Here is a 57,671-nt window from a genome sequence, read left to right on the forward strand (position 1 = left end):
AATCTCAAAGCATATTGCGCACTATATTGCACACCGCGCGCCACTTGAGCATGATGCCTGACCTCTACACACTTATCGCCCAGGCATACCCCGCAATGACACAGTCCTCTCGTAGCCTCGTATCGACGCTATTACCTGTTGGCCTACTCCTTATCGCCATGGCCTCAATCCAATCAGGTGCATCGCTCGCAAAAAGCATGTTCCCGATAGTGGGTGCCCAAGGCACAACAACCCTGCGCTTGATATTTGCCAGCATCATCATGCTGCTGATACTGCGCCCCTGGAGAGCCAAACTCACCGCCAAATCGCTCAAGACCGTCATCGTTTACGGAATAGCCCTGGGCGGCATGAACCTGCTCTTCTATATGTCGCTGCGTACTGTCCCGCTGGGGATTGCTGTTGCACTCGAATTCACTGGTCCGCTGGCGGTTGCTATCTTTTCTTCGCGCAAAGCCATCGACTTTGTGTGGATCGGCTTGGCAATTACCGGGCTTTTACTGCTTATCCCTCTAGGAGAAGGCGCACAAGACATTGATCTCGTCGGCACAGCCTATGCACTCGGAGCAGGCGTGTGCTGGGCGCTGTATATCCTCTTCGGGCAGAAAGCAGGGGCAGATAACGGCGTCCAGACAGCAGCCTTGGGCGTCATTATTGCGGCACTGTTTATTGCCCCTGTGGGCATTGTTCATGCAGGCAGCGCGCTATTGACCCCAGCCCTGATCCCAGTTGCCCTTGCTGTCGCGTTATTGTCCACTGCCCTGCCCTACACGTTAGAGATGATTGCTCTTACACGCATGCCTACGCGAACGTTTGGAACCCTGATGAGCATTGAGCCTGCCTTTGGAGCGCTGTCGGGGCTGCTGTTTCTGCATGAAGTCCTGTCTGTCACACAATGGATAGCTATTCTGTGCATTATCATGGCCTCTGTTGGCGCGACCCTCACAATGCGCGGTCACTCAACACCCGTTAGCACTGACAATTAGTCACCTGATTGACACAGTTCTGGTAATTGACTCTCATTTAGAGGATGTTTATACGCCGAACGTGTCACTTGGGGCGATTCCGGATAAGGAAATCCAAAGGAGCAACTGAATGATCAACCGCTCACCGCACCACGTAAATCTGACGTAAACGCTTTAAGGACAGGAATGAAACGATTTTTGGTAGTTTTGGCCGTGCTCATGATATCCGGCTGCGCTGCGACCTCCGAAACCGCCGTCAAACGTGGCAAGCGTGGCTTGCACATCAACTGCTCTGGATTATCGTCATCCTGGGATAAATGTTACGCGGAGGCCGTAAAGGCGTGCGGAGACAAGGGATACCGCGTTGTTGCCAAGTCAGGTGATGGCACTGAAGAACCTGGGGATTACCCTTTCGGATTGAACCCCGCCGGCTATACCAGTCGAAGCATGATCGTTCTTTGCAGATAACAACCCAAGCCTCTGTCACGCAACCCACTCAGTCGAGTACGTGACAGAGCGCCCTCGCGCTTTAAGAAAGTGCTGCTGTTCGAGCCTGCAACCACGCTAAAGCATCACCCTCAAGCAATGGGCTCAACCGCTCACGAACCTGCTCGTGATAATCATTAAGCCACTTAAGCTCCTCATGCGTCAGCAGAGAAGCCTCAAGGCAACGCGTATCAATCGGACAGAGCGTCAGGGTTTCAAACTTGAGAAACTCACCAAACTCCGAGGCGCCAGCCTCGCGATTCAACACCAGATTCTCAATTCGCACGCCCCAACGACCCGGACGGTATGTACCCGGCTCAATTGACGTAATCATGCCGGGCTGCATCGCAGTGTGCGGTGCTACACCTGCTTGATAGGCAATTACCTGCGGCCCCTCATGCACGTTCAAGAAGTAACCGACGCCATGCCCGGTACCGTGCCCGTAATCAACGTTATCAGCCCAAATCGGTGCCCGGGCGATGGCGTCAAGCAAAGGAGACAGAATCCCCTTTGGAAACTGGGCACGCGACAAAGCAATCACACCTTTAAGCACACGAGTGCAGTCATGCTTTTGCTCGCGGGCAGGAGTACCGACAGGCACCATGCGAGTGATATCGGTGGTCCCCCCCAGATACTGACCACCCGAGTCGATAAGCAATAAGCCATTACCCTCAATGACGGCGTGCTCTTGCTCGGTCGCGTGGTAATGCGGCATTGCGCCATTGGCGTTAAAAGCCGCAATGGTATTGAAGCTCAGCGATACAAAGCCCGGGCGACGTGCACGCGCAGCGCTCAACTGCTCATCAATGGTCAGCTCCGTGATGCGCTCATGACCCAAGGCCGCTTCGAGCCAGGCAAAGAACTCGCAAAGCGCAGCGCCATCCTGCTCCATGGCCTGGCGGATGTGAACCGCATCATCAAGGCTCTTTTGCGACTTGGCGAACGTAGTTGGATTAAGACTCTCAACGAACGTCACCTCACGGTTCACGTTGTTGAGCAAACCGCAAGTGACGCGTGCCGGATCTATCAGCAGTCGGGTCGTGGCAGACAGTGCAGCCAGAGCCGAATTGATCTCGGTGTAATCACGCAAATTGACGCCATCGCGCTGAAGGGTGTCACGCAGCTCAACACCCACCTTTTCCAGATCAACAAACACCGTGGCCCGGTCAGGCTCAATCAATGCAAACGAGACAAAGACCGGGTTAAAAGAAACATCAGAGCCACGCAAGTTAAACAGCCAGGCAATATCATCCAGCGTGGCGATAAAGTGTGCATCGGCGTTACGCTGCTTAAGCGTTTCGCGCAGCTTCGCTAACTTGTCTACTCGACTCACGGTGGCTTGAGGTGGTAAATGTTCATACACCGGCTGTTTAGGCAGCGCGGGACGATCAGCCCACACCAGGCTCAACACATCGATATCGGTACGCAGAACTGCACCACGCTCCTTGAGCTTGCTCTCCAGAGTGCGCGCAGATGCCAAAGCCAGAACAGCACCATCAACCGACACTGTCGACCCTTGCGGAGCTTGTTCTGCCAACCAGTCCAGAGGGCCTGGCTGACCAGGTTGCAACTTGACCAGTTCGATAGTACTACCGGCAAGCTCTTTGCCAGCTTGCTCCCAGTAACGGCTGTCTGCCCACAATCCGGCAAAGGTCGGCGTCACGATCAACGTACCGACTGAACCGTGAAAGCCCGACAGCCATTGACGCCCCTGCCAGTAGGCAGGCAAATACTCGGAGAGGTGTGGGTCGGCCGAGGGAACCAACAGCGCATAAATGCCATTCTGTTCCATCAAGGCGCGAGTCCGCACCAAACGCTGCACCACAGATTCCTGATTCAACGACTGAATGCTCATCCTCTCTCCTGCTGGCCACGGTTGTGTTTCTTCGTCGCGGATAATGGAGCAGTCATCAAGACTGGGCAACCGCCCAAAAAGGGGCAGGCGCTGCAATAGCGGCCTTAATGGCGTTTACCGCAACATCAATGTCCTGCTCGCGGGTAAAACGCCCAAGACTCAAGCGAATGGTTCTCGCCGCCTTGTCTGCATCATGGCCCACAGCAAGCAGTACGTGAGACGGCGCCTTGCTGGCCGAATTGCACGCCGAGGTTGCCGAGTAGGCCAGCACTGCACTCAGTGCCGAACTATTAAAGTGCCCCTCACCGAACGTCAGGCTCAAGGTATGAGGGATTCGTTGGATCGGACAACCATTACACTGCACACCTGGCACATCAGCCAATTGCTCAAGCAACCGCTGGCGAAGGCCCTGAATATGCGAAAGCTCTTGGGTAAACGATTCACGGGCAATGGCAAAAGCTGCGCCCATGCCGGCAATCTGATGGGTTGCCAAGGTGCCGGAACGCAGTCCGGACTCATGGCCACCGCCATGGATCTGGGCCTGTAAACGATCTTGCGCACGTGGCCCGACATACAGGGCACCAATCCCTTTGGGACCGTAGAGCTTATGCCCCGAGAACGACATCAAGTCCACCGCCCACTCTTGCAGGTCGATGGCCACCTTGCCGGCACCTTGTGCCGCATCAACATGAAACAACGCACCGTGCTCGCGAACCAGTCGCCCGATAGCAGGAACGTCATTCACCGTTCCCAGCTCATTGTTGACCAACATCAGCGACACCAGCAGCGTGTCCGAACGCAGCGCAGCACGGACTTTGTCGACACTGACCAGACCATTACTGTCTGGGGTCAGGTACGTCACATCGAAACCTGACGCCCCTAAAAAGTGCGCGGTATCCAACACCGCCTTGTGCTCGATCTGGCTAGTAATGATGTGCCCGCGCGATTCGCGGCTGGCCTGGGCAACGCCCTTCAAGGCCAGGTTATTGGACTCGGTAGCGCCCGACGTCCAGATGATGTGCTCTGGCTTTGCGTTGACCAACTGCGCGACCTGCTCACGGGCGAGCTCTACCGTCTGCCGGGCAGACTGGCCGAAAGCATGTGAGCCAGACGCAGGGTTTCCAAAATTGCCTTCAAAACCCAGGCACTCGACCATCACCTGAATGACACGATCGTCCACAGGCGTGGTGGCGGCGTAATCGAAATAAAGAGGTCGTTTGTTCATTGTGCAAACCCACTGAGCGCATTCCGGAATCAGGCAGTGCTTGATAGCAGAAAAGTGAAACCGCGTGAAAAGCGCGGCATTTAGAAATAACCGATTGAACAGCCCAAACAAAGAGGCAGCGCTGAGAAAACCTGTAGGAGCCTTCCCAAACTCGGTCAAACGCTAATACATGGCCTTATAAAGCGCTAAAAGTAGGGTGTTGCGCAAGTCTGATATGCCATAAGGATATATAAATATGGAATTACGTTAGTTTACGGAATATCAAAATCCCCTTATAAAGTCGCCTTCGGCTTTCCTTTTGTGGGCAGAGCCCCCCGATAAAAGGAGCTGTCCTTGCAGCTTTTAACATTACCGTCGACTCCGGCACTCGCGACCTCCATAAGGGCCACGGCCCAAGTGTTTGAAGACCCCGTGTCCAAAGCGTTACTGGCGCATCTGCAACAAATAGCTCCCAGCGACGCCAGCGTCTTGATCATTGGCGAAACAGGCACTGGCAAAGAGCTGGTAGCCCGACATATTCATCAACTCAGCCACCGCCATCAGCAGCCTTTTGTCGCCGTCAACTGCGGCGCATTTGCCGAGTCGCTGGTTGAAGCCGAATTGTTCGGTCACGAAAAAGGCGCCTTCACCGGCGCACTGGCCGCCAAAGCAGGCTGGTTTGAAGAAGCTGACGGCGGCACCTTGTTTCTGGATGAAATCGGCGACTTGCCGCTGCCCATTCAAGTGAAACTGCTGCGTGTACTGCAAGAGCAGGAAGTCGTCAGGCTCGGCTCGCGCAAAAGCACGCCGATTAATGTCCGCGTACTGGCCGCCACCAACGTCAACCTGGAGCAGGCCATCGAAGCGGGGCATTTTCGCGAAGACCTCTACTACCGCCTGAATGTCGTGAGCCTGGTGCTGCGTCCATTGCGCGAGCGACCAGGGGATATCCTGCCACTGGCCAGACACTTCCTGCATACCTATCGGCAACGTCTGCAACACGGCCCGTCGACGCTCAGCCCATGCGCCGAAGAAGCCCTCACCCAACACCCATGGCAGGGCAACATCCGCGAACTGGAAAACGTCATGCATCACAGCTTGTTGCTGTGCCGCAACCAGACCATCTCCGTGCAAGACCTGCGACTGTCACCTTCACGCGTAAGGCGCCAGGAAACACCCGGACCGTCATACGCGCATTCGCAAGACAGCACCCAAGACCTGCTGCAACGCGCGTTTCGCAGGCTGTTCGAAGAAGAGCCCGGCGCATTGCATGAAACGGTTGAAGACAGCCTGCTTCGCGCTGCCTACGAGTTTTGCCATCACAACCAGGTGCATACCGCCAAACTGCTGGGCTTAAGCCGCAATGTCACACGGACACGCCTGATCAAGCTTGGCGCGTTATCAGTGAACACCCGCCGCTCTGACTCACCGCCCTCCTCACCCTATTTGCAGCAGTCCATTTAGTTAAACAGCAGCAGCCTTGTGACGGCTGCTGCTGAGCCGAACGTATAGCGCAGACGTACTGATCAGCCGTTACCTGAGCAACCTTTGCCAGTGATAAAAGGCCTGTCGCCGCTTCCTGCGGTTATGGGTAAGATGACTGCTTCCTTCAGCGCATCGCGCATACGTCCCGCCGAATTAAGTCGACCTCATGCCTTTTGATCTCAGTCTCAGCGTAGATTTGACCACCCTCGCCATTTTGGCCGCCGTTGCGTTTGTCGCCGGTTTTATCGATGCGATTGCGGGCGGTGGTGGTTTGCTGACCACCCCTGCCCTGCTGACCGCCGGCCTACCGCCGCACCTGGTATTGGGCACCAACAAACTTAGCTCGACATTCGGTGCAGCCACAGCCAGCTTCACCTTTTATCGGCGCAAACTGTTCCATCCACGCGAGTGGAAGCTGGCTATTTTCGGCACCCTGACAGGCGCCCTGATCGGCGCTATCGCCGCCCATTACATGCCGGCTGAATGGCTCAACAAAATGTTGCCGGTGATCGTCTTCGGCTGCGGGCTGTACTTACTGTTTGGCGGCACGCCTAAAACCCCGATCGACAACGACGCGCCGATCAAAAAGAAATGGCAACTGCCACAAGGTATTGGCCTGGGTTTCTATGATGGCGTAGCGGGCCCGGGAACCGGTGCGTTCTGGACCGTCAGCAGTATGCTGCTCTACCCCATCGACCTGGTGAAGGCCAGCGGGGTCGCCCGCAGCATGAACTTCGTCAGCAACATCACGGCGCTGTCGATCTTCATCTTCTCCGGGCACGTGGACTGGATCATCGGTCTGACCATGGGCTTTGCGGTCATGATCGGCGCCTTCTTTGGCGCCCGCAGCGCAATCAGCGGCGGGGCCAAATTCATTCGCCCGGTGTTTATCACCGTGGTCCTGGGGCTGACAGTGCGCCTAGCCTGGCAACACTGGTTCGACATGGCCTAAACGCCGCGCCACGTACAGGTCGATGAGATAACGCGCAATCGAGCGCGACGCCGGCAATGGCGGCAAGTGGTGAATATTGAACCACTGCGCATCTTCAATCTCGTCGGCCTGGGGCACGATGTCACCGCCCGCATACTCCGCATGAAAACCCAGCATCATCGAGTGCGGGAACGGCCAGCACTGACTACCCACATACTGAATATTCTTGACCTGGACCTGCACCTCTTCGTGCACCTCACGAATCAGGCAGTCTTCGGCCGACTCACCCGGCTCGGCAAAACCGGCCAGAGTGCTGTAAACACCCGGCACAAAGCGTGGCGAACGCGCCAGCAAGACTTCATCGCCACGGGTAATCAGCACGATCATGCTCGGTGAAATACGCGGATAGCTGCGCAAGTCACACGTCGCGCAATACATCGCCCGCTCCCTCGGCACCTGCGTCATGGCCTGCCCGCAACTGCCACAAAAACGGTGCTCACGGGCCCAGGTGCCAATTTGCGCGGCGTAACCCAACACCTTGTACAGAGTGTGGTCGCCTTGCAGCATAAACGCGCGTAAACCCTGCCACTGGCAGCCCTGAACCTGAGCACTGCCCTTCAGTTCCAGCAGGTAGACCGGCTCGCCGTCCAGATGGCCAATGCCATGCTCAGCCAAAACCGGCAGGTCCTGGCGCTTGAGCCATTCACGTGGAAACAATGGGCCATTGTCGTCGAGCAAAAAACCCTCTGGGCCACTCGCCACGGCCAAGCCGCCAGCAAAATCGGTGTCCAGTACTGCCGTAGTCCAACGCGAAGTCATCACAACATCCCAGGTCAAGTTGAGGTGCGACGCGGCGACCGCGTCAATCCTGAAATTCAGGCTTTTGTTTGCTCATATGTGCGGCCATGGCCAAACGCAAGTCTGTGGATTGCAACATGGCCGCGTTCCAGGTGGCAACATATTCAAGGCCATCATCGACACGATGATCGCGCATGTAACTGATCATTTGCTTGGTCCCGCCCACCGCAATCGGCGATTTACCGGCTATGTCTTGCGCAATGGCCATGACCCCCTCCAGCAAACGCTCATGATCACTGTAGACCCGGTTGACCAGGCCAATACTGCGCGCTTCTTCAGCGTCGACCATACGCCCGGTATACGCCAGCTCCCGAAGCATGCCGTCACCGATAATGCGCGGCAAACGTTGCAAAGTGCCGACATCGGCGGCCATGCCCATGTCGATTTCTTTGATCGAAAACTGCGCATCTTCTGCGGCATAGCGCATGTCACAGGCCGCGATCAAATCAATGGCGCCCCCCAGGCAATAACCCTGGACAGCGGCCAGAACAGGCTTGCGACATTGATCAACAGCATTGAACGAGGCCTGCATTTGCAAGATTTTACGCCGTAGCAGGCGAGCGTTACGCCCGATATCCTTGCCCAGCTCATTGGCCACCGACGCCAGCAGCATCAAATCAATGCCGGCCGAAAAGTGCTTGCCGGCGCCACTGATCACCACCACGCGCACGGCATCGGTCTCATCGATCCACTGAAAAATCTCAATGATCTCAGTCCAGAACGCAGCATTCATCGCATTGACCTTTTCAGGTCGATTGATCGTCACGTGGGCGATGCTGTCGTTTAACTCAACCTTGAAAGCCTGGTACTCGGGCATAACCTGAATCCTTTTTGGGGCGTTGTCGCCGGTCAATGAGCGAGCGACTATAACAAGCTGCGCGTCCCGAAAAAGACCGTGATTACGCCAAAAACCGGACAAAGTGGCGTCTTCGATCAGCCATCAAGGCTTCAGGACAAAACGCTCAAGTGCCTGCGCCACGCCATCATCCTCGTTGCTTGCGGTGACATACATCGCCTGCTTGCGGATTGCCTCGTCTGCCTGGCCCATTGCAACCGACAGCCCGGCACGCTTGAACATCGCCGGGTCATTGCCGCCATCACCCAAGGCCATGGTGCGCTCCAGCGGCACCCCTAAGCGCTCAGCCAAGGTGGCAAGCGCTTCGCCCTTGTTGGCATGCAAGGCTGTCACATCCAGATAAAACGCCTGCGAGCGACTGGCCAGCGCCTCGTCACCCAATACACCTTGGAGCTGATGCTCAAGCTCAACCAACAACGGAGCATTACGACTGGCCGCGACAATTTTGTCGACCCGGTGCAAATAGTCACCAAACTCAGTGACCACCCGCGGAGCAAAGCCCAGCGCATTCTGCTCCTGCGCCACCATGGGGCCATCGGGGTCGCGCAGCAACCATTGATCATCGGCAAACACCCAGACTTCAACGTCGTGGTCAGCCAGTACATTCAACGTGGTTTTCACTGCCTCATAGGGCACGGGATGCGTTTGCAGGTAACTGCCATCAGGGTTAACCAGCACCCCGCCATTAAAGGCAGCCGTGGGCAACTCGATACCCAGCTGTTTGATCTGCTCACGCATGCCTCGCGGCGGTCGCCCAGTGGCCAGCGTGAAGTACACGCCCGCAGCCTGCAGCGCTTTTACCGCCGCCAACGTGCGCGGGCTGATGCTGTGATCGGGCCTGAGCAAGGTGCCGTCCATGTCGCACAGCACCAACTGAATCGGCTCTTGCGTCGGCGTACTCATTCGATGTCCAGCCATACGCGGCCATCGCGGGCCAACAAATCCCTGGCGGCCTGCGGCCCGTCTTCACCGGCTTTATAGAAGTGCACGTTCGCCTGCTCGTGCCAGGCATCGAGAAAAGGCTGCACGCCGCGCCAGCCGTTTTCGATGTTATCGGCCCGCTGAAACAAGGTTTGATCGCCAGTCAGGCAGTCATAAATCAAGGTCTCGTAGCCAGTAGACGGCTGCACCTCAAAGAAGTCCTTGTAGGCAAAACCCAGCTCAATATTGGCCATGTTCAGACCCGGGCCAGGACGCTTGGCCTGCAAGTCAAACCACATACCTTCATTGGGCTGGATGCGGATACGCAGATAGTTGGGCTTCAAGCGTTCCACTTCGGTGTCGCGAAACTGTGCGTACGGCGCGGGTTTAAAGCAGATCGCAATTTCGGTGTCACGCGCGCTCATGCGTTTGCCAGTGCGCAGGTAAAACGGCACGCCCACCCAACGCCAGTTGTCGATCATCACTTTGAGGGCGACAAAGGTCTCCGTGGAGCTGTCTGCGGCCACGTTGTTTTCTTCACGATAACCGGGCACAGGCTTGCCACCCGACTCGCCCGCCGTATATTGACCACGCACCGAGTTTTTGCGCGCGTCTTCAATTGACCACGGCCGAATCGCACCAATCACTTTGGCCTTTTCGCCGCGCACCGCATCTGCGCCAAACGCAGCCGGTGGCTCCATCGCCACCATGGCCAACAACTGGAACAGGTGGTTAGGCAACATATCGCGCAAGGCACCGGTGTTTTCGTAAAAGCTGCCACGGGTCTCGACTCCGACCGTTTCAGCGGCCGTGATCTGCACGTGGTCGATGTAATGGTTGTTCCAGAACGACTCAAAAAGCCCGTTGGAAAAACGGCTGACCAAAATGTTCTGAACTGTTTCTTTGCCCAGATAATGGTCAATCCGGTAGATCTGCTTCTCGCTCATGACACTCAACAGGCAAGCGTTCAAGGCTTGCGCTGTGTCGACATCCGAGCCAAAAGGTTTTTCAATCACTACCCGGCGAAAAGCCTCCGGGGTTTCTTTAAGCAGCCCGCTGGCACCCAGCCGCTGTACCACTTCGCTGAAAAAGCGCGGGGCAGTGGCCAGGTAAAACACCGCGTTGCCCGTGCCACTGGCGAAAATCTTCTGCTCCAGCGCCGCGTAGGTGCTGTCGTCAAGGAAATCGCCCTGCACATAACTGATGTTTTTCGCCAAGCGGGCCCACAAGTCAGCATTCAGGCCCTGACCATCAGGATGGTTGACCTTGCTGGCGGCCTCCGTGCGAATGAAGTCTTCCAGCTTCTTGGCAAAGCCCTCATCACTGATCGCATTGTGGTCAACGCCCACAATGCGTAAGCCATCGTCCAGCAAACCGTCCCGAGTCAAGTTGTACAGCGCCGGCATTAACAAGCGCTTTACCAGATCACCATGGGCCCCAAACAGAAACAGTGTGGTTGGAGGCGCAGGTTTAACGTTGGATTTGCTGGACGGTTCGGTCATTTTTTAGGCGTCTCCACATGGCCGCCGAAACCAAAGCGCATGGCCGACAACAATTTGTCGCCATACAGGCTTTGCTGGCGCGAGCTATAACGGGCAAACAGGGCGTTGGACAGAACAGGCACCGGCGTCGACTGCTCCATGGCAGCTTCGATGGTCCAGCGGCCTTCGCCGCTGTCAGCCACGGCGCCCGAGTAACCGTCCAGCGGTGCGTCAACGGCCAGAGCGTCGGCGGTCAAGTCCAGCAACCAGGACGACACCACACTGCCACGACGCCACACTTCAGCGATATCGCCCAGGTTCAGGTCAAAACGCTGGTCTTCAGGCAGGTTTTCACCGCCTTTCATCTTCATCAGGTTGAAGCCTTCGGCATACGCCTGCATCAAGCCGTACTCGATACCGTTGTGCACCATTTTGACGAAGTGCCCTGCACCCGCCGGGCCTGCGTGGATGTAACCGCGCTCGGCGCGATCGTCATCAGACACACGGTCCTTGGTCCGTGGAATATCGCCCAGGCCCGGAGCCAGCGCAGCAAACAGCGGGTCCAGGTGTTTAACCACTTGCGTGTCACCGCCGATCATCATGCAGTAACCGCGTTCCAGGCCCCAGACGCCGCCCGAAGTGCCGACGTCGACATAACGAATGCCTTTTTCAGCCAGCGCTTTGGAGCGACGAATATCGTCTTTATAGAAGGTGTTACCGCCATCGATGATGATGTCATCGGCGTCGAGCAGTTGGCTCAGGGTATCGATCGTGTCTTCGGTCGGTGCGCCAGACGGCAGCATGACCCACACAGCGCGAGGCTTGGCCAGGCCAGCCACCAGCGCAGGCAGGTCAGCAACGCCGGTAGCGCCGTCCTGTTCCAGAGCACTGACGAAATCGGTATTGCGGTCAAAAACCACGGTGGTATGCCCATTGAGCATCAGACGCCGTGCGATGTTCCCGCCCATACGGCCCAATCCAATAATTCCCAACTGCATGTACTGTTGCTCCCAACGGCAAATAAATAGGTGTACAGCACCTTAGTTCAGCAATGCTTAAGGTGCTCGGCTAAGGATTAGTCCTATCGCATGGCGCATAGTTTCGCACATGCAGCGGGGCAGATTCCCGATTGAATCCACTCAGCGGACGGATGAACGGCGATCTGCATAAAAAAACACTAAAAACCCCTCCCCAACCTGAAGGAGCGAGCTTGCCTCGCGATCTTTTTAAAGATCAAAAGATCGCGAGGCAGGCTCGCTCCCACGACCATCCCCCCTCGAAGTTTCATCTCCCGCACAAAGTTTTCACATGACTTTTGTGACAATTGATCACTTTTTGGCTGTTTTATTTTCAGACAGCCCACACGCGTTGTACCGGGTCGTCCGGCGTCAACCATTCAAGCTGTATTGCGCTGGAGTGTTGTATGGGGTTGTTTAAACGCAGTAATGCATCTGCGAACGGGTTCGATTGGGCTGGTTTGGGCTGGTTGTTTCTATTCTTCTGGTACTTTTCCGGCATCACTCAACTGCTGATACAGCTCACCGGCACTTCGGGCTTTTCAGGCTTTCGCCAAGCATTCGTGATGAGCGCCGTATGGCTGGCGCCGATGCTGATATTCCCCGCCCGCACCCGGATCATGGCAGCGGTGATCGGCGTGGTGCTGTGGGCCTGTTCCATGGCCAGCCTGGGCTATTTCTTTATCTACCAGCAAGAGTTCTCGCAAAGCGTCATCTTCATCATGTTCGAGTCGAACACCTCTGAAGCCGGCGAGTACATGACGCAATACTTTGCCTGGTGGATGGTGCTGGCCTTCCTGGCACATACCGCGTTCGCGGTTTTCCTCTGGACACGCCTGCGCCCGGTGTACCTGCCCCGCACCCAAGCCTGGGCCGCAGCCCTGGCGATCGTGCTCGCAGTGGTCGGCTACCCGCTGATCAAACAGACCCTTAAACACGACACCTTCGCCTCAGCCCTCGAAAGCTTTGAAAGCCGCGTAGAACCTGCCGTGCCGTGGCAAATGGTGGTCGCCTATCGTCGTTATCTGCAACAACTGGACAGCATGCAAGGCATGCTCGCCAGCGCCAGCAAAATCCCGCCGCTCACCAACCTCACAGACGAAGAAGCAGGCCAACCGACAACCCTGGTACTGGTCATCGGTGAGTCCACCAACCGCCAGCGCATGAGCCTGTACGGTTACCCTCGAGAAACCACGCCTAACCTGGACAAGTTACGCGACCAACTGGCGATCTTTGACAACGTCGTCACGCCGCGTCCTTACACCATCGAAGCCCTGCAACAAGTGCTGACCTTCGCCGACGAAGAAAACCCGGACTTGTACCTCAGCACCCCGTCGCTGGTCAGCGTGATGAAACAAGCGGGTTACAAAACCTTCTGGATCACCAACCAGCAGACCATGACCAAACGCAACACCATGCTCACCACCTTCTCCGAGCAGGCCGACCAGCAGGTGTACCTCAATAACAACCGCAACCAGAACGCCCGCCAATATGACGGCGATGTACTGGAACCCTTTAACAAGATCCTGGCCGACAGCGCACCGCGTAAACTCATCGTGATTCACTTGCTCGGCACTCACATGAGTTATCAGTACCGCTACCCGCCGACCTTCGACAAATTCACCGACCGTACCGGTGCACCTGCCGGGTTGAGCGATGACCAGATCCCCACCTACAACAGCTATGACAATGCGGTGCTGTATAACGACTTCGTGGTGTCGAGCCTGATCAAGGACTTCGCCAAAACCGACCCGAACGGCTTTCTGCTGTATTTGTCCGACCACGGTGAAGACGTATTCGACTCTGTGGGCCACGACACGTTGGGACGCAACGAGGCCAAGCCAACCGCGCCGATGTACACCATCCCCTTTTTGGCCTGGGCCTCGCCCAAATGGCGTGAAGACCACACCTGGGATTTCGCCGGTGATCTGGAGCGCCCTTACAGCAGCTCACAGTTCATCCACACTTGGGCAGACCTGGCCGGGTTAAGCGCTAAAGAGCTGGATGACAAGAAGAGCCTGGTCAGCGATGAGTTTGTCGTACGCCCGCAATTGATCGGCAACCCGTACTCTCGCCCGCAAAAAGCCCTGATTGATTTCAGCCTGATCAAGCCAAAAGCAGCACCCGTACAAAGCGCGGTCAATTAATAGATGCACAACGGGGCGCACTTGGCGCCCCGTTGTTATTGCATAAGCCCGCTGTTACAGCGGCTTGTTCCAAAACAGCATGCGCCCGTGGGCCGGGTCCAGCTGCCCTGCGCTAAACCCGAATTTGCGGTAAGAACCCTGAGCCACAGGGTTTCCCTCGAGAACTTCGAGGGTGATTTTGCAGCAGCCGCGCTCCCGCGCAATAGCCTCAACCTTGTCCAGCATTTTTTGGCTCAGGCCCAAGCCACGGTAGGTATCGACCACTGACACGTCGTGCACGTTGACCAGCGGCTTCCCGGCAAACGTCGAAAAACCTTCAAAACAGTTAACCAGCCCGGCGGCCTGACCATCCACAAAAGCTAGCACACTGAATGCATGTGCACGCTTGGCCAACTCGCCCGGCAGTTGTTCCAGCACCTGGGCTGATAACCCCTCGCCGCCACCCATCGGGTCCTGCGCGTAGTGGTTCAAAACGTCTCGCAGTGCTTGAGCGTGAACCGGGTCCGTATAGTTTGCTTGTACGACTACCACTTGCGACATCGCGCATCTTCCCCAAGGTCTGATTTTATTTTGATAGCCTGCGACCTTAGCGTGCCAGCAGTGACGCAAACAAGTATTCGTCTCAAGGGCGCTTTGGCGGGTCAATGCTCTGCATCAGTTCAACAATATTCTCGGCCAGCGCGTCGGCATCCTGATAAATGCGGATATGCCGAAACTGCGCGTTATCGCGGTGGTATTGCGCTGCATCGACAGCCGGGCCTCCGGCCATTTTCTGGCTGATCAAAAGCAAGTCGAACTCACCAGGTTTGGCGTCGCGAAGCCCTTTTAGCGCATCAACTGCGCGCAAAGGGGCTACCCGGTGGTATCCCGCCAAGTCGAGCGCCCTGTCAATTTTTAACGCCTGTTCGGTATCAGAGTCGGCGATCAATATTCGTAAAGACTTATTCGGCATAGTGCTTTAACCGTCGTCACACGTCGTTGCGTTGAATGTTTAAACAAAACAGCCCGGTTCAACGATTAATAGGTGGCGTGCCCTGTTTTTCAAGGCACCGCTTGTCTGCGGATCACTGCGTTCCCTGATGCTGCATATGCTCCTCCAGTGCCTGGGCAAAGCGCTCCATCTCTGCATGCAACGCATCCACACACGGAAGGATTAACGGTGGTTCACCCAATGCGCACGCGGCCTCAAGTTGCTCGCAACAACGCATCAAGCCTTTGGCCTGGACCAGGGCAACGCCGCCTTTAATCTTGTGCGCCAGCGCAGCCAGCCCTTCAAAATCATCGCTGACAAAAAGCTGCATCAATTGCGCAAGATCCTCATCGGTGCTGACGGCCATATCCGTCAGCAGCTGATGCACCAGCGCGTCATCGCACTGAGCCAATTGTTGGAGGTAGGCCAAGTCAATTTCATCGCTGCCCTCGGCAAGAGGTTCGGCGTAAGACACGCTTTCAGGGCCAGGAGTTCCGGAGGCCAGGCACAGACTCAAGTCCTGCAGGCTGATCGGCTTGAACAGACACTGATCCATCCCTGCTTGCCGACAACGTTCAATTTCTTCTGGCTGGGCATTGGCTGTCAGGCCCAAAACAAGGCATGGCTCAAGCGCCCGTCCGGCCTCATCGCTGCGTATGGCGCGGGCCAAATCGTAGCCATTCATGATCGGCATGTTGCAATCGGTAATAACCACGTCAAACCTGCCCGCGCGCCACGCCGCCAGGCCTTGGGCGCCGTTCTCGGCATCAATGACGCGGTGCCCCAGGTAACTCAATTGTTGAGCCAGCAGCACCCGGTTGCCCGGGTAGTCGTCCACCACCAGAATGCTCATCGAGCCCGGCGAGGCCAGCCCTTCTACATCGTCATCGGCCTGCCCGGCATCGGGTTCAAGGCGCGGCACGTTGAGGCTGATATCAACGTGGGTGCCTTTGCCCGGCTCACTGCTCATCTGAATCGTCCCGCCCATCATTTCGCAAAGCGTGCGGCAAATCACCAGCCCCAACCCTGAACCGCTGCGCGCCGATTGATGATTGTTGCTGGCCTGAACAAACGGGCTAAACAGTCGACGCAGATCCTCCTCGCCAATGCCTGCGCCGGTGTCATCAACCCGTATACCAATCGCTACCTGCGACCCGTCAGGGTGAGGCTGCAAGGTCAACGTCAGGCGGACTTCACCCTGCTCGGTAAACTTGATGGCATTGCTCAGCACATTGGAAACAATCTGTTTAAAGCGCATCGGGTCGATCAACACATCGATATCCGCCGCCGATGTAGCGGGCTCATACACCAGACTCAGATGTTTCTGCCGGGCCAAACCATCAAACATACGCACGACCGACATCACCAACGCCTGCACATTGGCGCGTTTGGGGCTCAATGACAGATGCCCGGACTCAATGCGGGCGATGTCCAGAATATCGCCGATCAACTCCAGTAATTCGCGAGCAGCCCCCGACGCCACTTCAATGGCCAGCCGGTCCATCACGCCCTGATCGGCTTTTTTCATCGCCAGCTCAAGCATGCCGATCACCGCATTCATGGGCGTGCGGATTTCATGGCTCATGGTGGCTAAAAACGTGGTTTTGGCGCGATTCGCCTCATCGGCCTGTTGTTTGGCAATTTGCACTTGCTCCAGCAATTGCTGGCGCCTGGCGACACTGCGACGCAAATAGGCAATCCAGCCAAACGCGAGCAACAGCAGCACTGCCGCAATGGCAAAGCCCTGGAGAATCGCAGCCCGATTGCGCAACCAATAGCTTTCGCCCTCCGGCGAGTCGTCGCGCCAGCGATTGGTCAGCACGCTCATGTCTTCAGGAGAAATACTCAACAACGCCTTGTCCAGAATCCCATGCAGTTCTGGAGCATCGCGCGCAGTGGCAAAACCGATCTGTGCGGGCTGAGTGCCCACCGTACTGGTGATGTGCAACTGCCCGTTAAAACGCCGCGAAATCATGTAGCGCGCACTGATCAACGCGTTGATGGCGCCATCCGCCTTGCCTGCGACCACCATCGCCATGGCATCGGCAGCGTTGTCTGCCTCCAGAAGCTGGATGCGGGGGTAGTGCCGCAATACAAACTCGCGCAACACATTGCCTCGTACCAGCACCAGGCGTTGCCCTGCCATCTCATCCAGCGTGTCAGGGCTCTCAAGTCGGGTAGAGGTCACCAGCACAAACGGCGTGGTCAGATAAGGCCGGGTAAACAGCAACTGCGATTCGCGATAGACGCTAGGGGTGAAGGCGCCGATGACATCGGCCTTGCCGCTGCTGACCAGACTGATCAAGTCTTGCACCGAGTCGCCTTTAACCACCTCGAACTCAAGGCCGGTGCGCGCGCTGATATTGAACAGCACATCAGCGCTGACACCTTTAAACACACCCTGCTCGTCAATAAACGACAGCGGCAAGTATTGATCATTGATCGCCACCCGCAGACGCGGATGTGCATCCAGCCAATGCTGTTCACTGGCGGTCAGGTTCAGCCGCGAATGGCTACTCACTTGCGGCCCTTCCGAACTCCAGCGGCGCAGAATCGTCATCCGCTCACTGGCCGGGATCGCCGCCAGCCCCGCATTGACTATGCGCAGCAACCGGGCGTTATCGCGCGCCAGCGCAAACGCAAAAGGGCTGACATCGATGCGTGAGAAGTCGGCCAATTGCACATTGTTGAGGTAGTTCTTATTGATCAGGTAGTTGGCGCTGATGAAGTCCCCCAGGTAAGCATCAGCCTGACCAAACGCCACAGCGCCAATAGCACTCAGTGTTGAGGGATATAGCTGCAACTCGGCCTTGGGGTAAAACGCCCGGACTTCTTGTGGAGGCAAATAGTGATCTAGCATGGCCAAGCGCTTGCCTGCCAGATCAGCCGGCATCACCGGTTGGTTAGTGCTGCGCGTTACCAGTGTGGGCGAGTCGTCGGCATAAGCCTGGCTCAGCACCAGTGCGCGATCTTGCGCTTCAAAGCCGTTGGCGCTGCTCAGCAAGTCCAGCTCGCCGCGCTTGAGCGCGTTTATAGCCTGCGCCCTTGAGGCATACCGTTTAACGTCAACATTAACGTGCAACAACTCGGAGAGTAGCTGCATGTAATCCGCCGTCAGCCCTTCAAAGTCCTGATCATTACCGGTCATGTCAAAGGGTGCGTAATCCGGTGCCGAAATGCCCAGCCGCAAGGTGTCGTGCTGTTTAAGCCATTGCCAGTCGGGCGCCTCAAGCACCACGCTGTAGGCTTCAACATTTGAGCGGCCCAACAACTGCAACGACTGCACAGTCGGCTGCGCCAGTGCGTAAGGCCATCCCAGAACCAGCGACACGATCAACAGCCCGTGCCGCACAAAAAGTTTCATTTAAATCAAGCCATTACGTTTGGCAAACTCTGCCAGATAAACAACTGACTTCATGTTTAACTTTTCAATTAACCGTGCCTTATAGGTACTGATTGTCTTGCTGCTCAGGGTCATATCCAGTGCAATTTGTTTATTACTTACACCTCGAGCAAGTTGCTGCAAAATAGTTAACTCGCGGGCCGATAAACTTTCAATCAATTCGATGTCCGTCAATGTTGCATCACTGTTTCGAACCGAACTGATCGCCAAGTTAGGGAAAAACGTATAACCGTCCATGATCGTTCTGACCGCCCGTTGCAACTCACTGAGCTCCTGGTTTTTTGTCACGAACCCTGCTGCACCGGCCTTCATGCATCGCTGCGAATAAAACAGCGCCGCTTGGGAGGTCAGCACCAAAATCCGGCAGCTCAGCCCTGAGGCCTTAATCCGGCTGATCACCTCCAGACCGTCCAGACCCGGCATGGTGATGTCCAGGACCACCAGATCGACCGCATGCTGGCGCGCCAGCTGCACCGTATCAATTCCGTTAGTCGCTTCGGCCACGACGGTGTAACCCTGATTCTCCAACAGCAGTCGCACAGCCGTGCGAATCAAGGAGTGATCATCGGCAATCAAGACTTTATACATTTGAACCCCTGCCAAAAACTGCCAATAACAGGACGTGGGCGGCTTTATCTATTTTTTTGAATAGATAACTCCGTAACTTCCTCATGATTAACATGCTTATGAATACAAGGGAAAGTATAGGATATTTCCTACAAACCTCCCGTGCGTCCTCACCGCTACTTGAACGCAACATCGCGATACCCGATTGAAATCAAGCCGCGAATAATCGCCATTCGGGTGCAACTTACGAGAAGGGAAAGTACCACACAGGATGTAGGAAATTTCTTAAAATATGGGCGCGCCCGATATTAAATGCCTCCAAGGGGCGTCGGCTGCGATCGGTACATGACCGCAACCCACGCTTTGAAAGCCCTTACTGCCAGCCGAACTTACGGATGTAAAAACCCTTAACCGCTTGAGTCAGCGCCATGTACGCCAGCAAAATCACCGGCAGGAAAATAAAGTACAGCGGTGGCAGCGCCTCCAGTTTGAAGTAGCTGGCCAGCGGCCCCATCGGCAGGAAAATACCGATGGCCATGATCACCCCGGTCATCACCATCAACGGCGTCGCTGCACGGCTTTGCAGGAACGGAATTTTCGGTGTGCGGATCATGTGCACAATCAGGGTTTGCGTCAGCAGCCCGACCACGAACCAGCCCGACTGGAACAGGGTTTGATGCTCAGGGGTATTGGCCTTGAACACGTACCACATCAGGGCGAAGGTCAGCACGTCAAACACCGAGCTGATGGGCCCGAAGAACAGCATGAAACGTCCGACATCCGCTGGCTGCCAGCGTTGTGGTTTTTTCAGCATTTCGTCATCGACGTTATCAAATGGAATCGCGATCTGAGACACGTCGTACAGCAAGTTTTGTACCAGCAGGTGCATCGGCAACATCGGCAGAAACGGAATGAACGCACTGGCGACCAACACCGAGAACACGTTACCGAAGTTCGAGCTGGCGGTCATTTTGATGTACTTGAGCATGTTGGCGAAGGTGCGACGGCCTTCCAGCACGCCCTCCTCCAGCACCATCAGGCTTTTTTCTAACAGGATGATGTCGGCCGCCTCCTTGGCGATGTCTACCGCGCTGTCCACTGAAATCCCGATATCTGCAGTGCGCAGAGCCGGGGCGTCGTTGATCCCGTCGCCCATAAAGCCCACCACATGGCCGTTAGCCTTGAGCAAACGCACAATGCGTTCCTTGTGAGTGGGTGTCAGCTTGGCAAAGACGTTAGTGGTCTCGACCGCAACCGCCAGCTCGGCGTCAGTCATGCGCTCAATGTCATTGCCCATCAGCAAGCCTTGTTGCTCAAGGCCCACTTCGCGGCAAATTTTGGCCGTCACCAGTTCGTTGTCACCGGTCAGCACTTTGACCGCTACACCATGCTCGGCCAGCGCTTTGAGCGCAGGCGCGGTGCTTTCTTTGGGCGGGTCCAAGAACGCAACATAACCGATCAGCGTCAGTTCCTGCTCATCTGCCAGGCTGTAGGTGTCACGGCCCGCAGCCATCGAACGCGCAGCCACCGCGACCACGCGCAAACCTTCCTCGTTGAAGGCTGCCGTTACCTGGCGAATACGCGCCAGCAACTCGTCGCTGAGAGCTTCTTCCTGATCGCCGTGGCGAACGGTCTTGCACACCGACAGCACTTCTTCGACAGCGCCTTTGCAGATCAACTGGTGCGGCTGATCCTGCTCGGCGACTACCACCGACATACGACGGCGGGTGAAGTCGAACGGAATCTCGTCAACCTTGTTGAACGCTGTGCCCACGTTCAATTCGCGGTGCACTTCCACATGCTCCAGCACCGCCACGTCCAGCAGGTTTTTCAGGCCGGTCTGGTAGTAGCTGTTCAGGTAGGCCATTTCCAGCACGTCGTCGGACTCTTCACCCCACACATCCACATGGCGCGCCAGGAAGATTTTGTCCTGGGTCAGGGTCCCGGTTTTATCGGTGCACAGCACGTCCATCGCGCCAAAGTTCTGGATAGCGTCCAGACGTTTGACGATGACTTTTTTGCGCGACAGAAACACCGCGCCCTTGGCCAGGGTCGAGGTCACAATCATAGGCAGCATTTCAGGGGTCAGGCCCACCGCCACCGACAGCGCGAACAGCAACGCTTCAGTCCAGTCACCTTTGGTAAAACCATTGATGAACAGCACCAGCGGCGCCATTACAAACATAAAGCGGATCAACAACCAACTGACCTTGTTAACCCCGGTCTGGAACGAAGTCGGCCCACGATCGGTGGCCCCGACACGCTGGGCCAGTGCACCAAAGTAAGTGTTATTACCAGTGGTCAGGACCACAGCGGAGGCGGCGCCGGACACCACGTTGGTGCCCATGAACAAAATATTTTCCAGCTCCAGAGGGTTGATGGTCTGGCTGTCAGAGTGATGCGCAAACTTCTCCACCGGCATCGACTCACCAGTCATGGCCGCTTGGCTGACAAACAAATCCTTGGCGCTCAATACCCGGCAATCGGCCGGGATCATGTCCCCTGCCGACAACACGATCAGGTCACCCGGAACCAATTGTTTGATCGGCAACTCAATGCGTTGCGCACCTTTAATTAGCTGGGCTGCACCATAGAACTTGCCAAACATCGGTGACGCTTCTGCGCTGAAGTCCCGGCGCATGACCGTGGCGGTGTTGCTCACCATCGCCTTGAGGGCGTCGGCTGCTTTGTTCGAACGGGCTTCTTGCCAAAAACGCAGTAGGGTCGACAGCACCACCATGGTGCTGATGACCACTGCCGCCTGAACGTCGTCGGTGGCCAGCGAGACCGCAGCGAGCAAGGTCAACAGCAAGTTGAACGGGTTTTTGTAGCAGTGCCACAGGTGCACCCAGCGGCTGAGGGGTTGCTCGTGTTCAATCTCGTTGAGGCCGTGGCGGTCACGCAGTGTCTGCGCTTCGGCTTCACTCAAGCCATCGGTATGGGTGCCGAGCTTGTCGATCAACGCCGCGCTTTCGGTGTTGGCCGAAGCCACCAGGGTTTGCGCCAGGGTAGGCGGTACTTCACGGCTGACCGTGGTGTTGGTCAGGCTGTCGAGCAATGCCAGACGGCGAAAGTGCCGTCCAATGTGGCGAGTGCGTAGAAAGCCTGCGAAGAACTCTTTCAGGGTGTGTTTCATGGTGCTACTCCTGCGCTGCCTGCGTAGTCACCCTGTTCAGCGTGATTACCCAGGCAGCCTTAAACTCGAACCGTCATTCATTTTTTAGTCTCGGTCAGCGGGCCTGATGCCCGCCGTCAATTATTGGCGTACACGCAACCAGGTAAGGCTGGACGGTGCTGGCGACGGCGAACGGGCGTAAAAAAGTGCTTCATGGTGCTTCCCCTAACGGTCAACGCAGCCTTGAAGAAGGCACAGCCGAACGTGCGCCCCGTGCCGAAGGCACGCGCGAACGTCGTGTTGCACTGCGCAACACGTTTCAGTGTCTGGGAGAGGGCTTCGGGTTCGGGGTCACAACCCCGTTCAGGATGCCGCTGCTCGCTGGTCAGCAAGCAACGACAGGGGAATCTGCGCGTTAGCTTGCTGAGAATGTGCCGGTCTTCAAAACCGGCCGACTACTGTCACTCGAACTGTTACCCACTTAGGATCTGCGCTCTTGATGAAAACGTGGAAAGCTTACTCCCGGCATTTCGCAGAGTAAACCGCAGGAAAGCTTGCGTTTTATGAATCAGATGTATCTTCAGGAAGGGTTCAGTTTGCGCGTACCTACATCTCTGCGTAGTCGTTGACGAGCACCGCGAGGCTACGTCCGATTGCGCAGCGATCGTAAATCTTGAGGCCCATGTCTTACAGAATGACCGCGCTTTCCTGATTTACGACTGCTACGCAGCCGGACGTAGCCTCGCGCTGCTCGTCAACTGCTACAACAGGCAGTTATATCGCCGCCGCCAACACCCGCTCATCCGTCAGGCTGCCCTGCTTGTGATGTTGGTCATGCGCGTACAACGATGCACAAATTTCTTGCGCGCGAATCGGCAATACCGACAACAGAGTGTCACTCAAACCATGGCTGGCCTGACAAAAACCCTGCATGTAGATCCCGGCCTTGCAGCGCTTGTCCGTGACGATCCGGTAGTCACGATCCACCTCAAAATCACCTAGGTATTGCGCCAGCGGCGCCAATAAATGACGGTGCAATTGCCGCTCATAGCCGGTGGCCAGAATCACTGCATCGTAGTGCTGCTCGCTGACGTCACCGCTGGCGCTGTTGCGCATAACCAACTTGACGCCCTGCTCGTCTGAGGTTGCACTTTCAATGCTGGTCAGGCTGCGGAACACATGGCGGGCAATACCGGACACTTTCTGACGATAAAAAATGCCGTAGATGCGCTCGATCAAGTCGATGTCCACCACCGAATAGTTGGTGCTCTGATATTCAGTGATCAACCGCTCGCGCTCGGCAGTGCCCTGCTGGTACACCAGATCGGTGAACTCCGGCGAAAACACTTCGTTGACGAACGGGCTGTCGTCCGCCGGTTTCAACGCCGAACCGCGTAACACCCAATCCACCTGCGCCGACGGGTAGCTGTCGTTCAGGTCGATAAACGCTTCAGCAGCACTCTGCCCGCCCCCAATGATTGCAATGCGCATCGGCTGGCCATTAACGCAGGGCTGGCGGCTCATGCGCTCAAGGTACTGCGAGTGATGAAACACCCGCGCATCGTCTTTCAACGCCTTGAAGGAGGCCGGAATGCGCGGCGTGCCCCCGGCGCTGACAACCACTGAACGCGTCGTGCGCACATGGTGCTGACCCTGGCTATCGCGGGAGATAACCCGCAGCGCCTCAACCTGCTGCTGGTGCAGCACCGGCTCGATGGCCAGCACTTCTTCACCATACCGGCTCTGCGCTTCAAAGTGTGAAGCCACCCAACGCAAGTAGTCGTTGAACTCCATCCGGCAAGGATAGAAGGTCCCAAGGTTGATGAAATCAACCAGGCGGTCGTGGGCTTTAAGGTAATTGACGAACGAATAAGGGCTGGTGGGATTGCGCAGCGTCACCAGATCCTTGAGGAAGGAAATCTGCAACTCACTCTGGGTCACCAACGTATTGCCGTGCCAGCGGTAGTCCGCCTGCTTGTCTAAAAACAGCACATCCAAGGGACCGTGTACCTGCCCGCTCTCTTCCAGGGCGATGGCCAGGGCCAGATTGGAAGGCCCAAAACCGATGCCGATCAGATCATGAACGACGGCCGAAGCGATTGCCTGTGTCATTTCCAGTGTCCTCTGGATTGCCCCTCAACAGAGGGATTAAAAAACCCGTAACCCGACTGTTCTATGGCAGATCAGCAGGTCGTCTGTTGAGTAGGGACGAGGACACGGAAAAAAAATTTAAGACTTGTCCCACTGCCGAATTCGAATCCGGCAATGCTTCATGGCATTTACGATGTGCTTCTCGACCACGCTACGCGACACGCCCAGGCGTTCGGCGATCTCAACGTGGGACAAGCCTTCCAGCTTGCGTAGCAAAAAGCTCTCACGGCACGCCGCCGGCAATTCCGAGAGCGCCTGCTGGATCTGTTGCAGGCGCTGATTCTGGTCCATCAGCAGCTGTGGCGACGGGCTGAAAAAACGCTCTTCGCTGTCCAGCACCTCCAGCGGTTCAGACTGGCGCAAGGCACTGCGACGGTGACCGTCGATCACCAGATTAAGCGCGGTGCGATACAAAAACGCCCGTGGCTGTTCAATCGGCTCATCGCTGGTGCGCTCCAGCACCCGCACATAAGCGTCATGCACCACATCTTCTGCCGCTTGAGCATTGCCCAATCTGGCACTCAAAAAGCTCACCAGTTCGCGATAGTAGTTTTCCAACAGGACTCCCGGCCGCAGCAGCGCGGCAACATTCCATGAGCGCAGAAACAGACCGAATGAGTTAGCGGCATGATGATGGCACTTTTGCGGCCGTAATTTATAGTAATTCTCATATAGATTTAAGGCCTGTTGAAAAAACAGCCTCGAAATATTTAGTCACAGACACAGGATTAAACGCCTAAATATCTAACTTAATCCTTCGTTTACTCAACAGCTCCCCGTGTTTGTCGATTGCTCGACAGCGATTGCCCCGGGCTTTATGTGCCAGTGCAACGAAGACGGGCCGATCCCCATTGGCCGGAACCCTGAATGAAACGCCCTCGACAGACCCGCCGTGCGCTCTTTGTTGCCCTGTTTTTACTGCTGGTTGCCGCATTGGCGGCATGGCCCTTTTTGACCACTGGCCGCGACGCTTATGACACCGTGCCCATCACCCGCGGCGATATTGAAAGCAGCGTGACGGCGCTGGGCACACTGCAACCCCGACAATATGTAGACGTGGGCGCGCAAGCTTCCGGGCAAATCAGGACGATTCACGTTGAGGTCGGTGACGAGGTTAAAGAAGGCCAATTGCTGGTCGAAATTGACCCGTCCACTCAAAAAGCCAAGCTCGACGCCAGCCGCTATGCCGTTGAAAACCTCACGGCCCAGCTCCAGGAACACCGCGCTTTGCACGACCTGGCCAAACAGAAATACCAGCGCCAGCAAAACCTCGCCAAAGGCGGCGCTACCCGCGAAGAAGACATTCAGTCAGCACTGGCTGAAGTCCGAACCACCCAGGCCCGAATTGACATGTTCCAGGCGCAAATCCGCCAAGCCCAGGCCAGCCTGCGCAGCGATGAAGCCGAGCTGGGTTACACGCGCATCTACGCGCCCATGACGGGGACCGTGGTCGCCCTTGATGCGCGCGAAGGCCAGACCCTCAATGCACAACAGCAAACCCCTTTGATCCTGCGCATCGCCAAACTCTCACCGATGACTGTATGGGCCGAAGTCTCTGAGGCCGATATCGGCCACGTCAAAGCGGGCATGCCGGCTTACTTCACCACCTTGAGTGGCGGTAATCGGCGCTGGAACAGCACCGTGCGGCAGATTCTGCCGGTCCCGCCCAAACCGCTGAATGAAGCCAGCCAGGGCGGCGGCAGCCCGGCCAGCTCGGGCAAAAGCGGCAGCGCGCGAGTGGTGCTGTACACCGTGCTGCTGGATGTCGACAACAGCGACCAGGCGTTGATGGCAGAAATGACCACGCAAGTTTTCTTCGTTGCTGATCAAGCCAAAGACGTGTTGCTGGCCCCGATTGTAGCGCTGCAAGGCAGCACCGAGGGCAATCGGCAAAGCGCAAACGTGGTGAGCAAAAACGGCAAGATCGAACACCGCGACATTCGTACCGGCATCAGCGACCGCCTGCGCGTGCAAGTGCTCGAAGGGTTAAACGAGGGCGATCACTTGCTGATCGGCCCGGCCACCGGCAACGGAGGCTAAATGCGCACTCCCCTGATCGAGCTGCAAGACATCCGCAAGGTCTACGGCGGTATCGACACGCCCGAAGTTCACGTGCTCAAAGGCGTCAGCCTGTCGATTCACGCTGGTGAATTCGTCGCCATTGTCGGCGCGTCGGGCTCGGGCAAATCCACCTTGATGAACATCCTTGGCTGCCTCGACCGGCCCACCTCAGGGCGCTACCTGTTTGCCGGCGAAGACGTTGCCCAACTCGCCGGCGATGAGCTCGCCTGGCTGCGCCGCGAGGCGTTCGGCTTTGTGTTTCAGGGCTACCATTTGATCCCCTCGGCCTCGGCCCAGGAAAACGTCGAAATGCCCGCCATTTACGCCGGCACACCAGCGGCCGAGCGGCATGCCCGCGCTGCCGCGCTGCTCGACCGCCTGGGCCTTGGCACACGCACAGGCAACCGTCCGCATCAACTGTCGGGCGGTCAGCAACAACGCGTATCGATTGCCCGCGCGTTGATGAACGGCGGGCACATCATTCTGGCCGACGAACCCACCGGTGCGCTCGACAGCCACAGCGGCGCGGAGGTCATGGCGCTGCTCGATGAGCTGGCCAGCCAGGGCCATGTGGTGATTCTGATTACCCACGACCGCGAGGTCGCAGCGCGTGCCAACCGGATCATTGAAGTGCGCGACGGCGAAATCATCAGCGACTGCGCCAATGGCGCGGCGGCAGCAGCGGCCAGCGAAAACCCCAAGGCACTGCAAGCAATTGACTTGCGCCAGCGCCTGAATGAGGGCAGCGAAGCCCGCGGCGCCTGGAAAGGCGAATTGGTCGACGCCCTTCACGCGGCCTGGCGAGTCATGTGGATCAACCGCTTTCGCACCGCCCTGACCTTGCTCGGCATCGTCATCGGCGTGGCATCGGTGGTGGTGATGCTGGCTGTCGGGGAAGGCAGCAAACGCCAGGTCATGGCCGAAATGGGTGCGTTTGGCTCCAACATCATCTACCTCAGCGGCATGTCACCCCGGCCCCGGGCGCCGCTGGGAATTGTCACGCTCAATGACGTGGCCGCGCTGTCGACCTTGCCTCAAGTAAAGATGATCATGCCCATCAACGGCGCCGAGATCGGCGTGCGCTATGGCAACGTCGACCACACGATGTACACCGGCGGCAACGGCATCGACTTCCCGGCCATTTTCAACTGGCCGGTGGTGCAAGGCAGCTTCTTCAGCCAGGCCGATGAAGACGCGGCAGCCGCCGTGGCGGTGATCGGTAAAAAGGTCCGCGACAAAGTCCTCAAGGACGTGCCCAACCCCATCGGGCAATACATTCTGCTGGAGAACGTGCCGTTTCGCGTGGTCGGAATCCTCGCTGAAAAAGGCGCCAGCTCAGCAGACTCAGACAGTGACTCGCGCATCGTGGTGCCCTACTCCGCCGCCAGCGTGCGTTTGTTCGGTACGCACAATCCTGAATACGTGGTGATTGCCGCCGCCGATGCGAGCAAGGTCAAAAAGACCGAAAAATCCATCGAACAATTGATGCTCAAGCTCCACCACGGCAAGCGCGATTTCGAGATCACCAACAACGCCGCGATGATCCAGGCCGAAGCCAAAACCCGCAACACGCTGTCGTTGATGCTCGGCTCAATTGCCGCCATTTCGCTGTTGGTCGGCGGCATCGGGGTGATGAACATCATGCTGATGACCGTGCGTGAGCGCACCCGTGAGATTGGCATTCGCATGGCCACCGGTGCCCGCCAGCGTGACATTCTGCGCCAGTTCCTGACCGAAGCCCTGATGCTGTCGGTGGTCGGCGGCCTGGCGGGCATCACCCTGGCCTTTATCATCGGCGGGGTTTTACTGCTGTGCGATGTGGCCGTGGCATTTTCAATGGTTGCGGTCTTCGGCGCGTTTGCCTGCGCGCTGGTGACCGGCGTTATTTTCGGTTTTATGCCCGCCCGCAAAGCTGCCCGGCTTGACCCGGTCACGGCCCTTACCAGTGAATGATCGATTGATGAAGCCGTCTTTGAGTCTGTTGACCACGTGCCTGTTGCTGGGCGCGTGCAGCCAAACCCCGCCGCGCGACGCGCACCCGGTGCAACCGCCCCCGGCCTGGCAATCGCCGCACACGCAGGCCAGCCAACTGAGCAGCCAGCAATGGTGGAGTCATTTTCATAGCCCGGCCCTGGACCGTCTGATCGCTCAAGCACGGGTCGGCAGTTACGACCTGGCCGCAGCCATTGCCCGCGTGCAGCAAGCCCGCGCCACAGCCGTTATTGCTGGCGCCCCGCTGCTACCCGAAGTGAAGTTTGCCAGCAGCGCCAACCGTGAAAAACTGCTGCGCGGCAAGGGTTACAGCCAATTGGACGCCACCGACAACAACAAGGCCGTGGACTACTTTGACGCCAACCTGACGGCCAGCTACGAAGTGGACTTTTGGGGCGGCAAAGCCGCGGCCCGTGACAGCGCCTTGCACACGCTCAATGCCAGCCAGTTTGACCAGGCCACCGTCGAGCTGACCTTGCTCAGCGGCGTCGCCAGCAGCTACGTGCAAACCCTGGCCTATGACGAGCAACTGCGCATTGCGCGGCTCAACCTGACCAACGCCCAAAGCGTCTTGCACGTGGTCCAGACCCGCTATGACGCAGGCTCTGCCACGGCCCTTGAGCTGGCTCAGCAAAAAAGCCTGGTGGCCGCTCAACAACGGCAATTGCCACTGATGGCGCAACAGGCCCAGGAAGCCCGTATTACCCTCGCGGTCTTGTTGGGCGAACCCGTGCAACGCCTCACCTTGGGCGACACGGCATTTGCCCAATTGCAGTGGCCAGACATCGGCAGCGGGCTGCCCAGCGCACTGCTGAGCCGACGCCCCGACATTGCAAGCGCCGAGGCCAAACTGGCCGCGGCCTCAGCCGATATCAGCGTAGCGCGTGCGGCCATGCTGCCCAGTCTGACCTTGAGCGCGACATTGGGCTCAGGCGCGGACCGCTTTGGCGACATGTTGCGCAGCCCTTTCTACAACCTGACGGCCGGGTTGGCCGCACCGATCTTCAACAACGGCCGCCTCAGCGCAGAACGCGACAAAACTGTGGCGCGTCAGCAAGAGCTATTGCAAACCTATCGCGGGAGCATCATCAGCGCCTTTGCCGACGTTGAAAAAGCCCTCAACAGCGCCAGCGGCCTGGACCAGCAACGGCAATGGCAAGACGAAGAGCTGCAACAGGCGCAACAGGCCTTCGACATTGCCCAAAGCCGCTACAAAGCCGGCGCCGAAGTCATGCTGACGGTACTCGAAACCCAACGCACGCTGTATCAGGCACAAGACCAGCACGTGCAACTGCGCATGGCCCGCTTGCAAGCCAGCATCGCGTTATACAAAGCGTTGGGCGGGGGCTGGCAGGTGCAATAACAACCAAAAGATCGCGATGTAGGAGCGAGCTTGCCTCGCGATCTTTTGATCTTCCCTGAAGCTCACACGGGTTTAACCACCAAATGCCGCGCATACCACGGCCGACGCGGTACCCGGCGCAGCAAGTCGCCAATTTTCTTGTCATCGCCAAAGGTAATGCGCAGCGCCAGCTTCATGGTTTCCGGGTCCATCTCGACGCTTTTGCCCACACTCAACCCCGGTGTGGTGCTGCAACCGTGGGTGTCCGGGCCTAACCACGGGTCATCGATTTCAACCCAGCGCCCCGGCGCAAACCACGGCACACCATTGACCTCCAGGCGCGTCAACTCGCCGGGATGAAAACGTTCGTGGGCACGAAACCAGTCCTCCAGACGATCATCGATCCAGCCATGAAACCGCCAGAACACCGGGTTGATGTGAGACGAAAACGGGTCGCCCAGAAAATCGTTTTCCGCGACGTACCAGCGTGCCGCGAAGTCTGCCGGATCCCGCGCCAAGGGTACCGGCGCGCCGTTGGACGGGTCACGTGGCACCGACGCCCAGCGCATGTGCAACCAGTCATGCAGGCCCAGCTCTACCTCAGAGCCGAATTGACCCAAGGTCAGCGTCGACAGGTAGCGCGGGTCCCGATAACGCGACTCCCAGACCTCGAAGTTGCTGTGATACGTCTCGGCCTGTTTGATGTCACTCAGCCATTGGGTATAGGTGTCATCGCCCTCTGCCAGCCAGGTCGGCGGCAAGGCGCTGCCATCATGGTTGTCGAAATAACGGGCAAACCCTGCCCGGTCGCGTTCAAGCTCGGGCTGCGGCATCGGGAACGAAGGCCACGACGGCAAGTCCTGCATCGAGCGTGCAGCCATCAGCATGTGCCGGTGCATGAAAAAAAAGTCGACGCCCGACCCGTTACGGTCTTTACGAGGGCCCCGCGCATCGCGCTCCCTGTCACGCTGACCGGGCTGCCAGCCAATACCGCGCAGCGCATTACGCTTGTCCTCGGACAGCTCATGCCAGGTGTCACGCGAGGCATGCCACAGCTGGTGGAACAAGCGGTGCTCAGGCGACACCAGCCACTGCAACAATGTGGGGTTGAGCGGGATACGTTGCCGGGCCTCGGGAAAGGTGCGCTTGAGCGCGACAAAACGGTTGTCTTGCTCGGGCAACGCCAGTGCTCGGTCCAGACGCTGCACGCGACCACTCAGGGTGCCACTGCCAGCGTTGCCAAACATGCCCCAGACTTCATCAAGACTGAAACTGAACTCGTAATCTGGCTGACCGTTGGCGGCGTCGCTGCGGGTCAGGCGCCAGTACATGTGCTTGGGGTCCGGCTCAACCAGATCAGCCAAAATGCGATAGCGCGGCGTTTGCTCGCTGTGCAGCACCTGTGCCGTGTCCAGATAACCGCGCACCCCACGCCCACGCGGCGCAATATCCAGCCACACTTCAAGGTCATCCGCAGGCAAACCGTCCAGCCCGGCATCACGGCCAGTGAAACGGATCGTCCACAATCCACGCAATTGATCGGCGATCTGCTGGCCCGCCGTGTCCGCCAAATCGACAGTTGCTTCACCGGGCGTAATCGGCTCATCGACCCGGGTCAGCTCGCGATGCCCAAAATACACCGCAGGCGCTGCTGCGCCGGTGATCGCCAAGCCAGCGATAAACCATCGTCGAGAAATCGTCATTGCACTACCTGTCCAAGCCTGAATGCAGGCGTTATCCAAGCTAGAACGTTTGCTCAACGATGAAATTTAACCCGCACGGGGATCATTCATTCATGCCTTGCGGTCAAGATTGCTTTGCGTGGGCTATGGTTTTTCCCACCGCTCAAGCCGTAGATACTCACCCCATTCTTACGACCACCCAGGAGTTATCCATGACAGTCCCAGCATTCGGCCTCGGCACCTTCCGCCTCAAAGGCCAGGTGGTTATTGATTCGGTTACCAACGCCCTTGAACTGGGCTACCGGGCAATCGACACGGCGCAAATTTATGAGAACGAAGCCGACGTCGGCCAGGCCATTGCCAGCAGCGGCGTTGCGCGTGATGAGCTGTATATCACCAGCAAAATCTGGGTCAGCAACTTCGCTAAAGACAAGCTGATTCCAAGCCTCGAAGAAAGCCTGAAAAAACTGCGCACCGACCACCTGGACCTGACCCTGATTCACTGGCCTTCACCCAAACATGAAGTGCCGGTCGCAGAATTTATGGGGGCACTGTTAGATGCCAAGAAACAGGGCCTGACCAAGGCCATTGGCGTGTCCAATTTCACCATCGCGCTGATGAAAGAAGCGATTGCCGCGGTGGGTGCCGAGAACATCGCCACCAATCAGATCGAACTGCATCCCTACTTGCAGAACCGCAAAGTGGTGGAGTTCGCACAAAGCCACGGGATCCATATCACCTCATACATGACCCTGGCCTACGGCGAAGTGCTGAAAGATCCGGTGATTGTCGACATTGCCACACGCCACAACGCCACCCCGGCACAAGTGACCCTGGCATGGGCGATGCAACTGGGTTATTCGGTAATCCCGTCGTCAACCAAGCGCGCCAACCTTGAGAGCAACCTCAAGGCACAATCGCTCAAGCTGACCGCAGAAGACATGGCGCAGATTGCCCAGCTGGATCGCGGGCATCGCCTGACCAATCCGCAAAGCGTGGCGCCTGAGTGGGATTAAACGCTAAACACCTGTAGCCGCTGCCACAGGCTGCGGCTACCGGATCAATGCACACCAAAGCGCTGCAATTGCATTTCTTGCAAGCGGCTCAAGGTCCGGCGGAAAGCGAACTCCAGGTAGCCTTGGGTATACAACTGGTCCATCGGCACCTGCGCCTCAATACACAGCGGTACTTTGCGGTCGTAGCATTCGTCGACCAGCGCAATAAATCGCCGCACGCTGTCGTCATAGATCGACAACTGCGGCAGATCGCGATCACCCGCCTCGACCTTCACCGGTCCATCTTCCGTACCACGGGCGATCTTGCCCTCGCGTTGCTCGGCACTCAGGCAAGGCACGTCGCTGAGCAAAATCACCGTGTATTGATCACAGATCTGCATAAATTCCGTGGCCGCCAACGGCTGCTCACACAACTCATGAAAGCTGCACCACAACACTCCCGCACCGGCCCGCACAACGTTCAGTGAGCGATGGCCTACAGCAATCGGAGCATCCGAAGTTTCCTGCCCTTTTGTCAGTTCCGTGAACACCTGCCCAATCACACTCGACTGATCTGCTGCTTTCACCCAATAACGTTGTTGCGCAATGCCGGGGTGCAGACGATGGTCTTCAGCGCCGTCCACCGAGACAACATCCATGTGCTTGAGAATGGCGGTGATCGCGGGGGCAAAACGCTCTTTGTTGTGGCCGTGGCTGTACAACTGCTCCGGTGGCAAGTTCGAGGTGCACACCAGCACCACGCCCTCGTCAAACATCACTTGAAACAGCCGCCCGAGAATGATCGCGTCACCAATGTCATTGACGAACAACTCGTCAAAACACAGCACTTTCAGTTCCTTGCCCAAGTCCTTGGCGATGATCTTGAGCGGGTCGGCGACGCCTGTCAGCTGAAACAGCCGTTGATGCACCCACTGCATAAAGTGATGGAAATGCTGACGCCGCGCCGGGACGCGCAAGCTTTGGTAAAACTGATCCATCAGCCAGGTCTTGCCTCGCCCGACCGGCCCCCACAGGTACACGCCTTTGACCGAACGAGCCCCTGAGTGCAAAGCCTCGTGACAGCGCTGCAACACCTGCACCGCCTGCCATTGCGCAGGATCCTGGACAAAACCTTGCTGTTCAACGGCCCGTTGCCAGGCACTGAGGGGGGACTCGACATTCATTGTTGGGTTTGGCTCCTGAATCAGACGCGGCAGTATGCCAGCGGTTTTTGTCCGACAGGCACTTAAACGATTAATTGCTGAACCAACCCTGCGTAGGAGCGAGCTTGCCTCGCGATCTTTTAATCGTTGAAAAGATCGCGAGGCAAGCTCGCTCCTACAAGATTGTTACCGATCCTGCATAAGTGCATGGCAGCATTCGGTCTTTAACCTGCCCGGCAAAACCTTATGATTGAACCACCCCCTAGAAACAACATTGAAACAGGGCACGGTACTTCGTGGCAGACACACACTCAGTGGTCTGGCAACTTCTACCGCCATCCGGCACTTGAAGTCAGTTAGTCGTGATTGTTTTAAGGTCTTATTGAAAATGAAACGTTTGATTGCACTTGCTCTGATGGGTCTGTCTACTTTGGCGATGGCCGACGACCTTAAAGTTGCACAATCCCAACCTGCCGTTGAGCAATACACCTACGCCACCAACCTGGACATTGCCAAAGTCATTAATGTGTCGCCTGTCGCCGATGTGTGTGGAGTGGTTCCGGCAAAAATGACGTACGAAGACCATCAAGGTCAGCGTCACATCATCGAATACCGCGTCATGGGTAACGGTTGCACAAACGGCTAACACCCGCAGCAACCCAAGCCTCAGATCAGCCCCCGTTTGACGGGGGCTTTTTTATGGGTGGGCTCGCTGCGATACGCCTCAGCAAACACCTCAGTAATAGGCTTACGCGGTGATCGTTTGACCAGCGCTTTGACCTTGGCGCTCAATCGGAGCAACTCGGCACTAGGCTTGGCCCATTGCTCGGGCGGCAACGGCTCGGACCACTCGCGCATCGCCTCGGGCAGCGCTTTGCGGCCGACCTTGGCGATGCGTTTTATCTCCCACTCAACCAAATGGTTGGGCAGGGTCCATAACGTCATGACGTGGTAGACGTACCAAAAAAAGCCGTAGACCCACCCCACTTCTTTCTCGCGGATACGCCGATGCAAACTGGCGCGAGCATTGCGAAACGTGTGCAGACCTTCATGGGGCGGGTCGCCGGGAGCCTGAAGTTCAAGCGGATCCTGGATGGCGTGCAGGTCGTTGAGTTCGTACTCCATATAACCCCGCACGGCCTCCCAATTGGCAATCGCCAGTTGCAGAGCGCCGCACTGAAATTCGACACTGACCAACTCGCCTTCATGCATAAAGCCCATGCCCATTCCGTAATGGCGGGTGATGCCGTATTGAGTTGCGCTTTGGCCTTGAACGACCCAGGCAGACAGGGATTCCCAAGGGACGAACAAGGGTTCTGTGGCACCGTCGGGCATAAAGCAGACTTCACGGCGTTGACGGTTGAAGCGGGTGGGGATGACGTTGGTGAAGAGTTTGTGGTGGTGGAGCCAGATGCAAAAAGCCATGACTAAAAAAAATCCTCCTCCGAAGAGGCCCCACTTCCAGAACACTGCAAAGGTTCCTTGAATTGAATCTAAAATATCCTCACAACCCATTCCTAAAGACGCTGCTAATAATCCAGTTAAAAGTGGAAATACAAAAGAGACTAAGCATGCACAGCTAAATGGCCCACCCAAATTTACTTGGTACGAGAAAACATTCGGCTCCCCCCCACCAAAGTCCAAATAAATATCGTTGTAATCGCTGATATAGGGGCAGCAGGGTTCTGCCGCTGTCGGCAGCGGTAAAGGGGCCAAATAGGTTTGTCGCCCAGCAAGACAAAGCTCTATGTCACCCGCTTTTTTTGGGTCTTCTTCAACTGATTGTTGAGGTGATGTCGATATGGAGGAGGTCATTGCAAAGGCTCCAATGCCATGACTTCAACTCCCAACAAAGGCATTTCTACGCTTGAATCGAAATGCCGCTTTGCCGAAATAAAGCGCCCACCGTCGACAGGATTGAAACGAATACGGTAATTACGCCGAACCCATTGCCCTTCGTCATTTAACGACTGAAGCTCAAGTTCAACCAATAACTCCTCGGAAATATTGCCGATAGCACGCTCAGGGTTGCGTGGATAAGTCAGTTTGATCAATAAGGGGGCTGGCCCGCTCTGTTCTTTTTCGGGCTTGCTCACCATTCGATACAACCCTGCCTGCACCTGCTCGGTTACAACCTCACGCTGCTCCACGGGAACGCCTCGATCCCCCCGAAGAAACGTTGTAATTCGTTGTGCGCCGATCTTAAGGCCATGACTGGCCTCTCCGTCCAGCCTGTCTTGATAGTCGGCCAGGGTCATACCCGGCAGGATCACAAAAATCTCACCCGGCTTGGCACCGGCCAGCATGCTTTGCCAAAACGGCTCATCGTCTGAACGTTTGACTTCTACAAAGGGCGCCTGCTGCAGCAACGTCAAGTAATGCTGGAACTCTTGAAGGTTGAGATCTTTACGTTTATCAACATCCAGCCCCCACGGGGTACTTTGCAGCCACTGATCATGGCCACTGGTGTTGTAGCGGTTGTATAGCCAGGTGCCTGCTAATTCCAATATCGTGAAAAACCCACCGACCCAACTTGAACGAACAAAGACGCTACCTAGACGAATTCCCGAAGCCATCCACGCAGCCTTACGGGCCTCTCCTCTGGCCGCCATCAGCACTTGAAAACCTGCCTTTACGGTATTTCCCAAACCATAAGCATTTGTAAGAACTAAACCACCAGAAGCGACCATCGTGATCATGGCTCCACTTTGCGCACCACGATTACCACTGCGTACGGCTTTTACCCATTGGTCTTGATAAACATTGAAACTGGCCGCAGCAGCAAGCAAACCGAGAACATACGTAAAAATTCCCAACCCAACATGTAACTTGCCCATTGTGACTTGCAGTCGACTTAGAGAGTTTGTAACCAGTCCCTCACCAAGCTTTTTTGCCTGAGCACCTAAAGCGGTATCGAATACCCCTTGCGCTGCTGCGAACCCGGCAGCACCCGTTGCAAATACAGCTCCAGCAAAAGGCATCCAAACCCTCTTATCACTCGAAACAGCTAGTGTCTCTCTGAACACCTGCACCAAATTCACCGCCTGTGCCACAAACAGCAACAACGCCGCGCCATCCCCCAGCACATTCATCACCGGCGCGCTATGGACACCTTTACGAAAGTTATCCATCAGCCCGGCCACTTGCCGTTTGCCTTCATTTGGGAAGATGACCGTCAGCCCTGCTTTGCCCTGCGTCGAACCGAAAATCCGTGCATGTTCATCCGGCAATTCCGGGATGGGGCTCAGGCTGGCTGCCAGCCGTCTTTGCTCCAGATCCAGCCGTTGGCTGTCGTATTGAATTTTCTCCAGCAGTTCCCGAGAGGTCTGAGATTTGTGCCCGTATTGACGATTGGACTTGGCCCGCTTCTGTTTAAGCAGGGCTATTTCCTGGCGCAGTTTGAAGGTTTCACGCAGCGTTTCGCGTAACGCGGCCTGTTCTTGCGGGGTCGAAAAATGAAATGACACGCCTTCGGTTTTGGCCGCCTGCACTATCCGCGATTTGAGGGCGATAGGCAGTTTGCGCAGCAGTTCTTCAACGTCGGGCATGGCGTTGTTTTTGAAGAATTCGTCAAAGTTGACCAGCACGTTTTCCAACCCGCGATTAAGCGCCGGGGTCAAAGTGTTGAGGGCGGCATTGGCCACTGAGCGGGTGCTGTCGGGGAGATCGTCCAGCGCCGGTAAGCGGTTCTGTTCAAGGGTGCGCAGGCGGGCCAGGAGTTCAGGGCTGTTGTTGAACAAGACCATGCCCGCGGCCAGCAAAAATGCGTAGTGCACCCACAACGAGGTTTGGTCGCTGTAGGGCAAGGTGTAATACAGCGGGCGGCTGAATTGCGGGTTGCGCTCGCTATACGCCAGCAGTTGTTCACAAGCGTCGTCGCTGCGGCAAATGTCTTTGAGGCAGGCATATTCAGTGGCAAACGCGTGCCCGGCGTGGCCGATGTCCATCGGGTCGAAGTACCAGCCCGCTGTATGAAACGCGCCCGAGCACATCAGTTTGACCCGGTCGGCAGTGATGGCATCGAGCAGGTGGTTCCAGCGCGCTAGCCCGGCTCGATGGGCGAGTAATTCTCGGTCCATTGCTTCGCGGTCGATCAGTTCATTGACGCCGCGCTGGCCCAGCTTGGTCCCATACAAAACTCCAGTGATCTGCTGGCTCTGTTGCTTACCCAGAGCAATCAACGCTTCGAAGTGTTCATCGACAAATGCCGGTGTCGCTACGCGAAAGTGTTCACGAGTGAAGAAACGACGATCAACGTCTTCAAGTACATTCAGAGCATCAGCGCTGTTGCTCATGCCACGTGAATAGTCAATGTTCTCGGCCAGCGCCTGCGCCCGTTGACGCAACACCTCCAACTCCGCCGGCACCGGGCTACCCGCGGGCGGGGTCATCAAGCCACCTCTTTCGAGGTACTCAATAATCACGGCATCGGTCACCCCGCGCTGCGGTTCAGCCATGCCCTGCAAATCATCCAGCAGTGCTTTGTGCGCCGGGTCCGTGCTTTCACCGATCAGCGTTTTGACATCCAGCGCATTGAGTTGGCTGAGAGATTCGATGTAGCACGCCAGTACATAGTCGCGTTCGTTGTTGCCCTGCTTCGCCCCGCCATTGCTCCAGTCGTCGATCCAGCCAACCACATGGTCCTGATAATTGGCCAGGTCGCGCATAACGCCCAAGGTGTCTTCCAGCACCAGATACAGCGTGTCGTGCCGGTACAGTGGATGAATGCAGCCGGTGAGGCGGTTCATGGAGGTTTGAGCGAAACGCGCGGGGGTTTCCCACAAATAAGGCAAACGCTCGTGCTCGGGCAGTTCGGCGTCCAACCGTTGTTGGGTGCTGCTGGTATGCCCGGCCAGCGTGGTAGCAGGGTTCTGTTGTTCTGCCTCGATTCGTTCGGTGGCGACTTCGGCTAGCCAATGCTCGGTCATGTCCGGGGTCAGCAGGTGGGGCCCGCCGGTGTCGCACTTGGCCTTGCTCAAGTCGACCGCTTGCATGAAGTGATTACGCTCGGACGTTGAACTCAGCACCTGCTGGCACTTTTTCGCGGTCCACGGGACTTCAGAATAAGTGACGTACAGCGTGCTGGTTTTGGCGTAAATCAGCCTCGGTTCATGGATCGGTGCTTCACGGTCGTCGTCGAACACCGCCTGACCTTGCCACAGCATGGCGCTGACCAGACCGTCTTCAATACGGTACTCGGACAAGGTGCCGCTGCTGCCCTCAATCACGTACAACCAGCCATCGCGCAACAGCCGGATGCCCAGCGGCCGGGCGCCGAGACTGTAGGGCATGGCAACCTCGCTTGCGGGATCGAGTGCCGGATTGTCGACGATGCCATAGCGCAGCGGGATCAACTGCACGGTGGTTTTCATCAGCGGGCAGGTGCCCATACTGTTTCGCGCATCATCGCGGGAGAGGTTGACGTTATTGGGGTTTTTGGGCCAGAAGGGCTTTGACATCATGGAGCCTCCGGCGAACGCAACGCTCGCCTACTAGATCCATACGAGATATCAAGCACCGTGCCAGAAACAAAACACTCCATATAAAACAGACGTTTGGCGCTAACCATCGGCCAAAACCACCACCAAAAGTGGCGCAAACAGGTTAAAAGTGCGCAAAAAGCTGCTCAGTACTGTGCAAGAAGTTGCGCAGTTCGCTACAGCCCTTTATTCACGGGGCTTACAGCACGTTAAACCATGTAAAAACAGCATTTAACTGCGCAAGTTTTTGCGCACTCGTAAAGCGCAGGTGTGTATTCATAGTTAATCTCGATACAAATTAATGGCAAGGAGCCATTTACATGCACGCCCCGCCCACCTTGCAAACCCAGCGGTTGATCCTGCAGCCCTTGAGCCTGGCGGATGCTGATGCCATCCAGCAACGCTTCCCGCACTGGGAAGTGGTGCGCTACCTGAACGATATCGTGCCGTGGCCGTACCCGGATGACGGCGCCCTCAGTTACCTGCGTGACGTCGCTCTGCCAGCCATGGCCCGCGGCGAAGAATGGCACTGGACACTGCGTTTGCGCACCCAGCCAGAAGAGGTCATTGGCAGTGTCAGCTTGATGGATCACGTCGATAACCACCGGGGGTTCTGGTTGTCACCGCCCTGGCAAGGTCAAGGGCTGATGAGCGAAGCCTGCACTGTGGTGGACGCTTACTGGTTTGAGACGCTGGGCCGCGAAGTGATGCGCGTGCCCAAGGCCGCTCCCAACGCAGGATCTCGGCGTATCTCGGAGCGTGGCGCAATGCGTCTGGTGAGGAGTCAGGAAGGCAGCTTTGTCGGTGGCAAATTTGCGTGCGACTTATGGGAAATCACTCGCGAACAATGGCTCGCACACAGAGCCAGGCGCTAAAAACAAAGCCCGATCCGCACAGGCAGGATCGGGCTGCAAACACTCAGTGAGTGCCTGGACTGAAATCGGCGAGAATCAGTCTTTCTTCTCGGAGATCACTTTGCCTGTCGAGTCGAAAATGATTTCGTACTGAACACCATCAGCCGCTTTGATGCCTTCAGCTTTCCAGAGGCCATTGGCAGGGTTTTCCGCTTCAATTTTCTTGATCACGGTGTAACCGTTTTTGTTCTTGAGCACTTCAACGAGCTCTTTGGAGAACGCCCAGTTCGGATCCAGATTCGGCTGCGCCATCGCAACGCTGGAGCCCAGCAAAACAGCAGTGGTGAGCACAGCAGCAAAAGTTTTCTTCAACATGTTCTTAACTCCATTAATTGAGGTTGCGTCTGGTACCAAGTTGCCGAAGTAACCGTAGCAGAGAAAAAACCTGGCATCGCAATAAATGACATCCTTTTGACATGGCTCATGTTTTCGTTAGCACAAGCGCAGGGTTAGAATGCACCTCACCAAGGAGCGCACATGAGCGAAACACGCCTCACAGAAGCCGAATACGATGCCATCACAGAGGCTGCGGCTCAGTGGTGCATGCGCTTGCACGAGCCTGACTGTACTGACCAGGAACGCGCCGCTTTTTCTGTGTGGTTAAACGCTGATCCGCTGCACGCCTTTGAATATGAAGCAATGCTCGACATCTGGGACACCAGCGAGCATTTGCCACGGCCACAACCCGCTGTCGCACAGGTCGTGCCCCTGCCCCGCAAGGTACAGCGCCGTCCTTGGCAGCGTGTGGCCATAGCGGCCGCCATTGCTCTTGTCGCGGCGCCTGTGGCGGCCTACAGCGGCTGGCAACTCGGCGTCATCCCCAGCGCGTACAAACGCCTTGAGGCAGGCAGCAGCGTGGTCAACGCGACGTTGCCCGATGGCAGCCAGGTCGAACTGAACCTGGGCAGCCAACTGACCTACCTCAATTACAAAGATCAGCGCCAGGTCACCCTGAACAAGGGCGAGGCGTTTTTCAAAGTGAGCCACGATGTGACGCACCCGTTTGTCGTTCAGGCGGCTGACGGGCGTATCCGGGTCACCGGCACCCAGTTCAATGTGTGGATGTACGAAGATCAGGTGCGGGTCACGCTGCTGGAAGGGTCAGTACTGGTCACCAGCAACAAGAACCTGAGTGGCGACGGCTTGCGCCTGGAACCCGGCATGCAGGCCAGCTACAAAGGCGGCGACTACGCGCCGCAAATCAGCCAGACCTATGCCAACGCCCCCGACTTGGCCTGGCGTAATGGCAAGCTGATTCTCGACAACCTGACCCTGGCCGACGCCTTGCCCATGATCAACCGCTACCTGAGCACGCCGCTGTCACTGGCCGACACCGCCACTGGCCAGCTGCGGATTGGCGGGGTCTTCAACACTAAAGAGATCCCGAACCTGGTGGCGTCCTTGCCCAAGGTGTTGCCGGTGTATGTGCGCGTCGATCAAAACGGCCAGCCGGTGATCAACGCCCTGCCTCGCGGCTAGAGCGCTGCAAAATTACAAATGGCCCCGAAGCGTGGTCAGCTCATACTGTGGATCGGCCTTGATCTGCGCCTCGGTGAATGGCAAGCGCGGCCACTGCTTGTTTGAGAACGCCTCAGTTTGATCCCGTGAATGCTTTGAAGCCGGGTCGCTGGCGATCGAAAAAGCCAGCAAGCCCTGCGCCTGTGGGCCGTGCTCGTCGAAAGTCACGGTCTGCAAATAGCTGGTGCCGCTGACCACCTCACGTTTGCCACCCTCGACCGGAACACTTTGCATGGCGTTGTACACCCCCAGCGTGGCCGGGCCGCCGTGGATCGGAGTTCGCTGACCTGCACTGTTGACCCCCTGGATATCACCCCAGGTCATCTCCGGCGTTAAGCCTTGCTCTGCCACGGTTGCTGCTGACGCCAGCAGCGCGTGCTGCACGGCTTCGACCACGGCCGGTTGCTCCAGGTCCAGACCACGCGGGGTGTGCTGCGGGTCTGCCGGATTGAAGGGCACCCGCCACACCTCCGGGACATCAAGCAGTTGAGCCATGATGTTCTGAAAGTGCACCAGCCCCATCCCGCTGTTGAGATTCGCCTGTTGATCCCACGCCTTGAGGCTGGCACACACAGGGCCTTGCAGGGCTTCACACACGGTCAGCAGGTCGGGCATGACTTGCCCCGCCAGGTACACCCGGTCGTCCATCACCATGCCTTGCAAATCTGCGACGCTGACACGCCCCGGCTGACTCAAGCGTTGCAGGGCAAAACGCGCACGCGGCCCCAGCGGTTGGCCGTCCTGGCTGATAAGCGGTGAAAACCCGCTCAGCGGCGCGTTGGGGTTGGCCATCCAGGCCGAGTCGTTGGAGTGCTGCACATAATCGTTACGGCGCAATTGCGGCAACTGGCTGGCCGGGTAAATACCCGGCTGCGCCGCGCTCGGGTCAATCGTCCAGTCGCAGGCACTGCGGCTGCCATCGAGCAAAATCATTTCAAGGCCCGCACGCGGGTCACTGCACGCCGCCAGCTTGGCCTTGTCCACGTAGGGCACCACCGACACGTTCATGTACAACGCCTGCCCTTGATCATCTACCGCCAGGGTGTTGACCCACGGAATCCCTTGCAGGGTATTTACCGATGCCTGCAGGGCATCGAGGTTGCGCGCCTGATTCATCGCGTACCACTGCTGCAAGACACGGTCATTGTTCAGGTTGGCATCACGCAGGCTGAACGCCACGTGATTATCCCAATCGAGCTTGCCCGGCCATTGCACCACCGGTCCGAATACCGAGCTGTAGAAGGTGCGCGACACCGGCACCAGGCTGCCATCGGCCTGCTTGACATTGACCGTCAGGGTTTGTTTGTCCAGCGCTCGCGACTGGCCGTCGAGCAGATAGCGTGTCGGGTCTTTGGGGTCGAGTTCAAGTCGATACAGGGTGAAGTGCCTGGACGTATCCACCGTATGGGTCCAGGCCACGTTCGCATTGAAGCCGATGTTGATCATCGGCAAGCCCGGGAGAGCCGCACCCATCACATCCAGCTTGCCGGGGATGGTCAATTGCATCTGGTAAAAACGCATGCCGCCCACCCACGGGAAATGCGGGTTAGCGAGCAATATTGCATGGCCGGTTTGCGAGCGTTCGCTGCCAATGGCAACCGCATTGCTGCCGTGATCCAGGGCAAAACGCTGCATCCGCTCGCTCGCCACGGTAAAGCGCTCAGCCCCCGGATTGTGAGTTGCAGCGTGTGATGCTGTGAGCGGTGGCGCAGCGGCCACCAACGCTTCCCCGAACTGGCCGGCACCGCCTTCGACCAGCAAGCGACGGGTCAACTTGACCACATCAGCCGTGGTGATCGGCCGCACCGACGGGTTATCACATTGCTCAGGCAGGCCTTTGCGTTCGCCGAGCTGACGGTTGTAACCGGCCACATAGCCTTCGATCAGGTCACGCACTTCAGGCGTTTGCGCTTGCCAGAAAGCAGCCACGGCCTGCGGGGTATTGAGCCAGGTAAAAAACAGGTCGCTGGAGAGGTTATCGCGCTCTTCGAGGGTCATCTGCTCTGGGCCAAAGTACCTCGAACGCTCGCCGTTGACGGTAACCACTTCATTGGCCAGCAGGCACAGGTTGTCCTGAGCGTAGGCATAGCCGATGCCATAGCCCAACCCGCGCTCATCGGCCGCGCGAATATGCGGCACCCCAAACGTGGTACGACGAATCTCGGCACTCACCTCGCTGGCAGGTGTCTGAGCCCATACGGACACACTCAGGCTCAGGCATAACGCAGCACAACACGACTTGCTCAGCGGCTTGGAAATACTCACGCGGACTCCTGCTCGATCAGTACAAAAGGCCCGGCTGCATCATCGATTGAAAACCGCGGGCCGGGAACAGCCTGTACAAGAAACGAAGCAGGTTAAAAAAAATTAATAATCGCCTAAAACCCCCGGCCACACGGGACCGAATCGCGATTGAGAATAATTCACGACAAAATTTCTACATTTTGATGTTCATGATTTACGCCGCTCATTCGTCTAGTTAAGTAAGAGCGCTTTTTTATTTTCCTGATCAGGCTCTGAAAGGAGTTTTTGCATGCAGAACCCGCAATTGCCAACGGATGGCAACCCACAGCGTCGCAATACCGCTTTTCAGCCTGACCCAGGCCTGCTGGAAGCGCTTGCGCCTTTGCAAGGTAATGAACGGATCCGCCAGCTTCTCAAATGCTTCGGGCTGCGAACCAGTCTGGTGCGGCTCAAGGTCATCGATGCCTTGCTGACTGCCGCCGGTAACGACCGCAGGCTGGGGGTGCGAGGCATGCACAGCCACTTGCTGGCGCTGGATATCCCGCTGTCGTTTCTGAGTGTGCGTGAAGTGCTCAAGCGCTTGTGCAGCGAAGGCGTGGTGGTCCTCAACAGCGACAAGAGCTACAGCCTGCATCCACAGGCTGAAGCCGTGCTGATGGGTAAAATCGAGGCTTAAAGCTTGGTCTTGCGGCGCATCACACCGTTGATCACCACCACAACCACAGCCACGCCAATGGCGATGTACTGGAAGGTTTTTTCGGTGATCACGCCGGTGTTTTGCAGATACGACAGACCAAACATGATGCCCAGCACCACCAGAGCGATCAAAATCGAGTACACCAATCGTTGCTTAGGAGTCATTACCTGTTCCTGAAAAATAATGTGAATTGCCGGAGATGAATTGAAACAAACAGGGTCTCATCTTACAGCCGGGGAAGCTTTTTAGCTGCCACCGGCTCAACCCTGAGGATTTACAGATGTTACGTCGTGTCATTCGGCTGGTTCCGCTGTTGCTCATCCTGGCCATGAGCGGATGCGTATTTTTCCCTGAGCATGGATGGCATCACGATCACCGCTATTACGGTGGTGGCCCTGGTTATTACCAACGTTAAGCCTGTACGCCTCGCGATCTTTTAAACGGTCAAAAGATCGCGAGGCAAGCTCGCTCCTACAGTCGTTTACCGTTTAAAACCGCTGTCGGGCCGGCTGCACAGATCTACCAGCCAGTCGACAAACACCCGCACCCGCGGTGACAGTTGCCGATGCGGCGGATACAACGCCGTCAACGCCAGACGCGGCGGCAAGCAATCACTTAGTACCTCCTGCAAGCTCCCCTCCCGCACCTGCTGCGCCACGTGATAGCGCGGCGTCTGCACCAATCCATAACCGGCCACGCACGCAGCCAGGTAGCCCTCGGCACTGTTGACCGAGACTTGCTTGGGCAGATTGATCAAACGCACGTCGTCGCCAATCTGAAACTCCAGCCCATAGCGCTTGCCCGAGGCGCTGGAAAAATACTCAATCATGCGATGCCCGTTCAAGTCGTCCAGCGATTGCGGCACGCCATGGGCACGCAAATAATCCGGGCTGGCGCAGGTCATCTGGTCCATCTGCACCAAAGGTCGCGCCACCAGTGAATCGTCGACAGTCAGGCCGCCGCGGATCACGCAATCCACGCCTTCGCGAATCAGATCGACGGGCCGATCATTAAGACCGATTTCCAAGTCAATCTGCGGGTAACGCCCGGTAAATTCCGGCAGCGCCGGGAACACCACCAGGCGCCCGACGGCTGCTGGCATCTCAACCCGCAAGGTGCCCTTGGGCTGGCTGCCACGGAACAATCCCTCGGACTCTTCAAGGTCCGCCAACAACCGCACACACCGCTGGTAATACGCAGCGCCATCGAGGGTGGGGCTCACTTGCCGCGTGGTGCGATGCAACAGCTGCACCCCCACATGCGCTTCCAGTTGCTTGATCAATACCGTTACCGATGCCCGGGGCATTTGCAGGCTGTCTGCGGCCTTGGCAAAACCACCCAGCTCGACGATACGGGTGAACACCAGCATCGCGTTAAATCGGTCCATGCCTCACCCCTATTATTTAGAAAATACGAACAGTGATAGCGTTTCTACCCGGTTTATCCGCTGCGTGTCGAGGTAAACAATAGCGCCACCCCCACTCAGGAGCACCTCACATGCACACTCGCCAACTCGGCAACAACGGCCCGCACGTCAGCGCGATCGGTTTAGGTTGCATGGGCATGACTGACTTCTACACCACCGGCAGCGATACCCGTGAAGCCGTGGCCACCTTGCACCGTGCGCTGGAGTTGGGCATCAACCTGCTCGACACCGCCGACATGTATGGCCCGCACACCAATGAAGAGCTCATCGGCCAAGCGATTCGTGGCAAGCGCGACCAGGTATTTCTCGCCACTAAATTCGGCATTGTGCGCGATCCAGCCAACCCGTCGGCCCGCGGCATCAGCGGGCGTCCCGACTATATCCAGGCATCTGTTGAAGGCAGCCTGAAACGCCTTGGGGTCGACACCCTCGACCTGTACTACCAGCACCGCATGGACCCTAATGTGCCGATTGAAGAGACCGTGGGTGCGATGGCGGATCTGGTCAAGGCAGGCAAGGTTCGTTATCTGGGCCTGAGCGAAGCTTCGGCGGCCACCCTTGAACGGGCACACAAGGTGCACCCCATCAGCGCACTGCAAAGCGAGTACTCGCTGTGGAGCCGTGACCAGGAAGAAAACGGCTGTCTGGCCACCTGTGAGCGCCTGGGCATTGCCTTCGTGCCATACAGCCCGCTGGGGCGAGGCTTTTTGACCGGTGCCCTGAAAAGCCCGGATGACTTTGCCGCAGACGACTTCCGACGCACCAACCCGCGTTTTCAAGGTGAGAACTTCGGCAAAAACCTGCGACTGGTGGAGCAAGTACAAACGCTGGCCGCCGAAAAAGGCGTCACCGCCGGGCAATTGGCCCTGGCTTGGGTATTGGCACAGGGCGACTACCTGATCCCGATTCCGGGCACCAAGCAACGCAAATACCTGGAAGAAAACGTTGCCGCCCTGGACGTCCGGTTGAGTTCAAGTGAATGGGCCGCCCTGGCCGCCATCTTCCCGGCGGGCGCGGTGTCGGGCTTGCGTTATGGCGAAGAGTCGATGAAGCATTTGAATCGCTGAAACAGCACGGCGTAAACCGCGTAGTCGCTGACGAGGCACGAAGGCTGCGATACGAGCCGCAGGACCGCCGTCCAGGGTCGCTTCGCAACCCATCGCAGCCTTCGTACCTCGTCAGCGACTACGGGGGTTTTTTTTGCTCTAGAAATCCCGTTTGTAGAAAATATCCAGCGAACTGGCCAGGCCGCTAGCCACTTCGACATACACCCGTTTGCTCAGTTTGTAACGCAAGGCAATGGTGCTGGCCGGCTCAAATACGCCATACCCGTAACGCACGCTCAGGCGCTCGTTGATCTTGCCACTGGCCACCAAAGCGGTGTTGTCGCCGCTGCCTTCGGTATCCAACTCAAAATCCTTGAGCCCAAGGTGGTTGGCCAAGCTGGTGGTCACCCCCGAGCTGCCCATCAAGCCCAGCCCCAACGCCGCTTGCGCGAGCATGTTGTCGTCTTCACCGGTACCGGTCAGCGGACGCCCCAGAATCAGATAAGACAACGCCTGTTCCTGGCTCATGGCAGGTTCGGAGAAGATCTGCGTGGTCGGCTGTTCGGCGCTGCCGGTAAGGCGAATCCCGGCAATCACGTCATCAGTCTGGCGCACCGCTTCGATGTCCAGGTAAGGCTGAGAAATCGGCCCGGCAAACAACAGGCGAGCCCGGCGGATGGTCAGTTTCTGGCCATAGGCCCGGTAGCGACCATTGATCAGGCGCAGTTCGCCGCGAGTGTCCAGGTCGTTGCCGATATGAAACTGCCCCGCCAGATCGGCGTTCAGCCCAAAACCGGAGAACGTCAGCAATTCCTGGCCCACCACCACATTGATGTCCATGTCGACCACCATCGGTGGCGACGCGGACTCATCGCCAGTGTCTTGCCCGACGATCACCGTGTCATCCGACACCTTGACCGTTGAAGGCGGCAACTCGCGCACGGTGATTTCACCTTTGGGGATATTCACCGTGCCCGCGATCAACAAGGTGTTGTCCGGCTTAAGCGAGATTTTCAGGTCCGGGGCAACGTCCAGCTTGGCGTAGGGTTCAACCGTGACCGGCAAGTGGTTGCCCTTGAGCAACACATTGACTGCCATGGCCTGGCCCCAGGCGACATTCCCGGTAATCGTGCCCTGCCCTTGCTTGCCGCTGGTCCAGCCACCGTCCAGTTGCATGGCTTCACCCATGATGTGGGCCTTGAGCTGCAGGTTTTCGAAGCTGGTCGGCAACTCCGGGCCGGAGATCTCGCCGCCCGTGAGCGACACATCACCGGTGATGTACGGCGCGACCAGCGCCCCCGAAATCGACCCGGAACCGTTCAACTGGCCGGTGAGTTTTTCAACCATCGGGGCGAACGGCCGCACCACTGAAACGTCCAGACCGGTCAAGCGGAAATCGCCGGTGATCGGCTTGTTTTTAGGCAGCGGGTTGATCCTCGCCGACAACACCACCTGCCCGAGTTTTCCGCCATCAAAGTCGAACTTTGCATCGACCCGGTTCGGGTTGAGGTTGCTGGTCAACTTGAACGCCTGATACGGGAAATCAACCCACTGGCCTTTGTCCTTGATGCGCAAGGTGCCGCCACTGGCATCCACCACCACCTGGCCTTTAGGCCCGCTGGCGGGTAAATCGAGTATCAGGTCGGCATTCAGCTGGCCTTGCCACTGGAAGTCTTTGGGGAACCATTCGGCGAGGCTGTCGAGCGGGAACTGCTTGAGGTGCATGCGCAGCTTGGGATCCGGCATCAAACGCTGTTCTTCACCGCACAAGCTGGCCGGGCCAGACGTCAGGCACAGCGCACCGAGATTGATCCGGCCATTAGCCAAACGCTCAAGCCGCGCCGGATTTTGCAGGATCCATTGCTGCGGGCCGTACTTGATGTCAGCGCTGAGCAGGCGCCCACGCCAGTTGTCTTTATCGAGGCCGCCGTCCAGTGCCAGAGCGAGTTGCAACATCGGCCCCTGCAAGGCCAATTGCAGTTGCTGGCGCTTGATGTCACCGCTGCCCGTGGCCGTCAACACACCAAACTGCGTATCACCGGCCTGGATCCCGCTGCCTTTAAGGTCGAAGCGCCCGCGCTGGGACTTATCCAGGCTGGCATCCAGCGTAAGGCTTTGCAGATGGTTATCGGCAAAGGCCACTTGCTGGCCTTGCAAGGTGACTTTACCTTGCGGCGCCTGAAGCGTACCCGCCACGTCAACCCGGCCCTTAATCTGGCCACGCAGTTCTGGCCACAGTTGAGCCAGACGCGGCAGGTTCAAATCAAGTTGCGCCTTGATTTGTTGCTGCAAGCTGGCGGTGCCATTGATGCGGTTATCACCCAGGCGAATGTCCAGAGCGCTCACGGTCCAGGCGTCGCCCTCACCGGTGGCGTTGGCCTGAAGCATCGCAGGTTGGCCACGCAGGCGCCCTTTGAGGTCGAGGTTGGCTTCCAGTTTGAGCTGTTCATTTTTGAACTCGCCGGTGCTGCGCAGCGGGCCCGCCAGAGTGCCCGGCAGTTCAGCCACCCAGTACGCCGGGTTGATCGCGCTCAAGTCCAGCGCCGTATCCCACGCTACGCCATCGGCAAACTGCACATTGACGTGGCCCCGGGCTTTGCCCTGCCCTGCCACCAGTTCTAATTGCGGCATGAAGATTTTTTCGAGGTCACCACTGAACGGGCTGCTGACGCTGAAGGCGCCCGCAGGCCCGGTCAGGTCGGCCTTGAGGTTGCCCAGGTACTTGCCGTCGGTATAAGACACTTCGCCATTGAGCGTGCGCAAATCCACGTCTGGCTTGGCAATGACCGGGTACAGGTTGTGCCAAGGGAAGTCCAGCCAGTCGACCTTAGCCTCGGCACTCAAACCTGAATGCCAATCCACCTGGCCCGACAGTTTCAAATGTTGCTTGTCGTTGGCGGTCAGGTCGAGGGTGCTGATTTGCGCACCCTTGGCATCAACCCGGCCCTTGAGCAAGAGGCTCACCGGGGCTTGCTCGGCAGGCAAACTGGCGCTGCCTTCAAGTTCATAACCGCCAGTGAGGTCGCCTTTGGCCGACAATGCCAACTGATTCAGTTGCAAGGTGTCGGGCAGTTCGCTGCTGGGTTTGAACTGGGCCGAGGTGATGGTGACCTGCGCCGGCAGGTTTTCAGCCAGCGGCTCCAGTGCGCCGCTCAAGTGAGCGTCCAGGTAGCCTGTACTGTCAGCGACCAGATTGATCGAGCTGCGCACATGGCCGTCAACCTTCAGCGCCAGCGACCACGGCTTATTGTCTTGCTGCGGCAGATTGACCGTGCCCTGCAAGGTCAATGGCCAATCACCCACAGGTTGCAACAGACCCGACAGCTCTACGTTCAGGTCTTCACGCTCAATGCGCGCCGAGTCGATCTGCAGCCCTTGGGCTGTCCACTTGGCGGCGATCTGTACGCCTTTAAGTTGCTCAACACCGTCAAACACGATGCTGCCCACTTTCACCACCCCGACTTCTATCGCCACTGGCAACTTCAAATCAGGTAACTCAATCGGCCCGCTGCTGCTGTCTTTTTCACTCGGGGCAAATTGCAGATTGACCTTGTCGGCCTGCAACTGATCGATGCACAGAGTCATGCGCATCAGGCACGAAGGCGACCAGGCGAAAATCGGCCGACTTACTTCGACACGATCAGCCCCTTGCTCCCACACCAATTGATCGGCGCTCCATTGCGCGCCCAGGCGGCCAGCAAAGTTGTCGATATGCAAGCCAGGCACTTGCGCCAGCGCCCAGCGGCTACCCGCTTGCGTGCCCAAAATGGCAGCGACGCTGACAACTACCAGCAGCACTAACGCCAACAGCACCAGGCCCGCTATTTTCAAACCACGAATCACAGTTCTGGCCCCATCGAGAAGTGCAAACGAACGCCGCCATCGTCATCCAGCGCATGGGCCAGGTCGAGACGGATGGGGCCTACCGGCGAGATCCAGCGGATGCCCACCCCGACCCCGGTTTTCAAGCTTGGAAAGTCGAGGGTCTTGAAGGCGTTACCTTTGTCGACAAACGCCGCCCAGCGCCATTTTTCGGCAAATTGATACTGGTACTCGACACTCCCGGCCAGCAGGTAGCGCCCGCCGATACGGTCACCGTCGGAGTTCTTGGGTGACAGGCTCTGGTAGTCATAACCGCGCACGCTCTGGTCACCACCGGCGAAGAAGCGCAATGACGGCGGGATGGATTTGTAGCCATTGGTGGCGCTGCCGCCAAACTCGATACGGCCCAGAAAACGGTGCTTGTCCCACAACGTTTTCAGCGCCTTGAACTGGATATCGCCGTGCAGCAGGTTGGTGTCTGACATCAACCCTTGCTTGGCCACTTGGGTGCTCAGGTTGACGCTGTAACCGTGGCTGGGGTCAATCCGGTTATCGCTGCGCAATACCGCGTAGGACAGGCCCGGCATCAACAAGGTGCTCAGGCCCGAGTCATCACCCAGGCGATATTCTTCGTGCTGCCATCTCAGCGAGACAATCCGCGTCCAGCCGTTGTCCAGCTTGCTGTGCCACTCAGGGCCGACCGTGAGCAATTTACTCAAGGTGTCGGTGTTGGCAATTTCTTCATACTGATAACCGGCGGCAAAACGCAGTTTGTCAGTCAATGGCGGATCAAGCGGGATGTCGTACCAGGCCCCGATATTTTGCTTGGGCTGGGAGATTTCAGATTCAAAACCGTAGCTGTCGCCCCGAGGGTTGTCCCAGTGGCGGGTCCAGCTGGCTTTGCCGCGCGGGCCGGTGTCGGTTGAGTAGCCAAGGCCCAGGGTCATGGTGCGTGGCTTGCGGGTATCCAGGTCTACATCCACCGGGATCACTTGCCCCACCGCCGTACTCGGCGCGGCATCAACGCGCACGGTTTCAAAGTAACCGCTCGATTGCAGGTTCTGGTTTAACTCGGCAACCAGCTCGGAGTCATAAGGCGTATTGGGCTTGAAGGGCACCAGACGGTCGAGCAAGGTCTGGTCAAACGGTGCGTCACCGGCAAAAGTGACTTTGCCCAGCAGGTAACGCGGGCCGCTTTCATAAACCAGATTGATATCGGCATACCCGCCTTTAGGGTCCACCAACAGTTCGTGCTTGAGGAACTTGCCGTTAAAAAAGCCATAGCGCAGCGCACGGTTCTGGATCATGCGCTTGGCGTCTTCGTAGTTGCCCTGATTGAGCACGGCGCCAGGTTTAAGGTCATCACTGACCGGGATTTCAAAGGCTTTGAGCGAGGCCGCAGGGCCTTCGACGCGCACGGTCACATTGCGCAGATGCACGGGCTCGCCGGGGTCAATGTGCAACACCAGGCGCGGCGGGTCGCCCTCGGGCACATCGGCTTCGATCTTGGGTTGGTAATAGCCCAAGGCCTGTAACGCTTTAAGGGCCTGCTCCTCGGCGCCACGCTTGAAACGCAACAAGGCAGCCTCGTCGCGATCGCCGAGGCTGCCTATATAGCCTTCCACGTTGGCCTTGAGGGCATCGTTTGCCGGTTTGACCTTCACCACCAATTCGCTCTGGGCATACGCCGCAAAGCTGCTGATCAGCAGGACAACACCACTGGTAAATCTTCCTGGAAACTTCATAGGAGCGGATGCTATCACGGGCTGAGGGGGTCATAGAGCGCGCCAATGGGCAAAAAGTTGCCCTTAAGCCGTTGCTGCTTGTAACACCTGAGGGTTGGCGTGAAAGAAAACGTGCTCAACGATGGGCCCCAACGGAACCTGACCAATTTCGACATAACCATGACGCTTGTAAAACTCCTGATAGCGCGGGTTACTGCTGTCGAGGACGACACCTTCTGAATGTTCGTCCACGGCGCACCAGTTATGTACCGCCTCAAGTAACTGTTCGCCATAGGACAGTTCTTGAAAATCAGGATGAATCGCCAACAACGGCAGCATATGCACGGCATCGCCCGGCACGCAGGCCAAAACAGCCTGATGGTATTCAAGGTAGCGTCGTGTACCGCGCAAGCCCGCCGTCAGCACCATGCGCAGTTGCCACGCCCAACTCTCTGTAATGCCCAGGCGCCGTTGCGGCGGAGCAATCAGGGCGACACCGATCAGGCGGTCATCCACCAGCAAACCCAAAGCCGGCAACTGCTGGAAAAAATGCTGTTTGACCAACGCCCGAACCGTGGCCCGCACCCGCTGCGCGTAGCCCTTACGATGGGCTTCAAACACATAACGGAAAGTCGGGTCATGCATATACGCCTCATACAGCAAGGCGCGGGTTTCTTTGGAGTAACCGCTGTCGAGCTGGCGGATCTGGCAAGTGGCATTCAACGTTTGCGTCATGACGGTCAATCTCCCTGGCGTCGCTTGGGTTGCGGCACTTCTCGAGAGTACGAGCTCGCGAGGGCCGCAACAGTTCCATCTGCTTGGATGCTTCCTACGTTAGCAGTCCATTTGCCCCACTGCACGCTGGCCGCTAACATCGCAGTTTTCCTCAGGACTGCCCGCCCATGAAAATCGTTTCTTTCAACATCAATGGCCTGCGCGCTCGGCCGCATCAGCTGGCAGCGCTGATCGAAAAACACCAGCCAGACGTCATTGGCCTGCAAGAAACCAAGGTCAGCGACGAGCAATTCCCCTTAGCCGATATCGAAGCGCTGGGCTACCACGTGCACTTTCACGGGCAAAAGGGCCATTACGGCGTTGCCCTGTTGTCACGCAAGCCCGCGCTGGAGCTGCACAAGGGCTTTGCCAGCGACGAAGAAGACGCGCAACGACGCTTTATCTGGGGGACCTACGCTGACGACAATGGCCAGCCGGTGACCATTATGAATGGCTATTTCCCACAGGGAGAAAGCCGCGACCACCCGACAAAATTCCCGGCCAAGCAGCGTTTCTACAGCGACCTGCAACAGTTGCTGGAAGGCCAGTTCAGTAACGAACAGCCGCTGGTGGTGATGGGTGACGTCAACATCTCTCCGCAAGACTGCGACATCGGCATTGGCCCGGACAACGCCAAACGCTGGCTGAAAACCGGCAAGTGCAGCTTTCTGCCGGAAGAGCGCGAGTGGTTTGAGCGCCTCAAAAACTGGGGCCTGGTGGACAGCTTCCGTTACCTGCACCCCGAGGTGGCGGATCGCTTCAGCTGGTTCGACTACCGCAGCCGCGGCTTTGAAGACGAGCCTAAACGTGGCCTGCGGATTGACGTGATTCTGGCCTCTCAGGCGCTGGTACCGCGCATCAAGGCCGCTGGCGTCGATTACGACCTGCGCGCCATGGAAAAACCGTCTGACCACGCACCGATCTGGCTCGAACTGAACTGATCTAAAAATTGTAGGAGCGAGCTTGCCTCGCGATCTTTTATAGGTTCAAAAGATCGCGAGGCAAGAAGGTGGGCGTAACTGTATTGAAACGTTTCTGACTTAAATTGCTGGCAATTCTATGGCTCCAGGAAGGTGCCCGCTGATGTTGCGCTTTAAGTCACTGATCCTGCTGTGTGTAATCACCCCTCTGGCCTTTGCCCGGCCTGCGGCGGATTTGCACATCCAGGGTTCTAACACCATCGGGGCTAATCTCGGCCCGGCATTGGTGACGGCCATGCTGATCGAGCAAGGTTTTCATGATGTTCACAGCATCCCGGTGATACCTCCCAACGAATACAGCATTGTTGCCACCAAAACCTTGGGCCAGCAGGTCCGTGTCGATGTGTCTGCACACGGCTCCGGTACTGGTTTTAGTGCGCTCAAGGCAGGGCAAGCCGACATGGTGGCCTCGTCGCGGCCGATCAAGGACCGCGAGCTGGTCGAACTGGAGGCCCTCGGCGATCTGAAAAGCCCCGAAGCCGAGCAAGTCATCGCCATCGATGGCCTGGCTATTATTGTGCACCCGCATAACCCGCTGAAAAAACTCAACACCGAGCAACTGGCCAAAGTGTTCAACGGCGACATCACCACGTGGGAAGCGCTGGGCGGCGTGGGCGGTTCAATTAATTTGTATGCCCGGGATGACCAGTCCGGCACTTGGGATACCTTTAAAGAGTTGGTCCTGAGCCGCGCCGGTCGGCCGCTGAGCAGCACGGCCCAGCGTTTCGAGTCCAGCGAAGCGCTGTCCGATGCGGTGAGCAAAGACCCCCACGCCATTGGCTTTATCGGCCTGCCCTACGTGCGCGAAGCGAAATCCCTGGCCATTGTGGATGGCGCGTCGCAGCCCATGCTGCCGCTCAACAGCCTGATCGCCAGTGAAGATTACCCCCTGTCACGCCGCCTGTTTTTTTACCTGCCACCCACCAACCAAAACTCGCTGGCCAAGGCGCTGGTGGCGTTTACCCAAAGTGCCCAAGGCCAGGCCATCGTCGCGCAAAACGGTTTTATCGCCCAAACCGTGCAGGCCAGTCACGTGCAGCCCGGTGCGCACATGCCCGAGGAATACCTGGAACTGACCCGCGAAGCCCAGCGCCTGTCGGTCAATTTTCGCTTTGAAGAAGGCAGCGCCACCCTCGACAACAAGGCGCGTCAGGATCTGCTTCGCGTCGTCGACTATTTAAAAACCCACAACAAACTCAACAAACAGGTGACGCTGGTAGGGTTTGGGGATGCCAAGGATGACCCGGAACGCGCACAACTGTTGTCAAAGCTCAGGGCAATGACGGTGCGCCGCGAACTGGTCAAAAGTGGCGTGGTGCTGCGTGAGATTCGCGGCTGCGGTGCGCAAATGCCGGTGGCGGCCAACACCGAAGATGAAGGCCGCCTGAAGAATCGCCGGGTTGAAGTGTGGGTGTATTAACCCGGCGATTGTGCGTACTTGTCCAACTCGAATTTGCCAACCGCCGCCCGGTGCACTTCATCCGGGCCGTCCGCCAAACGTAAGGTACGCTGCATGGCGTACATATAAGCCAGCGGAAAATCCTGCGAGACCCCTGCCCCGCCATGAATCTGGATCGCCCGGTCGATCACCTTCAACGCAACGTTGGGGGCAACCACCTTGATTTGCGCGATCTCGCTTTTCGCGACCTTGTTACCCACGGTGTCCATCATGTACGCCGCTTTCAAGGTGAGCAGCCGGGCCATGTCGATTTCCATTCGCGAGTCAGCGATTTTGTCGATGTTACCGCCCAAACGCGCCAGGGGTTTACCAAACGCCGTGCGTTGCAGTGAGCGCTGACACATCAGCTCCAGTGCACGCTCGGCCATGCCGATTGAGCGCATGCAATGGTGGATGCGGCCCGGGCCAAGGCGGCCCTGAGCAATTTCAAAACCACGGCCTTCGCCCAGCAGGACGTTTTCGTACGGTACACGCACGTTCTCGAACAGTACCTCGGCGTGACCGTGGGGCGCGTCGTCGTAACCGAATACCGGCAATGGGCGGACAATTTTCACGCCGGGGGTATCGACCGGGACCAGGATCATCGAGTGCTGTTGATGGCGGGCATTCTCAGGGTTGCTGAGGCCCATGAAGATCATGATTTTGCAGCGCGGATCGCAGGCCCCGGACGTCCACCATTTACGGCCATTGATCACCCATTCATCGCCGTCACGCACGGCACGGGCGTCCATGTTGGTGGCATCGGACGAGGCGACGTCCGGCTCGGTCATGGCGAATGCCGAGCGAATCTCGCCACGCAATAGCGGCTCCAGCCACTGCTGTTTTTGCTGTGCATTGGCGTAACGCACCAGCACCTCCATATTGCCGGTGTCCGGCGCGGAGCAGTTGAACGGCTCCGAGCCGAGCATCGACCGGCCCATGATCTCGGCCAAGGGTGCGTATTCCAGATTGGTCAGCCCGGCGCCGAGTTCCGACTCCGGCAAAAACAGGTTCCACAGACCTTCTGCCTGGGCCTTGCGCTTGAGCTCTTCCATGATTGCCGTCGGCTGCCAGCGATCACCTTGCGCCACCTGCTGATCGAAAATCGCCTCGGCCGGATAGACATAAGCCTCCATAAACGCCGTGACGCGTTCGCGCAGCGCCTGAACTTTCGGTGAGTATGCGAAATCCATGGGTGGCTACCTTTTACCGTGAATGTGTATAGAAGTTGCCGTGATGCTAGATCAGCCCTTCTCCATTTGCGCTGTCTATTAACGACGTGTATTACCATTCATAAGCAATATATGATTGCGCCCATCGCCTCATCTCCAACAACAAGAGCCCAGTGCCATGAACCTGAGCAAGGTCGACCTCAATCTGTTCATCGTCTTCGACGCCATTTACACCGAAGCCAACCTGACCCGCGCCGGACAAATCATTGGCATCACCCAGCCAGCGGTGTCCAACGCGCTGGCCCGGCTGCGTGAAACCTTTAACGACCCGCTGTTTGTGCGCACGGCGCAAGGCATGGTGCCCACGCCCATGGCGCAGAACATCATCAGCCCGGTGCGCAGCGCGTTGGCCCTGCTGCGGGTGTCTGTGCAAGAAAGCCGTACGTTTAACCCTCTGCAGGCGAACAAGACGTTCCGTATCAGCATGACCGACCTGACAGAAGCGGTGATTTTGCCGCCCTTGTTCCAGCGCTTGCGCCGGCATGCTCCGGCGGTGGTGATCGAAAGCTTTTTAGCCCACCGCCGCGAGACCACCAGCGACCTGGCGGCAGGACGACTGGATTTCGCCGTCGATGCGCCGCTCAACACCGACGCTCAAGTACGCCATATCAAGTTGATGGAAGACCGTTACGTGTGCGCCATGCGCCAGGGCCACCCGTTGGCAGGCAAGGCCAGTATCAGCCTCGACGAGTACCTGGCGCTGACCCATATCCATATTTCGACACGGCGCAAC

Annotated in this window: 43 protein-coding genes (1 of these 43 only partly in view); 17 read left to right on the forward strand and 26 right to left on the reverse strand. The window is 57.5% G+C overall.

The features are described from left to right. The first annotated feature begins 95 nt into the window (after window positions 1–95). Both rhtA and ACJJU9_RS16780 read left to right on the forward strand, forming a co-directional pair. Entirely contained in the window at window positions 96–983 is an 888-nt protein-coding gene (rhtA, locus tag ACJJU9_RS16775) for a threonine/homoserine exporter RhtA (protein WP_407729030.1), read from the forward strand. Between the two features lie 165 nt (window positions 984–1,148). Continuing rightward, window positions 1,149–1,430, forward strand: coding sequence for a hypothetical protein (locus tag ACJJU9_RS16780; RefSeq protein ID WP_048373188.1), 282 nt, complete (start codon window positions 1,149–1,151; stop codon window positions 1,428–1,430). Between the two features lie 61 nt (window positions 1,431–1,491). Here ACJJU9_RS16780 and ACJJU9_RS16785 read toward each other — a convergent pair whose 3' ends face one another. Both ACJJU9_RS16785 and ACJJU9_RS16790 read right to left on the reverse strand, forming a co-directional pair. After that, the gene (locus ACJJU9_RS16785; RefSeq protein WP_407729031.1) at window positions 1,492–3,303 is read right to left on the reverse strand and encodes an aminopeptidase P family protein; all 1,812 of its coding nucleotides are present in this window, start codon (window positions 3,301–3,303) and stop codon (window positions 1,492–1,494) included. Window positions 3,304–3,358: 55 nt separating this feature from the next. After that, a complete protein-coding gene (locus tag ACJJU9_RS16790; RefSeq protein WP_407729032.1) occupies window positions 3,359–4,528 on the reverse strand; it encodes a cysteine desulfurase family protein in 1,170 nt (389 codons plus the stop codon). 333 nt (window positions 4,529–4,861) lie between these two features. Here ACJJU9_RS16790 and ACJJU9_RS16795 point away from each other — a divergent pair, with 333 nt between their 5' ends. Both ACJJU9_RS16795 and ACJJU9_RS16800 read left to right on the forward strand, forming a co-directional pair. Beyond that, window positions 4,862–5,971, forward strand: a complete 1,110-nt coding sequence (locus ACJJU9_RS16795; RefSeq protein WP_048391395.1) for a sigma-54-dependent Fis family transcriptional regulator — start codon at window positions 4,862–4,864, stop codon at window positions 5,969–5,971. Window positions 5,972–6,158: 187 nt separating this feature from the next. After that, window positions 6,159–6,944: a TSUP family transporter gene (locus tag ACJJU9_RS16800; protein ID WP_048373180.1), complete on the forward strand. Its 786-nt coding sequence runs from the start codon at window positions 6,159–6,161 to the stop codon at window positions 6,942–6,944. On the opposite strand, the gene nudC is transcribed toward ACJJU9_RS16800, so the two are convergent. The 5 genes from nudC to gnd all read right to left on the reverse strand — a co-directional run bounded on the left by nudC (window position 6,912) and on the right by gnd (window position 12,037). Further along, window positions 6,912–7,742 (reverse strand): NAD(+) diphosphatase, encoded by an 831-nt coding sequence (gene nudC / locus ACJJU9_RS16805; RefSeq protein WP_407729033.1) that lies wholly within the window; start codon window positions 7,740–7,742, stop codon window positions 6,912–6,914. The genes ACJJU9_RS16800 and nudC overlap by 33 nt on opposite strands. A gap of 43 nt (window positions 7,743–7,785) precedes the next feature. Then, complete coding sequence (locus tag ACJJU9_RS16810; protein ID WP_407729034.1) at window positions 7,786–8,598, reverse strand: crotonase/enoyl-CoA hydratase family protein; 813 nt, start codon at window positions 8,596–8,598, stop codon at window positions 7,786–7,788. A 123-nt stretch (window positions 8,599–8,721) separates the two neighbouring features. Further along, a complete protein-coding gene (locus ACJJU9_RS16815; RefSeq protein ID WP_407729035.1) occupies window positions 8,722–9,540 on the reverse strand; it encodes a Cof-type HAD-IIB family hydrolase in 819 nt (272 codons plus the stop codon). Then, window positions 9,537–11,060 carry a glucose-6-phosphate dehydrogenase gene (zwf, locus tag ACJJU9_RS16820; protein WP_407729036.1) on the reverse strand — a complete coding sequence of 508 codons (1,524 nt, stop codon included), beginning with the start codon at window positions 11,058–11,060 and terminating at the stop codon, window positions 9,537–9,539. The genes ACJJU9_RS16815 and zwf overlap by 4 nt, the downstream gene beginning before the upstream one ends. Further along, window positions 11,057–12,037 carry a phosphogluconate dehydrogenase (NAD(+)-dependent, decarboxylating) gene (gene gnd / locus ACJJU9_RS16825; protein ID WP_048373167.1) on the reverse strand — a complete coding sequence of 327 codons (981 nt, stop codon included), beginning with the start codon at window positions 12,035–12,037 and terminating at the stop codon, window positions 11,057–11,059. Before gnd ends, zwf begins: the two co-directional genes overlap by 4 nt. A 425-nt stretch (window positions 12,038–12,462) precedes the next feature. On the opposite strand from gnd, the gene ACJJU9_RS16830 reads away from it, so the two are divergent. Then, window positions 12,463–14,202, forward strand: coding sequence for a phosphoethanolamine transferase CptA (locus tag ACJJU9_RS16830; protein ID WP_153351543.1), 1,740 nt, complete (start codon window positions 12,463–12,465; stop codon window positions 14,200–14,202). Window positions 14,203–14,256: 54 nt separating this feature from the next. Here the strand turns inward: ACJJU9_RS16830 and ACJJU9_RS16835 are convergent, their stop codons facing one another. From ACJJU9_RS16835 to ACJJU9_RS16865, 7 genes are all read right to left on the reverse strand, one after another. Next, window positions 14,257–14,742, reverse strand: a complete 486-nt coding sequence (locus ACJJU9_RS16835) for a GNAT family N-acetyltransferase (RefSeq protein WP_407729037.1) — start codon at window positions 14,740–14,742, stop codon at window positions 14,257–14,259. A gap of 82 nt (window positions 14,743–14,824) precedes the next feature. Next, entirely contained in the window at window positions 14,825–15,154 is a 330-nt protein-coding gene (locus tag ACJJU9_RS16840) for a hypothetical protein (RefSeq protein WP_407729038.1), read from the reverse strand. Between the two features lie 112 nt (window positions 15,155–15,266). Next, window positions 15,267–18,536: a transporter substrate-binding domain-containing protein gene (locus ACJJU9_RS16845; RefSeq protein ID WP_407729039.1), complete on the reverse strand. Its 3,270-nt coding sequence runs from the start codon at window positions 18,534–18,536 to the stop codon at window positions 15,267–15,269. Then, a complete protein-coding gene (locus ACJJU9_RS16850) occupies window positions 18,537–19,163 on the reverse strand; it encodes a response regulator transcription factor (RefSeq protein ID WP_273218113.1) in 627 nt (208 codons plus the stop codon). A gap of 352 nt (window positions 19,164–19,515) precedes the next feature. Continuing rightward, window positions 19,516–22,278, reverse strand: a complete 2,763-nt coding sequence (gene mgtA, locus ACJJU9_RS16855; RefSeq protein WP_048373159.1) for a magnesium-translocating P-type ATPase — start codon at window positions 22,276–22,278, stop codon at window positions 19,516–19,518. A gap of 753 nt (window positions 22,279–23,031) precedes the next feature. Further along, on the reverse strand, window positions 23,032–24,369 hold the full coding sequence (locus tag ACJJU9_RS16860; RefSeq protein ID WP_407729040.1) for a lysine N(6)-hydroxylase/L-ornithine N(5)-oxygenase family protein: 1,338 nt from the start codon (window positions 24,367–24,369) through the stop codon (window positions 23,032–23,034). A gap of 117 nt (window positions 24,370–24,486) precedes the next feature. Next, entirely contained in the window at window positions 24,487–24,966 is a 480-nt protein-coding gene (locus tag ACJJU9_RS16865) for a sigma-70 family RNA polymerase sigma factor (protein WP_048373154.1), read from the reverse strand. Window positions 24,967–25,275: 309 nt separating this feature from the next. Between ACJJU9_RS16865 and ACJJU9_RS16870 the strand changes: the two genes are divergently transcribed. The 3 genes from ACJJU9_RS16870 to ACJJU9_RS16880 are packed head-to-tail and all read left to right on the forward strand — an operon-like array spanning window position 25,276 to window position 29,824. Continuing rightward, window positions 25,276–26,448, forward strand: a complete 1,173-nt coding sequence (locus tag ACJJU9_RS16870) for an efflux RND transporter periplasmic adaptor subunit (RefSeq protein WP_407729041.1) — start codon at window positions 25,276–25,278, stop codon at window positions 26,446–26,448. After that, window positions 26,449–28,422, forward strand: a complete 1,974-nt coding sequence (locus ACJJU9_RS16875; RefSeq protein ID WP_407729042.1) for a MacB family efflux pump subunit — start codon at window positions 26,449–26,451, stop codon at window positions 28,420–28,422. Window positions 28,423–28,429: 7 nt separating this feature from the next. Next, window positions 28,430–29,824, forward strand: coding sequence for an efflux transporter outer membrane subunit (locus ACJJU9_RS16880; RefSeq protein ID WP_407729043.1), 1,395 nt, complete (start codon window positions 28,430–28,432; stop codon window positions 29,822–29,824). 62 nt (window positions 29,825–29,886) lie between these two features. Here the strand turns inward: ACJJU9_RS16880 and ACJJU9_RS16885 are convergent, their stop codons facing one another. After that, on the reverse strand, window positions 29,887–31,506 hold the full coding sequence (locus ACJJU9_RS16885) for a PvdJ/PvdD/PvdP-like protein (protein WP_407729044.1): 1,620 nt from the start codon (window positions 31,504–31,506) through the stop codon (window positions 29,887–29,889). Window positions 31,507–31,697: 191 nt separating this feature from the next. On the opposite strand from ACJJU9_RS16885, the gene dkgB reads away from it, so the two are divergent. Further along, window positions 31,698–32,501 carry a 2,5-didehydrogluconate reductase DkgB gene (dkgB, locus tag ACJJU9_RS16890; RefSeq protein WP_407729045.1) on the forward strand — a complete coding sequence of 268 codons (804 nt, stop codon included), beginning with the start codon at window positions 31,698–31,700 and terminating at the stop codon, window positions 32,499–32,501. A gap of 44 nt (window positions 32,502–32,545) precedes the next feature. Here dkgB and zapE read toward each other — a convergent pair whose 3' ends face one another. After that, window positions 32,546–33,664: a cell division protein ZapE gene (zapE, locus tag ACJJU9_RS16895; RefSeq protein WP_407729046.1), complete on the reverse strand. Its 1,119-nt coding sequence runs from the start codon at window positions 33,662–33,664 to the stop codon at window positions 32,546–32,548. 367 nt (window positions 33,665–34,031) lie between these two features. Here zapE and ACJJU9_RS16900 point away from each other — a divergent pair, with 367 nt between their 5' ends. Next, window positions 34,032–34,289, forward strand: coding sequence for a DUF2790 domain-containing protein (locus ACJJU9_RS16900; protein WP_153374235.1), 258 nt, complete (start codon window positions 34,032–34,034; stop codon window positions 34,287–34,289). A 20-nt stretch (window positions 34,290–34,309) separates the two neighbouring features. Here ACJJU9_RS16900 and ACJJU9_RS16905 read toward each other — a convergent pair whose 3' ends face one another. Together ACJJU9_RS16905 and ACJJU9_RS16910 are read right to left on the reverse strand one after the other, a co-directional pair. Then, a complete protein-coding gene (locus ACJJU9_RS16905) occupies window positions 34,310–35,068 on the reverse strand; it encodes a hypothetical protein (protein ID WP_407729047.1) in 759 nt (252 codons plus the stop codon). Window positions 35,069–35,454: 386 nt separating this feature from the next. Then, window positions 35,455–39,105: a toxin VasX gene (locus ACJJU9_RS16910; RefSeq protein WP_407729048.1), complete on the reverse strand. Its 3,651-nt coding sequence runs from the start codon at window positions 39,103–39,105 to the stop codon at window positions 35,455–35,457. Between the two features lie 338 nt (window positions 39,106–39,443). Here ACJJU9_RS16910 and ACJJU9_RS16915 point away from each other — a divergent pair, with 338 nt between their 5' ends. Then, complete coding sequence (locus tag ACJJU9_RS16915; protein WP_407729049.1) at window positions 39,444–39,998, forward strand: GNAT family N-acetyltransferase; N-acetyltransferase; 555 nt, start codon at window positions 39,444–39,446, stop codon at window positions 39,996–39,998. Window positions 39,999–40,073: 75 nt separating this feature from the next. Here the strand turns inward: ACJJU9_RS16915 and ACJJU9_RS16920 are convergent, their stop codons facing one another. Next, window positions 40,074–40,352, reverse strand: coding sequence for a PepSY domain-containing protein (locus ACJJU9_RS16920; RefSeq protein WP_048373129.1), 279 nt, complete (start codon window positions 40,350–40,352; stop codon window positions 40,074–40,076). 162 nt (window positions 40,353–40,514) lie between these two features. Here ACJJU9_RS16920 and ACJJU9_RS16925 point away from each other — a divergent pair, with 162 nt between their 5' ends. Continuing rightward, on the forward strand, window positions 40,515–41,516 hold the full coding sequence (locus tag ACJJU9_RS16925; protein WP_407729050.1) for a FecR family protein: 1,002 nt from the start codon (window positions 40,515–40,517) through the stop codon (window positions 41,514–41,516). 12 nt (window positions 41,517–41,528) lie between these two features. On the opposite strand, the gene ACJJU9_RS16930 is transcribed toward ACJJU9_RS16925, so the two are convergent. Continuing rightward, the gene (locus ACJJU9_RS16930) at window positions 41,529–43,820 is read right to left on the reverse strand and encodes an acylase (RefSeq protein WP_407729051.1); all 2,292 of its coding nucleotides are present in this window, start codon (window positions 43,818–43,820) and stop codon (window positions 41,529–41,531) included. 268 nt (window positions 43,821–44,088) lie between these two features. On the opposite strand from ACJJU9_RS16930, the gene ACJJU9_RS16935 reads away from it, so the two are divergent. Next, entirely contained in the window at window positions 44,089–44,475 is a 387-nt protein-coding gene (locus tag ACJJU9_RS16935; protein WP_048373124.1) for a fe2+ zn2+ uptake regulation protein, read from the forward strand. Here ACJJU9_RS16935 and ACJJU9_RS16940 read toward each other — a convergent pair. Then, the gene (locus ACJJU9_RS16940) at window positions 44,472–44,660 is read right to left on the reverse strand and encodes a hypothetical protein (RefSeq protein ID WP_048373123.1); all 189 of its coding nucleotides are present in this window, start codon (window positions 44,658–44,660) and stop codon (window positions 44,472–44,474) included. The genes ACJJU9_RS16935 and ACJJU9_RS16940 overlap by 4 nt on opposite strands. 317 nt (window positions 44,661–44,977) lie before the next feature. Next, entirely contained in the window at window positions 44,978–45,883 is a 906-nt protein-coding gene (locus tag ACJJU9_RS16945; RefSeq protein WP_407729052.1) for a LysR family transcriptional regulator, read from the reverse strand. 110 nt (window positions 45,884–45,993) lie between these two features. Here ACJJU9_RS16945 and ACJJU9_RS16950 point away from each other — a divergent pair, with 110 nt between their 5' ends. After that, on the forward strand, window positions 45,994–46,989 hold the full coding sequence (locus ACJJU9_RS16950) for an aldo/keto reductase (protein WP_407729053.1): 996 nt from the start codon (window positions 45,994–45,996) through the stop codon (window positions 46,987–46,989). Window positions 46,990–47,127: 138 nt separating this feature from the next. Here the strand turns inward: ACJJU9_RS16950 and ACJJU9_RS16955 are convergent, their stop codons facing one another. The 3 genes from ACJJU9_RS16955 to ACJJU9_RS16965 form a co-directional block, all read right to left on the reverse strand. After that, on the reverse strand, window positions 47,128–50,811 hold the full coding sequence (locus tag ACJJU9_RS16955) for a translocation/assembly module TamB domain-containing protein (RefSeq protein WP_407729054.1): 3,684 nt from the start codon (window positions 50,809–50,811) through the stop codon (window positions 47,128–47,130). Beyond that, on the reverse strand, window positions 50,808–52,535 hold the full coding sequence (locus ACJJU9_RS16960) for an autotransporter assembly complex family protein (protein ID WP_048387351.1): 1,728 nt from the start codon (window positions 52,533–52,535) through the stop codon (window positions 50,808–50,810). Before ACJJU9_RS16960 ends, ACJJU9_RS16955 begins: the two co-directional genes overlap by 4 nt. Window positions 52,536–52,598: 63 nt before the next feature. Further along, window positions 52,599–53,249 carry an N-acetyltransferase gene (locus ACJJU9_RS16965; protein ID WP_048387349.1) on the reverse strand — a complete coding sequence of 217 codons (651 nt, stop codon included), beginning with the start codon at window positions 53,247–53,249 and terminating at the stop codon, window positions 52,599–52,601. 167 nt (window positions 53,250–53,416) lie between these two features. On the opposite strand from ACJJU9_RS16965, the gene xthA reads away from it, so the two are divergent. Together xthA and ACJJU9_RS16975 are read left to right on the forward strand one after the other, a co-directional pair. Next, window positions 53,417–54,229 carry an exodeoxyribonuclease III gene (gene xthA / locus ACJJU9_RS16970; protein WP_407729055.1) on the forward strand — a complete coding sequence of 271 codons (813 nt, stop codon included), beginning with the start codon at window positions 53,417–53,419 and terminating at the stop codon, window positions 54,227–54,229. A 142-nt stretch (window positions 54,230–54,371) separates the two neighbouring features. Then, window positions 54,372–55,688 carry a substrate-binding domain-containing protein gene (locus ACJJU9_RS16975; protein ID WP_407729056.1) on the forward strand — a complete coding sequence of 439 codons (1,317 nt, stop codon included), beginning with the start codon at window positions 54,372–54,374 and terminating at the stop codon, window positions 55,686–55,688. Here ACJJU9_RS16975 and ACJJU9_RS16980 read toward each other — a convergent pair. Then, window positions 55,685–56,899: an acyl-CoA dehydrogenase gene (locus ACJJU9_RS16980; protein WP_153350576.1), complete on the reverse strand. Its 1,215-nt coding sequence runs from the start codon at window positions 56,897–56,899 to the stop codon at window positions 55,685–55,687. The genes ACJJU9_RS16975 and ACJJU9_RS16980 overlap by 4 nt on opposite strands. Window positions 56,900–57,056: 157 nt before the next feature. Here ACJJU9_RS16980 and ACJJU9_RS16985 point away from each other — a divergent pair, with 157 nt between their 5' ends. After that, window positions 57,057–57,671 carry the 5' portion of a LysR family transcriptional regulator gene (locus ACJJU9_RS16985; RefSeq protein ID WP_048387343.1) on the forward strand. Its footprint extends 351 nt past the window's final position, so only the first 615 of its 966 coding nucleotides appear in the window; the start codon lies at window positions 57,057–57,059; its stop codon lies off the right edge, out of view.

The sequence above is a fragment of the Pseudomonas helleri genome, from assembly GCF_045830615.1.
Lineage (GTDB): Bacteria > Pseudomonadota > Gammaproteobacteria > Pseudomonadales > Pseudomonadaceae > Aquipseudomonas > Aquipseudomonas helleri.

What these genes read in the sequence shown, in the direction of transcription:
- rhtA (WP_407729030.1), top strand. Translation starts at nt 96, where the DNA reads ATGACACAGTCCTCTCGTAGCCTCGTATCGACGCTATTACCTGTTGGC.
- ACJJU9_RS16780 (WP_048373188.1), top strand. Translation starts at nt 1,149, where the DNA reads ATGAAACGATTTTTGGTAGTTTTGGCCGTGCTCATGATATCCGGCTGC.
- ACJJU9_RS16785 (WP_407729031.1), bottom strand. Translation starts at nt 3,303, where the DNA reads ATGAGCATTCAGTCGTTGAATCAGGAATCTGTGGTGCAGCGTTTGGTG.
- ACJJU9_RS16790 (WP_407729032.1), bottom strand. Translation starts at nt 4,528, where the DNA reads ATGAACAAACGACCTCTTTATTTCGATTACGCCGCCACCACGCCTGTG.
- ACJJU9_RS16800 (WP_048373180.1), top strand. Translation starts at nt 6,159, where the DNA reads ATGCCTTTTGATCTCAGTCTCAGCGTAGATTTGACCACCCTCGCCATT.
- nudC (WP_407729033.1), bottom strand. Translation starts at nt 7,742, where the DNA reads ATGACTTCGCGTTGGACTACGGCAGTACTGGACACCGATTTTGCTGGC.
- ACJJU9_RS16810 (WP_407729034.1), bottom strand. Translation starts at nt 8,598, where the DNA reads ATGCCCGAGTACCAGGCTTTCAAGGTTGAGTTAAACGACAGCATCGCC.
- ACJJU9_RS16815 (WP_407729035.1), bottom strand. Translation starts at nt 9,540, where the DNA reads ATGAGTACGCCGACGCAAGAGCCGATTCAGTTGGTGCTGTGCGACATG.
- zwf (WP_407729036.1), bottom strand. Translation starts at nt 11,060, where the DNA reads ATGACCGAACCGTCCAGCAAATCCAACGTTAAACCTGCGCCTCCAACC.
- gnd (WP_048373167.1), bottom strand. Translation starts at nt 12,037, where the DNA reads ATGCAGTTGGGAATTATTGGATTGGGCCGTATGGGCGGGAACATCGCA.
- ACJJU9_RS16830 (WP_153351543.1), top strand. Translation starts at nt 12,463, where the DNA reads ATGGGGTTGTTTAAACGCAGTAATGCATCTGCGAACGGGTTCGATTGG.
- ACJJU9_RS16835 (WP_407729037.1), bottom strand. Translation starts at nt 14,742, where the DNA reads ATGTCGCAAGTGGTAGTCGTACAAGCAAACTATACGGACCCGGTTCAC.
- ACJJU9_RS16840 (WP_407729038.1), bottom strand. Translation starts at nt 15,154, where the DNA reads ATGCCGAATAAGTCTTTACGAATATTGATCGCCGACTCTGATACCGAA.
- ACJJU9_RS16845 (WP_407729039.1), bottom strand. Translation starts at nt 18,536, where the DNA reads ATGAAACTTTTTGTGCGGCACGGGCTGTTGATCGTGTCGCTGGTTCTG.
- ACJJU9_RS16850 (WP_273218113.1), bottom strand. Translation starts at nt 19,163, where the DNA reads ATGTATAAAGTCTTGATTGCCGATGATCACTCCTTGATTCGCACGGCT.
- mgtA (WP_048373159.1), bottom strand. Translation starts at nt 22,278, where the DNA reads ATGAAACACACCCTGAAAGAGTTCTTCGCAGGCTTTCTACGCACTCGC.
- ACJJU9_RS16860 (WP_407729040.1), bottom strand. Translation starts at nt 24,369, where the DNA reads ATGACACAGGCAATCGCTTCGGCCGTCGTTCATGATCTGATCGGCATC.
- ACJJU9_RS16870 (WP_407729041.1), top strand. Translation starts at nt 25,276, where the DNA reads ATGAAACGCCCTCGACAGACCCGCCGTGCGCTCTTTGTTGCCCTGTTT.
- ACJJU9_RS16875 (WP_407729042.1), top strand. Translation starts at nt 26,449, where the DNA reads ATGCGCACTCCCCTGATCGAGCTGCAAGACATCCGCAAGGTCTACGGC.
- ACJJU9_RS16880 (WP_407729043.1), top strand. Translation starts at nt 28,430, where the DNA reads ATGAAGCCGTCTTTGAGTCTGTTGACCACGTGCCTGTTGCTGGGCGCG.
- ACJJU9_RS16885 (WP_407729044.1), bottom strand. Translation starts at nt 31,506, where the DNA reads ATGACGATTTCTCGACGATGGTTTATCGCTGGCTTGGCGATCACCGGC.
- dkgB (WP_407729045.1), top strand. Translation starts at nt 31,698, where the DNA reads ATGACAGTCCCAGCATTCGGCCTCGGCACCTTCCGCCTCAAAGGCCAG.
- zapE (WP_407729046.1), bottom strand. Translation starts at nt 33,664, where the DNA reads ATGAATGTCGAGTCCCCCCTCAGTGCCTGGCAACGGGCCGTTGAACAG.
- ACJJU9_RS16900 (WP_153374235.1), top strand. Translation starts at nt 34,032, where the DNA reads ATGAAACGTTTGATTGCACTTGCTCTGATGGGTCTGTCTACTTTGGCG.
- ACJJU9_RS16905 (WP_407729047.1), bottom strand. Translation starts at nt 35,068, where the DNA reads ATGGCTTTTTGCATCTGGCTCCACCACCACAAACTCTTCACCAACGTC.
- ACJJU9_RS16910 (WP_407729048.1), bottom strand. Translation starts at nt 39,105, where the DNA reads ATGATGTCAAAGCCCTTCTGGCCCAAAAACCCCAATAACGTCAACCTC.
- ACJJU9_RS16915 (WP_407729049.1), top strand. Translation starts at nt 39,444, where the DNA reads ATGCACGCCCCGCCCACCTTGCAAACCCAGCGGTTGATCCTGCAGCCC.
- ACJJU9_RS16920 (WP_048373129.1), bottom strand. Translation starts at nt 40,352, where the DNA reads ATGTTGAAGAAAACTTTTGCTGCTGTGCTCACCACTGCTGTTTTGCTG.
- ACJJU9_RS16925 (WP_407729050.1), top strand. Translation starts at nt 40,515, where the DNA reads ATGAGCGAAACACGCCTCACAGAAGCCGAATACGATGCCATCACAGAG.
- ACJJU9_RS16935 (WP_048373124.1), top strand. Translation starts at nt 44,089, where the DNA reads ATGCAGAACCCGCAATTGCCAACGGATGGCAACCCACAGCGTCGCAAT.
- ACJJU9_RS16940 (WP_048373123.1), bottom strand. Translation starts at nt 44,660, where the DNA reads ATGACTCCTAAGCAACGATTGGTGTACTCGATTTTGATCGCTCTGGTG.
- ACJJU9_RS16945 (WP_407729052.1), bottom strand. Translation starts at nt 45,883, where the DNA reads ATGGACCGATTTAACGCGATGCTGGTGTTCACCCGTATCGTCGAGCTG.
- ACJJU9_RS16950 (WP_407729053.1), top strand. Translation starts at nt 45,994, where the DNA reads ATGCACACTCGCCAACTCGGCAACAACGGCCCGCACGTCAGCGCGATC.
- ACJJU9_RS16960 (WP_048387351.1), bottom strand. Translation starts at nt 52,535, where the DNA reads ATGAAGTTTCCAGGAAGATTTACCAGTGGTGTTGTCCTGCTGATCAGC.
- ACJJU9_RS16965 (WP_048387349.1), bottom strand. Translation starts at nt 53,249, where the DNA reads ATGACGCAAACGTTGAATGCCACTTGCCAGATCCGCCAGCTCGACAGC.
- xthA (WP_407729055.1), top strand. Translation starts at nt 53,417, where the DNA reads ATGAAAATCGTTTCTTTCAACATCAATGGCCTGCGCGCTCGGCCGCAT.
- ACJJU9_RS16975 (WP_407729056.1), top strand. Translation starts at nt 54,372, where the DNA reads ATGTTGCGCTTTAAGTCACTGATCCTGCTGTGTGTAATCACCCCTCTG.
- ACJJU9_RS16980 (WP_153350576.1), bottom strand. Translation starts at nt 56,899, where the DNA reads ATGGATTTCGCATACTCACCGAAAGTTCAGGCGCTGCGCGAACGCGTC.